Raw genomic sequence first — 49872 nt, 5'->3', positions numbered from 1 at the left:
GCCCTCGTCCGTCATCAGCGCGAGGGCGGCGCCGACCTGCTTCATGCTCAGACCGAAGGTCTTCGCGCTGGGCAGGATGCCGGTACCGATCGCAGCGTTGAACTGGTCCATCGACATGTTGCCCGCGCCGATGATGGCGTTCACCGTCGAGACGGCCTCATGGAAGCTGGTGGCGCCCTTGATGCCAGTCCGCCAGGCGCCCGCCAGCGCGTTGGTGGTCTCCTCCAGGTTGGCGTGACCAACGGCCGCCAGGTCGGAGCTCTCCTTGAGCGCCTTCATCGCCTGGACGTTGTCCATGCCGACGCTCTTGAGGTGATACAGCGACTCGGCGAGGTGCTGCGGGCCCTGCTGGGTCGTCGTTCCCAGCTTCAACACCTGGTCCGAGAGGACCTTCACGTCCTTCGCGGTGCCGCCGGCCTGAGTCGAGATGCGCGTCATCTCGCTCTGGAATTTCGCCGCAGACTTGGCCCCTTCGGCGAGACCCGCGGCGAGACCCAGGGCGACGGCTTCGCCCGCTATCTTCGCGGTGCGGCCGAGCTTGGCCAGCGTGGAGTCGGTGCCCCGCGCCGACCGGCCGATCTTGTCGAACGTCCGGGACGCGCTGTCGTGGGCGATCAGCCGGTAGATGATGCCCGTCGATGCCATGACGCCTCCCCTCAGCGGGTGGGTGGGTCACGGCCAGGAGCGCCCGGTGGCGCTGTCGTTCTCTGCTGCTTTTTCTTCAGCTTCGATCGAGTAGAAGATCTCCCACTCGATCAGCTCACGGGCGCTGATTCGTCGTAGGAGCTCGGCGACGGTGCATCCGAGGGCTCGGGCGAGGACGAAGTAGAAGCGCCGGTGTCCGTCGGCGCGTCGGAGTTTCCCTCCATCTCCTCCTCCTCTTCCTCGCTCAGGCCGGAGAGACGCTGAGCGACGTCGTACAGCCGCTCCAGGACCTTGCCGGACTTGGCGCCCAGCTCCCCCGCCTCGTTGTCCATGAAGAGGCGCTCGCCGTTGTCGTCGACCAGGGTCTTGACCAGCAGCTTGGCGTGCATTCCCTTCTGGATGAGGACGGGTTCCATGCCCTTGCCGTCCAGCGACCTGCGGAACTGGCGGATGCTGCCCTGGAACTCGTCGAGTTCGTCGCCGGTCAGGCCGCGTACGACGACGTCGCCGCCCCATTCGGGGACGGGGACCGTCTCGGTGGGGATGTCCTGCGCCTTGACGATGGCGTCGCGTGTCAGTGCCATGGTGCTCCTAGCTGATGCCCTTGGTGATGCCGTCCAGGACCTTGTTGACGGCCCGCCTGGAGGCGGGCCCGGCTACGCGGACGACGTTGTAGAAGTAGGGGTGGCCGGTCTGGGTCACCCAGACCTCGCGGTTGCCGAAGACCGGGTGCCTCCAGCGCTTCTTGCCCTCGACCATCGAGGGCAAGGACTTCATGTGGTTCGGCATCTTGCGGCCGTCGACGCGGATCGCGACGCCCGCCTGGCGGCCGACCGTCTTTACCTCCAGGCGGGTGGCCTTGGCCATCCGGCCGCGCAGGCCGTCCGGGCTGGAGCCGCGGCTGGACGGGATAGACCGGATCGAAGAGCGAACGCGCGGAACCAGGGGCGCCGCCGCAGCCCTGAGCTCTTTGCGGAAGCGCTTCTTGATCTCCGGGCTGTCCATCTTCCGCAGCTCGCGGCTGACGCGCCGCAGGTCGCCACTGTCCTGGAGGCGGATGCTCACGGGATGGTGACGTTCTCGGCCGGGATCTTGGTGATCGCGTACTGGAACACCATGTTCGCCGGGTTCTCGATGTCACGGCTCTTGGGTACGCCCGTGACCTTGACCGGGAAGACATCCATCTTCTGCCCGGTGATGTCGCCTTCGGGGAAGATCACGACGTAGCCCGCGGTGTCACGCGGCATGAGCGTCCGGGCGTCCGACGAGTTCGACGACGCGTACATCGTGATGCTGCTGTCGTCCGCTGTGATTCGGCCGGGGATCTTCGGCACGAACCGGCTGCCCAGGTCCGGGGTGTCCTGCTGGTCGCTGCTCGTGGCGAACCCGGACACAGCCATGACCTCGCCCGTGAGGTCCGTGCCGGCGTTCAGCTCCGACCGGCTCGGGCTGTTGTAGTTGGCAATCGTGGCGACCCAGTAGTAGTGGGTCGTACCCGGCGGGATGTACCGCGAGGTTGCAGCGATCGGCGTGGCCACCATGGTCAGTTCTCCTCATCCATCTGGGCCGTCTTGGCGCGCCGCGCCGGCCGCTTCTTGGGTTCCGCCGGCTCGGCGTCGTCCGACTGGTCTGCTGCCGCGTTGTCAGCCGACTGCGCAGCGCTGGGCTGCTCCGGCTCCGGCTCGGCCTGCTCCTGGGCGTCAGGCTCCTGCTGCTCCGCGGCCTTCTCGGCCTCCGCAGCCTCGGCGGCGGCTGCCGCCGCGCGGGCGGCGCGCTCGTCGAGCTCCTCCTGCGGCACTCGCTGCCAGCCCGCCGCGGTGTAGTGCGGCATGGCGTCGCGCGGGACCTCGATCTCTTGGGTCGGCGGCAGGGTGGGATGCCGCATGACGATCGTGTTGCTCACGGGACCCTCACCACCGCGACCGTGACGCTCGCGGTCACGGAGTAGTTGATGGTCGCGAGCCCGGTCGTCGGGTCGGCGTACAGGCTGCTGAGCAGCGGGATGATGCCGATGCCGGTGGTCGCGGCGACGACGAACGTGCTGTCGGCGATGGCGAGGCGCCCGTCGACCTGGCCCGGCGTCACCAGGGTGACCGTGCAGGCGGCAGCGTTCGCGTTCTTGACGTAGAGGAAGGTGCCGCTGCCGCACGCGGCGGTGTCTCCGTTGGTGGCAGCGACGGGAAGGGCACCGATATCGAGCCCGGCATTGGGCGCGACCTGGGTAACGAGCGCAGTCATGGCACTCCTGTTCTCATTGACGGCCCGGGGGGCTGAGGGGATGGCCCCGGTAGGGGGTGGGTGGGGCGGAGGTCAGGGGCGGGTGTAGCTGTCACACCCGACGGTGAAGATCACGACTGCCTGTGCGCCCTGGTCGCTCTGGTACTGGGTCAGCGAGTGGGTGTCGACCATCGCCCGCATGACGGTGCCGTTCAGGGTTCGGTTCTCGGCGATCGCCAGGGCGGCGGCGCCGAAGAGTTCGTAGGCCCGTTTCCTGGCGGCCGCGATGTCGGTCACGCCCTTGATGGCCGCGGCCGCGCAACGGATCGTAAACTGTTCCCGGTCCGGGCTTCCGCCGAGGCCTTCGGTGACCGCCTGCGCGTCGACGTCGTTCTCGCCGTCCGTGCCGGTGTAGCCGACGGAGACGATCTCGTTGACCCGGGCCTGGGACACGGACGCGCCGTCGCGTACGGTCACGCCGGCCAGGCCGGGCGTCGCCGCGAAGAGGGCCACGAGGGCGTCGATGGCGTCCGGGACCCGCGACTGCCAGAGCATCAGGCCACCCCCGGGAGTGGTGCGTCGAGAAGCTCTTGCGCGCGGCGGGGGATCGCGTAGCCGCGGCCCGGCATGTAGGGCTCGCCGTCGCCGCCGAGCTGGACGCCCATGGTGCCGCGCTGGGTCTCCCACAGGTGCTGGATGATGATCTTCCCGGCGAGGCGGTAGTCATCCGGGATGGCGGTGAGTCCGGCCTGCGAGATGACGTCGACGGTCCCGGTGAACGGCGGCCCTGAGACCACGGTGACGTATCCGGTGTCCGTGTCGGCACGCAGGTTCGCCGTGTTCCACGTGGTGGAGCCGTCGGCCGAGGCGACCGAGGTGAGCGACAGCAGCGGCACGTGGGACAGCAGCAGTTGCTGGACCGTGCCGGAGATGGTGAAGCGGTCGGTGTAGGTGCGGCGGACGACGGTGCGGCCGAGCTCGCGCTCAACAGCCCGGGTGGCGGCCGCGATGTAGCCGCGCAGCTCGTCGTCGTCGATGGTCTCCGTCGGGCCCATGTTGAGCTGGGCGCGGGCCTCGGCCAGGGACACGATGCTGTCGGGCGCGGCGGCCTGGACGTCGAACACGTCGGCGTACGCGGTCGTCGGCGCGGTCGTGACCATCCGCCACACGTGGCGGCCGGCCTGGGCGGTCACGTAGTCGACCCGCAGCTGCCCGGTGGTCGTGGGCGGCGGCACGGTGGGAGTGACTGTGGACCCGTCCGGCAGCGTGATGGTCAGGGTGGCCGTGGCCGGGTTGGCCGGGGTGCCCGTCGCGTCGGCGACGTCGACAGCCACCTGGTAGACGGCTCCGAGGTCGATCACAGGGCTCCTCCCCTCGCTGTTGGTACGGCAGGCTTGCCTCGCTGCGCCCGCGGTCCGGCCGACTCCCCGCGCTGCGCACGGGGCCCGGCTCCTGACGCTCTTCGAGCAGTCCCGCGGACGACCGCTCCGGCAACCTGCCCGGACGCCTGAAGTCCTACGGAGACGGCCATGCCGCCCCCGGATGTGGCCCCGAGCGCTCCGGCCGCTGTAAGGGCGGCCGACGCGGCGAGTGTCGCGTCGAGGCGGCGGCTGGCCGTGCCCGCCGCGGTCAAAGCCGCGGCTGCGGTGAGCCCTGCACTGCCAGTAGCACTGGTGGCCACCGCGCCGTCAGCGGCCAGGGTCGCCGACATGTTGAGGCTCGCCGCCCCGGACGCGCCGCGCACGCCGTCCGCCGCCAGGTTGGCCGTGGACAGCAGGGCTGCACTGCCTGCAGTGGCGCGCAGGCCCGATGCCGAGAGGGCCGCGGTCGCGGTGAGGGCAGAAGAGCCCGCAGTCGCGCGCACGCCGGACGCGGACAGGGTCGCTGTCGACGCTATGGCCGAGTCGCCCGCCGTGGCCCGCAGGCCCGACGTGGACAGTGTTGCGGTGCTGGACAGTGCCGCGTCGCCCGTGGTGCCGGTGGCGACGTCCGCGCCGGTGAAGTCGTCGAAGCGCAGCACGGTGGTGGATTCGGCGCGGACACCGACGCTGGTACCGGTGGTGACGGCGGTGTCGGTGACGCTGACGCGCTGGATCCCGTTGACGAACCCTTTGATCGTGCTTCCGACGGCCTGGACCTTGGCGACGTCACCTGCGACGGCCGCTCCTGTGAAGGAGCCGATGGAGGTGAAGCTGCCGCCGACGGCAGAGAAGAGGTTCCAGCTCGTGCCGTCGTTGCGCCACAGATAGCCCTGCGTGATATTGGTGTTGCCGCGGCACCAGACGCCGTGACTGACGGCTCCGGTGGCGGCGATCGTGATCTGCGCGCTGTTGTCGTTGGTGGCCATCGCTCCGGCGGCGCGCAGGATGATCACGCCGCCCGCTGACCCTGACGAGAGCTGGTTGGAGACGATCGACCAGGTGCCGGACACCTGAACCCAGTTGGCGCCCGGGCTTCCGTCAGCCCTGTTGAAGTCGTCGCTGAAACTGGTCACGACGGCCTCCCTGTCAGTGCGTCACGCCGCCTGCGCCGCGAGGGACGCGGCAAGCGTGCTCAGCGTGAACGTGTCCGCCGACGCCCAGGCCTTCGACGCCGTCAGTGCCACCGAGAACAGGAACGTCCCCGCGGATGAGGCCGTCCACAGCGAAATGTGGGTGAGGGTCTCCGAGGTGCCGCCGTTCGTCCATGCGGACGGCGGCGTGGATAGGGACAGCGACGACCCCGCCGAAGAGCTGGAGAAGACGCACGAGTTCCGGGTCGTCGAGCCGACGGACACGTTGGACGTGCCGGCCGCGCCCGGGTCACCGGTGTGTAGCTGCACGAACGTCCCGGCCACAGCCGAGTAGGCGGCGCCGCCGTTGCCGGTGGTGCGAAGCGTGTTCAGCCACCCGGAGACGAGGCTAGGGGCGAGTCCTGCGGTCACTGCTCGTCCTCCTCAGGCGTGGTGTCGTCGTCGGGATGAGCCGGGGTGACCTCGCCGGAGGCCTCTAGTTCGATGACGAACACGCGCTCTTCCACGGCTACTTGCTCTCGGCCTGCGGCTTTGCCGGGGGGCGCTTCGCTGCGGTCTTCTTCACAGGGGCCGCAGCCTTCTTGGCAGGCGCCGGGGCTTGGTCGCCGTCGGCGGCGGTGGCCGACTCCTGGTCGTCGTTCTCGGCGGACTCCGGATCCGGCTTCTCCGGAGCACCGGGCGCGACTGCCTCGGCCGTGGCCTTCGTCAGTCCGCCGGTGTGCTTCTCGACGTCAGCGTCGTCGGGCACGGCCGTCTCGACGTCGTCGTCGGTGTCGGCGGCCGGGACGGCGAGGCCGGACGCGCACAGGGCCGTCCCCTCGTCGTCGGGCAGCTCCATCGTCTCGCCGCGTTTCGGCCACGGAATGCCGTCGCGCGAGCCGGAGATGTCGCCCTTGATTCGGACCTTCACTGTCCTGTCCCTCCTGTGATCAGCGCGGCGTCCCGCATCGCGGCGAGCGCGCTCGTGAGCGCCGTACGGACCTGGCTGTCGATGGTGGATCCGCCGGACGGGTCCGCGATCGCGGGGCCCTGGCACAGCTGGTTGGTGGGCCCGTTGAGCGTGAACTGCGGGCCGGCGGTGCCGCCGGCGATGATGCCCGTCCGGCGCAGCACTCCCAGGATCGAGATGATCGTGGGTCGGGCCACGTCGTCGATCGTGACGCCGCCGGTGGGATCGGCGATGGCGGCTTGCAGAGTGATCGACGACGTAGCCGCGTTGTAGCTGTGGCCGAGGTTCAAGCCGGTCGCGCCACCCAGGACTCCGGCCGCCCGAAGCGCGGCGAGGATGGAGACGGTGGCGGCCCGTCCCTGCGTGTCGGCCGTGGCGCCGCCGGTCGGGTCGGTGACGGCCGCGCCGTGCACCAACTGGCTGGTCGCCGTGTTCAGTTGCTTCGGCTGGGGCATCTGCTCTCCTTCGGATGAGGGGCCGCGCCGTACGGGACGACGCGGCCCCTGTCCGCGGTCGTCAGCTCGCGCCGCCGACGAAAAGCTTGACGGCGCCGGTCAGGTCGACGAGGGCGCCGTCCGCGCGCATCAGCGCCCGGAAGGTGACCATGTCGCTGTTGAAGGCGAACTCGTCGCTGCGCTCGAAGCGGATGCCACCGCCCGCCAGGCGGACGAAGTACTGGCTCATGTCGCCGAAGATCAGGCTCTTCGCCGAGAGCGCGACGGCCGCCACGTTCGGGTCCATCAGCACGGGCTTGCCGAGGATCATGTCCGGGGCGCCCGCCTGGAGGCCCGGCTGCCACAGGTACTGGCCGGTGCTGTCCTTGAGCTTGCGCAGGGCGGCGATGGAGGAGTCCGCCATCATCCACACTGCGGCGGTGGAACGCCGGTACGGAGCGATCACCGAGAAGAACAGGTCGATCACGTTGTCGGCGGTGAACGCGCCGGTCACGCCGGTGCCACCGGTCACGCCCGTGGTCGCGTCGGTGACGACACCGCGGGGCTGGCCGGTGCCGCTGCCGGTGATGGCGTGCGCGCCGAACGCGTTGCCGAGCGCGCGGCCGGCCTGCATGGCGAGGTAGCCCTCGAGGTCGACGCCCGTGTCGTCCAGGAGCTCGCGTGAGACCTGGATGAGCGCGCCGTACTTGTAGGCGCCGAGCGAGATCTGGCCGAACGTCGGCTCCGAGGTGCCGATGGTGCCGCCCTCGGTGACGATCGCGCCCGAGCTGTGCGCGGTGGTCTTCGGGACCTGGATGGTCTCGCCCGAGTCCGTGTTCAGCACGGTCGCCCCGGACTGGAGGATCGCGCTGGTCTGGATCAGGTGCGCGATCAGCCGGTCGTAGAACGACGTCGGCACGGTGTTACCGCCAGCCGTCGCCGCGCCCTTGGTGAGGCTACGGAAGTCGATCGGCCCCGACGGCTTCACGTCGAAGAACCTGCCGCCCGACTCGCCGCGCATCCACGCGCGCAGCTCGCCCTGGTCCTGCGGGGCCTGCCCCGCCGGGGCACCGCCCTGGCGCTGGCCGCCGCCCTGGCCGCCCGCGCCGGAGCCGCCGCCCTGGCCTCCGGAGAGCCGGTCGAACGCGGCGTCGGCGTCCTTGGAGCGCTGCGCCGTGTCGATCGCGCTCTTGATGCGCGCGTCGAGCTTGTCGAGCTCTTCGTTCAGCGCGTCCCAGGTGCCCTGCTCTTCGGCGGAGAAGGCGCGGTTCTCCTCGGCCGCCTTGTCCGCGAGGCCCTTGGCCTGCTCCCAGACGTTGCCGCGGCGCTCGCGCAGCCGCTGGATCATGTCCGACATGGATGGACTCCCGTCCGATCGAATTCGATCTCGACCGGGAGCCCTCGCGGTCCCGCACCCCGTGGGGTGCCGGCGGCCGGCGCCTGTGCGCAACCGGCGGTCCGCTGATCCCTCTCCGTGTCACACGCAGCCCGTTGTGTGCTTCACCGCACCCAGCGCGGCAGCCGACCGGGGTGAGCCCAAGTCGGTGCCGTGGCGGTGCGGTTACGCGGTCCAGGACGGTCGTGCCGCCCCCTGTGACAGGGGTCTTGGTGATGCAGTGCGTACGCGGGCCCGACAGGGTCAGGCGTACGGGTCTTCCTTGCGCGCCAGCAGCTGAGCCGCGGCGGCCGGGCCGAAGAGGCCCTTCTTCTTCGGCGTCTTCGGCTGTGGGCCGTCGGTCCGGACGAAGAACTTGCGGAGCTCGTCTGACTGCGCCATCGAGCGGACCTCTTCGAAGTCCGCGTCGAACTTGGCGGCGAGCGATCGCAGCCCGGCCGAGGTGTCGTTGTAGGCCGGGTTGTTGACGGGAGCGACGTCGACGAGCTGGACGCCGGTGAGGCGCCGCAGCGGGTATCCCTGGTCGGTGGTCGTCCAGTCGTCGGTCACCGTGCGGAACGCGAACGAGCTCTTGCGGACGTCGCCGCGCTCGACGAGCTCCACCACGTGCGCCATCGCCTTCGGCGGCAGCACCTCGTAGGCCAGGCCGTACTGGTCGAGGCCCATCCGCAGGGTTCCGGCCGCCGTGGTACCGAGCAGCGCCATGTCGTCGTGGTTGTAGCGGGCGATGACGTCCGGCCAGCCGTCGCCACGGGACTGGTTGAAGGCGATCGGGTCCACGACCTCGATGAAGCCACCCAAGTTCTTGGACTGCCGGTTGAACTGCGCGGCGTATCCGCCGATGCGCTTCTCGCCGTTGTCGGCGCGCAGTTCCGCCTTGCCGGTGTCGCCGGAGGTGTAGCGGCGCTCGATGTCCACGGTGCCTCCAGTGGCGCTCGCTGTGGTGGTGCGCTGGTCAGGCATCTTTTTCCTTCCTGCCGACCAGCCGCAGCCGGTCCTGGTCCTGGTTACTGCGGATCGTCGGGGGCGTGATCGAGACCCCGGCCGCGATCGGCAACGGGGTGTAGTCCTGGCCCTCGCCGTTGGGCAGGGGCGGCATGTTCTCCCTGTTGCGGATCTCGTCGATGTTGGCGCCGCCGATGAGCCGCTGCTTCTCGTAGATCGACCAGCGGGTCAGCGGGTCGAGGCGGATCAGCTTGTCGGCGTCGAACTTCACGCTCTGCCCGCGCGGGGTGAGCATCGACAGGTGCGATTCGACCTTGCTCATCCACGGCAGGAGGGTCAGCTGGATCAGCTCGATCTCGCGCTGCTCCGGGCTGCTGTAGGACATCGAGCCGCCGGTCTCGCCGCCGATCAGCTCCGGCGGAACCCCGTAGATCGCGCCGAGCTGGGTCGCGCCGAGCTTCAGCGTGGCAATGAACTGCGCCTCGTACGCGGGGACGGTGATGGCGGTGTAGTCCCAGTCCGCGCCGTGCACGATCGGCTGCCGGGACCGGATCGCCTCGACCAGGCGCGCCTTGATCACCTGGGCTTGCGCCTGGTCGACCTTCTTGGCGTTGTTCTTGAAGGTGCCCGGGGGCACTCCGCCAGTGGCGTGCCAGGCCTCCATGTACTCCTGAGCGGCCAGGTTCGTGTTCGCCATCGATGCGAACGCCCCGATGGGGCTGAGCCCGAGGATCTTGCCTGGGAGCGTGAACCACGGGATATGCACGATGTCGTTGGGGTCGACCCGGCGTCCGAGGACGTACCAGATCGGGTTGACGAACGAGCCCTCGCCCGACGGCATCGAGTCGAGGACCTGCACCCAGTCCATCGGCAGCCATTCGACCTGCGTCGGGTACTCGTAGTAGTCCCGCGCGGTCACGTAGCCGACGGCGTTGCCCCGGTAGACCATCGACAAGACGGCCCGCCAGATCCAGTCGTTGAGGTTCCCCTGCGTCGACGGGCTCGTGAAGAGGGAGCTGAGCGGCAGGCTCTGCACCGTGTCGCCGGTCTCCCGGAACTGGCGCAGCGGCGCGGCCGCCAGGTTGCTCGCCAGCAGCCGGCCAGCCGCGTACACGGGCGCCAGCCGCAGCACCCGGTCGACGCTGACCGAGGATGCGCCGCTCGGGCCGCCCTGGCTCCAGGGAACGTCCGTGATGGCGCGCTTCTCGATGCTGGAGCGCGACTCGACACCGACGAGCCATGCGCCGGCGTCGCGGAAGCCGCGGACCGCGAGACCGAGCCGGCGCCCCCAGGTGGCGCGCGCCGTCGCGCGCCAGGTCCTCGCCGTGTGGCCGCGCGCGTCCATCCAGGTATCGCCGACGAGGATCGGTCCCCCGTCGTCCGAGGTCCGGGATGGCTTGCGCCGGGGCCACAGCTTCACGCGATCGCCTACCAATCCTCGTCGTCAGGTTCGTAGTTGGCGATCCAGAAGCCAATCCGGCGGCGCAGCCGCCACACGAACTCCGCGCGCGCCATGCGCCAGCGGGTGCGCCGCGGAAGCGGGATCGGCTTGTACGGCGGGGGCGGCTCCATGCCGGGAGGCAGCGGCAGCCCGGCGTCGAGCAGCTGCTGCGCCGTCACAGGCACGAAGGCCCCCAGCTTCTTCACCTGGAGGGTCGGCTCGTCCACACGCACTCCCTAGAAGATCGATTTGAGGACGTCGTATTCGGCGTCCTCGAGGAGGTGTGAGCGGCTGTCGTACGACCAGCGGGCGAGGCTCATGGCGACGAGCGGGGTGATGTCGACGTCGCTCTTGGTCGGCGTCCACGCGATCGTGTCGCCGCTGGCCTTCGTCTTCGCCCCGGCCACAGCGACGTCGAGGTGCCTGTTCGGTACGACCCGGAAGGCCTGCTCGCGGACTCCGTCGAGGACCTGCCCGGCGGCGGCCGCCATTTCCAGCGCGCCCGTCACGGCAAGGTCCCCGGCCTCTGGCTCCTCCGGGTCGTCCGGGAGCTGGAAGTCCTCCTTGTCGAGGGCCGTTTTGAGGAAGGCGAAGGTTCCCTTGCCCATGGCGATCGCGATCGGCTCCCACATCTCGCGCAGCTCGATCAGGCGCGGGAGCAGCCACTTCGTGCCGGGCCGGTAGTCGGCGATCTGCGCGTGTCCCATGCCGTCGGCCCGCAGCCCATACACGCAGATCGCTGCCGAGTCGCGCAGCGGGCTGATGTCCACGCCGAGTGCGAGGCCGGCTTCCCGGTCGCGCTGCGAGTGTTCGTCGAGCATCGCCGCCCACTTGGCCGGGTCGATGACCGTGCTGCCCTCGGCCCGCTTGGGCCAGATCCCGAGGATCTCCCTGGCGAAACCCTCGTCGGACATTCCGCGCCGGTCCCGGGCCGTGGCCTCTTCGGTGACTCGGTGGCCCCAGGCCGGGTTGGTGGCTGCCCACAGCTGCGGGTCGTCGAGGTCGACGTCCGCGAGGTTCTTCGGCTCCAGGTCCCCGTCGAGACCCCAGTCCCGGTACCCCAGCGAGGCGTCCCCTCCGGCCTCGGCTCGCTGGCGCAGCGCGTACATCACCTCACCCGTGTCACCGGTGAGCGGCGGCGTCGAGGTGTAGATGATCTGCGGATTCGGGACGGCCCGCATCGTCGGCATGAGAGCTTCGTTCTGCTCCCACGTGTATGCGAAGGCCTCGTCGATGATGTTCGTGGTCCCGGTGAATCCGCGACCGCTGCCCTTGCTGCGGGCGATGAACTTCAGCTCCGCGTTGGTGTCGAGTCTCTCGAAGCCCTCTTCACCGTTCGTGTTGTTGATCTTGATGCGGATGCCGTCGACTTCGAGCAAGTTCTCGTTCGCGCCGACCTGCTTGCCCAGTCGCTTGAGCAGCTGCTTCATCCGCCTGAACGCGCGGATCGCCGTCTTGTACTCGTGGGCGGACCACATCAGCAACTTCTCACCCAGCAGCAGGAACCCGGCGAGCGTCCTGATCTCCAGGATGGCGCCCTTGCCGTTCTGCCTGGGCACCCACTCGGCGAACTCGAAGCAGGACCATTTCCCGTCCGGGCGCACCGACATCATCAGGTCGAGACTGTCCGCCTGCCACGGGTCGGCGATGAGGCCGGCACGGCGCGCGAGCTCGCACGCCTCGGGGCCCAGCGAGTACGCGGACGGCGGGGCGAGCTCAACCCTCGGCCTGCTTGCGAGCAATTCGGGCGGTGAGGTCGGAGACACCCGCACCTCCTGCCGGATCCATAGCAGCCGGAGAAGTGCCGTACTGGCCCTGCCGGATTTCCGCCAAGAGCGCCTTGAGGGCCGCCGATTGCTGCCTGGACTCCCCCAACAGCCCAGAAATATCGGCGAATTGCGCGAAATCAGGCTTGACACTGTTGGACCCTGCGCGCAACATTGAATCGAGCAGTTCCAGCCGGTCAGCGATGCGACAGGCCTCCTCCAACAGCACCAGATGCGCCGGAGTCAGAGACCAGATCGCCAGGGATTCCCGCCACATCCGCAGGCCCCGCTGACCGAGACCCTCCGGAACGCTCTCACCGCTAATCGGTCACCCCTCCATGATCATCGACCCCTGTGAAAAAACGCGGGGGGAGAGGGAGGGTCAGGTGGGGGCGGGGTCAACCACTGCATGATCAAAAAATCCGATTCAAGATCCACATCTCACGTTTCCGCAGGTCAGAGGGCATCTGCCTTGATCGTGAAGGTGGGGCGCGGCCGGTGCGCGGCCCTGACCTGGTTGTTCCGTGCGGTGTTGCACCGCCGGTGGGCGAGACGGCAGTTCGTCCGGTCGAGGGGATCTCCCCCGAGCCAGAGCGGGTGGACGTGGTCGACGGTGCGTGCCATGGGGTGGGTGGTGCCGGGCAGGGACTGGTCGACCCACTTGTGGCAGATCCAGCAGTGCGTCTCTTCAGCGAACACTCGTGCTTGAAGACGTCGCCATGGCCTGCCGCTTCGTGCCTGCTTGGTCCTGCGCTCTACCTCTTGGTCAGTGAGCTGGTGCATGGGCAGCAGCAGGGGCAGGGGCAGCAGGAGGGGCAGGCAAAGGGCGGCCTGCCTGGTCGTACCACTCCAGGTAGAGCAGGGAGACAGTGCTCTCTCCACTGCCCTGCCATGTGCTCTGCCAGATAGGACAGACCCTGGCTGCACCAGGGGGTGCACTGGGGTGGTGCAGGTAGTACGTGCACCAGTAGGGGTCTGTGCCAGGGGCCTTGCCGGTGATGGTGGCTGGGGCCAGCAGATGCGCGTGCGCCTCGAAGGCCTCGACCAGCTCGGTGCTCACGGTGAGGGTGACGGTGTGGGGCTGGGGCATGGCCATCACCCCCGACATGCCGGAGCCCGGCGCTGTGGCCGGGCTCGGATGGGGCACGCTGGTTAGGTGCGGGCGGTGAGACCTGCGGGACAACGGTGCCAACGTCTCACAGAATGAGCGCGCGCTGATCGTCTGTCAAGTAGTCCCAGGTCAGGCGTCTTGACATGCGGGCTGATTGGCGCCCTGGTCGTGAACGATGGCGGATATGGCGGCCAGGTCCCACAGTGCGAGGGCCTGCCCGCGGGAAGGGTTGGCCCGGGAGTCGGCCGGGGTGAGCCCGCGCCTGCGTGCCCAGTCGCGGAACTGCTTGGGCTGCATGCCCATGGAGTAGGCGGCCATGGCCGTGGTGACGAGGGGCCTGCCATCGGTGCCACGTGGTGTACGCATGGGGCCAGTGTGCGGAGTGGGGCTGGCGTATGAACCACTTGTACTTCCAGTGGGACTACTGCGTGGTCCCAGACTGGTAGTTCGGATGGGCGTAGAGCGGCCCCGCCCAGGGCCGGCGAGCGGGGCCGTACGGCCAGTCTGGCACGGGCCAGCGCCATACTGGCGGGATGTACCGTCTGATCCGCCAGCGGGCTACTACTTCGTCCCAGACTAGTAGTTCGGCATGTGGCAGGGCCCCGGCCTCCCTGGCGAACACGGGGAGGACGGGGCCCTGGCCGCCTCGGCTACGCGACGACGGCGCCGATGGCCAGCCCGATCAGGCTGACGGCCACGACGGACAGTCCGAGCGTGGCGCCCTGCTGCTTGGCGACCTTGCTCAGGGCCGCCTGTCCAGCCAGGGCCGCGACCATGATGAGGGCCGCTTGCTGCTTCTTCGACATTCCTACTCACCTCCCTTCACATGTAGTTGAGGGCAGCATTCCACCCGGGTCTGACAATGCCGGGGTACGGCGGGGTAGTTCACCGCAAGCTGGGCGCGGCCGGGGCCTAGCGGGTCTACCCTGGCGGCCTCCGCTTCCGGATTTCGTTGGGAGCGCGGCGCCTTGGGGGGCTCCATGGAAAGACGTCTTAAGGCCGGCTGGATCCAGAAGGTGGCGTGGTCTGTCGTGGTGGTGGGGTCGCTGTCGATCCTGATCTGGGTGCCCTTCCTGTACGTCGGCATCCGGCGGGGCCGGCGTGCCGACTGGGTGACGTTCGGCGCGTTCCTCGCGTACTTCGTCGCGGTCGCACCGTGGGCGATCTCGACGAGCGACGGGCCCGGTGATCCGGTCCTTGGCACGGTCGCGATCGTGGCGATGGCGGTCGCAGTCGTGATGCTGCTGTTCACGGTGTTCGACAAGCCGGGCACGAAGTACGACGCGGTGCATGTGACGCAGCCGGAAGGCCGCCAGTTCTTGCAGTAGCCGGACGCGAGTTGGCCCGGGACGCGCTCTGCGTCCCGGGCCTTTCTCGGTGGGCGGGGTGACAGGGGCCGCTCTTCAGGCTTGCGGCAGCCTCGCCGGGTCAAGGCACGCAGTCCGGTCCGGCTCCCATCCCTTCACGTCACCCCTGGTGGGAATCCTGTGCTTTCAGACCGTACCGGCTGCGGATGTAGGCCAGGCCGCACCGCACGGCTTGCTCTGGCGTGTGCTGACGGAAGGGCGGCACCGACCGGTTCATCGACATGAGTTGCATGGGCAGACGCGACAGGTCGGTGCTACTTCCGTAGCCGGGGAGCGGGCCGCCCAAGTCGGGGCCGTACTGCGCAGGAACGGTCGGGACCGGCTTGCGTTGCCAGGGCCAGCGCATGTGTTCCTCCCGGTGCTTGTGGGCGGGCCGGGGTTCAACCCCTCCCGGGCGCACGGGTTCGCGCGGCCCACCCGAGACGCGGGCGGTGTACGGCCGCCCGGTACGCCTGCCCCTTTGGAGGGCTGGTCGCCAGCGTACGCCGGTCAGTGCGGCAGGATGTCGAGGACCTGGAGCAGCACCATGACGAAGATGCCGACGATGAGGACGAAGCCGATCTCGGAGATGCTCATGGGGTACGTCTACCCAGCGTGCTCTGGTTCCCACGTGGCGCGGAATGCCTCAGCGTCCGCAGGCGTGACCTCCTCGCCGTCGAGCAGCCAGCGGTGGCGGCCGTCGACGTAGTGATCAGTGAAGTTCGTCGCCGCACCGCCCATGTTGATCTGGTCGATTTCCTTGACGAGGCGCCCGTCGCAGTAGTACTCGCTTCGACTCATGTGCCCATCGTCCCGCACATCAGCGGTCGAAGCGGGACGGCCGGGTGCCGGCTTCGTGGGTGCGGCGCCAGGCGTTGTGGAGTCGGCGGCCGCGGCGGAGCTGCCAGCGTTCGCCGCGGCAGCGCGGGCAGACGACGGTGGCGCCGCGGCGTTCGGTCTTGCCGGTGCCGGCGCATCGGCGGCAGCGGCCGAACGGCTGGCCGAGGCATAACAGGGCGTAGCCGAGCGGCGCGGCGACGAGGATGAGGCAAGCAGTGCCCACGGGTGGCCCTTCTCTTCCTGGGGACGGGATTCGGGGTCTCGCAGGCCCCTGTCGCTAGGTACGAGGTCGCAGGTCAGGGGCTGTTGGGGCCGCTAGCGGAGGTGCTAGGCCTAGCGGGTGCCGGTGCTAGGCCCAGCAGCTCTTTTTGATCTACGCGGCGACCCGGTCGGCGTCACGGCGTGTGATCGCTGCGGTGACGTCGGCGCGCCGGATTCCGCGGCGGGTGGTGCTCTCTCCGTCGTCGGTCTGCGCCCAGACGTCGGTGGTGGTGATGCCCCACGGCTTCAGCGCCGGGGCGACGTTGGTGGTGGTCCATTCGCCGTACAGGTCGGGCCAGGACTCGGCGAGGCGTGCGGCGATCCGCTCGCACCACAGCTGGTCCTCGTCGGCGCGGAACACCTTGAGGACGTCGCCGAGGACGTCCATACCGCGGGACTCCGCGGGGCCTTCGCCGAGGGCGTGGCCGGTGATGTTGCCGTACGCCTCGCGCAGCTGTCGGGCCCGGGCGACGACCAGCTCGGCGCCCGGGGCGTCGACGAATGCGGAGGCCGTGATGAGCGGGTCCTCGCCCTCGCCGGACATCCAGCAGATGCCGCGGTCCGAGCGGGAGAACATCGTGGCGCGGATGCCGGCCTTGTACGCGCCGGTGCCGAGGACCATGTCGTTGGCCTGGTGGTTCATCACCTTCAGGCAGAACCGCAGGACTGCGTTCGCGGAGATGCCGGGTGGCAGCGACTTGGCGTCGGGCCGCTGCGTGGCGAACATGCCGACGATGCCCAGCGCCGGGCCGCGCTTCGTGATGTCGGTGCAGATGGACTCGAGCTCGGCGCCGTACTTCTCGTGCTCGAAGGGGACTTGGCACTCGTCGAAGCCGACGACGATCGGGTGGAGACCGAGGCTCTTGTCGTCGGCCAGGGCCGGGGTGACCTTCGACTCGGGGCAGCGGGAGCGCGGCAGGTTGCGGATCACCTTGGCGCGGCGCCGGAGTTCCTCCTTGAGCTCGCGCAGGGCGTGCAGGACGTACTCGATGTCGTCGTCGTCCTCGCCGGCGCGGTAGCGGTGGCAGACGGGCTCCAGCGGGCCGAGGTCGCCGGTGCCCTTGAAGTCGAAGGCGTACAGGGCCGCGCGCGGGTCGAGGGCGGCGATGAGGAGCAGTAGGCGCAGCAGGAAGGTCTTGCCCATGCGGGGGATGGAGCCGATGACGACGGAGGCGAACATCAGGGTGACGACGATGTCCCGCATCCGCTGGTCGTTGCCGAACACGACGGGCTTGAACAGGTCGACCTGGCCGTCTTTCAGGAGCGGCCACGGCGGCTTCGTCGTCTCGTTCATGGGCCGGTCGCCGACCCACAGCACGAGGCGCCCTTCGTGCTCGTCGGGGTCGCCGGACGGCCAGACGCAGCCGAGTTTGCGGCGCAGGCCGGAGGCGAGGGACTGCCGGGCCTCCATGACGTCCTCGGGGACGACGCCGTACGGCAGGTCGAGGTCGGCGCGGTAGCCGGGTCCGTCGCGGCAGATCTCCGAGGTGAAGCGCATGCCGTTCATGTCGCCGCCCTTCTTCACGGCGGCGGAGATCTTCGCGTTGCCGATCGCGTCCAGGGCGCGCAGCACGATGGATCCGGTGAGTTTCTGGAGCTCGGTGCGCATCACGGCCGGGCCGATGACCGGGGCGTCGGGCTGCTGGCCGAGGTAGCCGAGGGTGAGCACCCCGCCGGCGGCGAAGCCGTACAGGAAAGCGGGGGCCATGACGTACAGCCAGATCGCGAAGCCGATGCCGAATGCGCAGGCGACGACGGTCACGAGGCCGCGGAGGCGGACCCGGTTGCCTCGCAGCCGGGCGAGGTTCATGTACTCGGTGACGTCCTCCTGGCGGACGGCGTAGTCGCGCAGCGGCGCGGCCTCGCGGTCCCACAGCCAGCGGTTCGTGTCGGTGACGAACCGGCAGGTGCCGCGCGGCGCCATGGCCGTGAGCTGTACGGCGTACCAGGGGGCGCGCAGCCCGTGGTACATCGTTGCGTACCAGGCGTGCCCGGACGCGCGGGACACGGTTGCCTCGAAGTCGCGCCGGTTGCGCAGCCACGGGGCGATGATCGGGCGCCGCTTCTCGGTGGCGACGCCGGGCGCGGGCAGGGCGGGGTTGTCGACGGGGATCGGCGCCGGCTGTTCGTCGGCGGCGGCCGCGGGAGCGTCCTGGGCGGGGCGCTCGATGGTCTCGGTCATGCCTTCCTCTTCTTGCTGCTGTCCTCACGCTGCTGCGCCTTCTCGCGGATCGCGTCGACGCGCCGTTCGAGGCGGGCGGTGGGCTTGCCGCGGGCTCCGCGGCGCACGATCCGCACGCCGAGGGCGAGGGTCTGCACGAGCTCGCGCAGGTTGTGCGGGTCCTTGCTGGTGGCAGCCATGTTCAGCGGGCGTCCCGGACGGTGACGTCAAGGTCGCGCGGGTCGTTCTTCGCGGCTTCCAGGCGCCGGTCGAGGTCGGCCCGGTCGTAGACGGCGACGGTGTCGCTGCTCGCGCCGGTGATCAGGTTGACGGGCTGTCCGCTGCGGCTGGTGGCAGTGAGCTCCCACTTCGGCATGTTCGTGTCCTTTCGGGGTTCGAGCTGAGCGGTCAGATGCGCTTCTTCACGTCACGCCAGACCGACCAGACGATCAGCAGGCAGACGGTGGCGCATGCGATGGCGACTGCGATTGCGACGGCGGCGAGCGCCACGCAGACGGCGATGACAGACGCCACGCCGCCGATGGCGAACCACTTGCCGTAGTTGAAGTCCCGGCGCGGCGCCGGGGCCTGGTGCTGGCACGGCTGCTGCTGGGTGAGCTGCTGTGCCTGCAGGACGGCCGTGATGAGCTCCAGCCGACGGGAGTTGTCCCCGGCCTCGAGCGCCTCACGGACGGCCTGGGAGATTTCGTCACTCACCGGCCTGCCTCGGGGCGCGCCGGGATACGCCAGCCACGTCGCGCCAGGCGGGCGATGGCGAACACCACGGCGGCGAGCGCCAGGAGCGGAGGCTGCGCCAGCAGGTGCGCCACACCGGTCAGCAGGAACATCGAGGCGACAGCGACGAACTGCGCCAGTCCGGAGGCGAAGCCGGGCCAGACGCCGGCGACGGCGACGAAGAGGAGGGCGGTGAGCCAGAGGATGAATCGCACGGCTACCACTCCCCCGCCTGGCACGCCTGGCGTGCACGAGGGGTAGGCGACGCCACGGCGCCGCTCATACGATCAAGCATGTGTCCTGCCCTTGCGACTTGGGAGGTTGAAGGGTGGGAGGCCCCGGCCGGGGCGTGAAGGTTTCCGGCCGGGGCCGTTGTGCGTTGGCAGCGCGGGCTGCCTCCTCCACTGTAGGGGGGTACCTACAGCAGGGGAAGTGCCCGCCCAGTGAGGGGAATTGGGTGTGACGGACCGGGTGTCGAAGGAGGTTCAGAGAGTGTTGGACGCCATGGCAGCGCTCGAACGGATCACGGATCCGGTGGCCCGGGCGCGGGCCATGACGCTCGTTCTGGACCAGCAACGCCACCTGGCCGAGCTGCGCGGTGAGGTCGTGGTCGAGCTGCTCGCCCGCCCGGGCGCCTCACTGCGTACCGTCGGCGCCGACCTGGAGCTGCACTGGACCACCGTGCGCAGCATCCGCGACAGCCACCTCAGGAAGCAGATCAGAGAAGGCGACTAGCCTGCCTCCTTCTCGGGGTCACATGTGAGATGCCACAGGCGTGTCTCCCCGTTGACGCGTTCACTCTGCCAACCGCCGAAGACAAAGCGGTGGCAGGCGTGGCAGCGGGGCGGGAGGTCGCCGGTGATCCACGCGGCGAGGGCGCGGAGGTAGTACTTCATGGACTGGCTTTCTTCGGCTTGGGCTTCTTCTCGCTGTACCACTTCCGGGTATGGGTGAGGTGCCAGACCCGGTCATCGTGGGGACAGCGGTAGGCGCGGCGTTCTGCCCCCTGGCGCCGTTGGCTCAGTGCCCTCTTGATCCGGATGTCGGTCAGGGCTTTCTTCGCCCACGCCTCGGTAGGGAAGCGGCCTTTCTTCCCGCAGTCGCATTTGGACCCGGGCTTGATCCGCCTGCCGCCCGGTGGGAGCTTCCGGTGCTGGGCGAAGTGCTCGATGGCTGCGGGGCTGGTGGCCAGCCAGGGCGGTGCGTAGTCCGTTGAGGCGTAGAGGACGTACGCCAGGGTTCCGCGCTCCGGGACGGCCGTGAGCATGACGGCGGCGCCGTCAGGGTGGAATGCCTCGATGCGGGCTCGATGCTCGTCGGCGGTGAAACGGACGCGCCACCCGGCGCGGTGCAGGATCGGCACGTACGGCTTCAGCATCTGCTTCGGGTCCTTCGCGCACCGGCCGGCTACGGCCCCGACGAGGGCGCCGTCGCGTTGGGCTTCGGCGATGGCCGCGGCGCGGGCGGCTGCTTCCTCCGGGTTCAGGACGGCGTCCCGGGCTATGGCGCGCCATGGTCCCGGCGGTTTCGGCCGTATGGGCGCGCTCACCGGGGCTTGTCCTTTTTCGCCGCTGGTGGCGGCCCGTACAGCTGTGTGAGCCGGGCGGTAATGGCTTCCTCGGTGCGGCCGCCCATGAGGAGGATGCGCTGGGGCGGCAGGCCGAGTTCGGCCAGGTTGAGCACGATGGGTTCGTCGGCCATGAGGCGGGTCATGTTCTCGCCGGACAGGCCGAGGACTACGACGGATGTGCCCTGAGGCTCGCGCAGGACTGCCTTGATCACTCGCCGATCACCTCCGCGTCGTCGGCGAGCTGGAGGCCGGTGCGCTCGCAGAAGTCGGCGAGGGTCATGTCGCCGCCGTAGCGCTCGCCAGTGTCGAAGATGGCGATGCGTCCATCGGGCGGCTGGGGCCACTCTTCGCTCTCGGGGCTGTCGTAGGCGTCGACGGTGCCGATGCCGGACCGGTAGCGCAGGTAGAGGTACTGGCCGTCGACGGTCCACGCGTCCCACTGCGAAGGGCACGCCGTGCAGGTTCGGATGGCCCGGGCCAGGGTGATCGCCTGCGGCTCGGCGAGCCGGTCGGGCTCCGTGGCTCCCTCGACCGAGCGCAGAGTGAGGCTGACGCTGCCGGGCCGTTCGCGGAACGGGATGTCGGTCACCTCGTATCGGGTGCGGTGGCCGTCGTACTCGACTACGACCTGGTCGCCGCTTCCGATACGGGGCAGCGGGCACGCCTGGTCTCCCCCGGCGCAGCGCATGCCGTCGCGCCCGGCGATGTGGACGTGCTCGCCGGCCAGCACCGCCTCGTCGACGATCGCCGCGGTGATGGCGCTCTTCCCGGTGCGCTTCGCGTGGCTCAGCCCGGCCAGTGCGCTGACCCACTCACGCTGCCAGTCGGCCAGATGGAGGGGCGCAACGACCTGCTCAAGCGACGCGAGCAGCGGGGACCGGGGTCCGGGGACGCGGTCGCGGTCGAGTTGGGCGAGGGCGCGGTCGACGTCGGGGTAGGGGCGGTAGTTCACGAGTCGGCCCTCCAGATGACGGCGGGCTGCGTGCCGTTGCCCTCGGCGACTGTCACGATGCCGGGGTTGATCCACATGACGGTCTTCATCGGCAGGTCGAGCATCTTGAGTTCGAAGCCGGCGCGCTTGGCGGCGTCGGCCAGGACCGGGTCCGGGCCGTAGTCGATTTGGATGGCGCGCATGTAGGAGCCGAAGTCGGGCTCGTCGGGGCGCCAGCTGTATTGCGCGATGTGCTGCTCGATGTCGTCGGCCAGGGCCTCGCGGAAGGCCTCGATCTCCGCGTGACTGCGCTGGCGCTGCACGAGTGCCGACACCGTGTTGGCCAGGGCGCTGGATTCCTCGGCGCCGCGGCCTACGTCATGGCTGGCGGGGTGGGCGAGCTTCTCGGCCCACCATGCTGCGGCGGCGATGGCTTCAGGGCGCGGGTTCATTGGACGGGCCTTCCTGGTGGTGCTGTTCCTCGAGGAGGGTGTCTGCCACGGAGCGGATCGCGGCGCGGGCGGCGGCGCGGTTCTGCCGTTCGGTGTCGGGTGCGCCGAGCCCGGCGCGGAGCACGGCGAGGGCGTGGCGCAGCGGCGCGTCGAGCACGAGCACCAGGCAGTCACCGTCCGGAGCAGGGTCCGGCTCGTCGGCGGCCGGTTGCGGCGCGGCCTGCTGCTGCGACTGGCGGATGGCGTCGAGGTCGCGGCGCACGGTGTCCTTCCCGACCCCGACCTGAGCTGCGATGGCGCGGGTGCTCAGTGTCGGGTCCTGCTCGATGAGCTGGCGTACGAGGGCCTGGCGCGTGGCTACGGTCATGGCGGGCGGCTGGCTCACTGGCTGACCTCCGGCGGCTCAGCGGCGGGCGCCCCTGGCTCACCGGCGGCGAGCCGGTGAGCCAGGATCCAGGCCTCGGTGAGGGGGAAGCGGGTGTCCGTACGGGTCCGCTCGTCGAGGTCCTGCCGCTCGAAGACGAAGCCGTGCTCGCGGTCCCAACGCCGGCCCTCCCGGTCGCCGATCGACCACCGGTCTCCGCCCGCGTAGCTACGTTCCAGGAGCAGTGGCACGGTGTTACCGGGTCGCGGGATCTCGAATGCTTCGGCGTAGCGCAGCAGGTCGGCGAGGCCGGGAGTGGACTCGCCGGCGGACGGCTGGCGGCCGTCGCTGGTGTCCTTCTCCCGCTCGGGCAAGCGCGGTTCGATGTACGTGCGACCACGGTTGTAGTGCGGCACCGGATCAGTCACGGGGATCAAGGCCCGTTCGTGCGGGTCGACCTCCCGCCCGTCCTCGGTGCTGTGGTAGCGCGTCCCGGGGCCCGGACCGTCCGGTCCATCGCCCTCGACGAGGATGCCGGCCGCGTAGAGCTGGGACTCGGTCATCTCGTTGACGATGTGGTCGGTCGCGGCCTGGACCTTGAAGGCCTCCGGCAGGTCTACGTGGTCGTACGCGGCCCGGAGCTCTTCCAGGCAGGCCACCATTCGTTCCTGCCAGGCAGTCGGCATGGACTGCATCAGGGTGCGGTGCAGCACCTGGTAGTTGGTGTAGGTCAGCCCGAACCAGCCGTGGACGGGCCCGTTCGTGGGGTGCAGGTCAGGCACGGGTTTCGTCCTCCGGGTCGTCGAGGTCCTGGACCGTGATGTCTTGCCACGCGTTGCACTTCAGCTCCTCGTGGGCGAGGGCTGTCGGCTTCCAGTCGCGTTCGTCCGTCTTGCGCGTCCATCCCACGACGTGCGGTTCCTGGGTAATCGGATGCGGAATAACGGCTTCGCTGAGGAAGAGCACGTCTCCGTTGAGGTAGCAGCGCCCGGTTCGGGGTGCCTTCACCTCGGCCAGTTCGTCTCGCAGCCGGTCGATCTCGTCGAGCAGCTCGGGAACGGCCTCCCGGGCGGTCGCGATGAACTCTGCAAGGTGGGAGCCGTAGTCGGGGACCTGTGCGACGAGCCCGGCGAGCGGGTGGTCCGTCGCGTACAGCACCCGCCAGGTGCCGTCCTCCATGTCCGGGTCCACCGTCCAGGGCGGCCCGTACACGGTGGGGACGGATTCGCGGATCTCCTGTTCCCGGGCGGGGCTCAACGGCGCCTCGCGCGGCATCAGTCTTCACCGCCCTTGGGCTTCCGCTGCCAGACGCCGGCCACCTTGACCCATGCGTCGAAGTCGTCCAGCGGCATGCCGCCCTCGGCGTGGCTGTGGTCGTTGATGGCTGCCGCGGCGGCGCCCGCGAGGGTGGCGTGCACCTGCGCGGCGGCCAGGTCTGCCGTGCGGTAGGCGAGCCGCTCCGCGGTCGTGAGGCCGCCCTTCCAGCCGGTGTCGGCGTCCATCCAGGTGTTTGCCTGTCGTTCGAGGCGCTCGGCCTCGACATAGTGCTCAGGGCCGGTGGCCATCGGTGTCCTCCTTCGGGGTGAGTGCGGCCGCCCAGTCGGCGAGCAGGGCGAAGTCGTCGGCGGTCAGGCCGCGCGCGGGGTCGATCCAGTGCAGGAGCGCGGGCCCGTCGTGGTGCTTGGCGACGTACTCGCGGTCGATGTCGCCGATCTGGTCGTCGACCCAGGCGAACGGCCGGCCCGCCGCATACTCGACGACCCGCCACGTCTTCACGTACGTGCCGTCGGAGCGCTGCACGAACTGGCTGCCGAACTCGATGACCGGCAGGTTCTCCTCGCGCGGCAGCCCGATGCGCCAGCCGATCCACTCGTTGGCGTCGTGCTCCCACGTCGTCGCCCACACGAGCTCGAACGGGAGCTCCTGGAGCGCGGCGCCGTGGGAGGGGTTCAGCCAGACCCTGAGCGGCTTCACCAGGCGTTCGGGCACGCCGACGTGCTGGGCGATCCATGTGTCCGGCTTCATGCGGTGCGTGCTGTAGCCCTCAGGCCTGCGGTGAGGCTTCGCCGCGAACGGGTTGAGAGGCCCGTCCACGTCGAGGAGCAGCAGCGGCTTGTGCGCGGTCATGACTCCTCGCCGTCTGCCGCAGCCTCGCCGGGGGTGCAGCGGGGCGCGCCCGGGCACGGGCCGAAGCCGTCGTGCTGGGAGCACTGGAGCTGCGACGGGTAGGGGCCGCCGTCCTTGGCGGGGTCGATGTGGTCCGCGCTGGCGAGGTGGCCCTTGACGTAGTCCGAGGAGACGGGGCTGCCGGGGATGTCGGCGCCGTCGACCCGGTCCCGGGCGTCGTTGGCGGCCTCCATGACGGCCAAGCCGCCGATGGCCTGCTGGTAGCGCAGGTACGTGTCCTCGGCGAGGATCCGGCGCAGGTGCTGGTCGATCTCGGCCGGAGTCGCCTCGAAACGAGACGGCAGAGCGATGTTCGGGGCCGGCTCGCGAGCAGCGGCCGCGCGCGCCACCCATGAGGAGATGACGGCGACGGTGGCCCATTCCCAGCGGGACAGCCACTCGATGACCTGCCGCTCGTACTCGCCGAGTTCGACCCGAGCGGCGGCGAGCGTGTCCCGCAGGACCGCGGACTGCTCGCCGGATTCCACGAAGCCGGTCGGCCGGGTCTCGACGAGACTGGTGGGTATGCCGTTGTCGGTGCTCACTCGCCCTCACCGTCCTCGAATTCCGGCAGGCCGCGGGTGTCCAGGCCCAGCGGGGATGTCTCGGAGTGCATTCGGTCGACGGCCTCGGTCAGTGCGGACGCGGCGCGGACGGCCCTGTCGAGGGCCTCCCGGAGGTAGCGCACGGCCGCGTCCGGGTCGCCATTGCCGTCGATCTTCACTCGGCCGTGCTCGTAGGTGTGCATCACCGGGCGGACGGACTGTTCCAGTGCCTGCGGCAGCATGCCCACGAGGTGGGACAGGGCGCCGAGGGCGCCGTACGAGGCGCTCGGGTACTCCCAGTCCTTCCCGGTGGATCGCGAGGTGTGATTGAACTCCCGGACCAGCTCGGCGGCCTTGGAGATGTGGCGGGCAGGTGAGGTCATGAGGGTCTCCAGGTGGTGGGCCCGGCAGCGGGAAGCGAGTCGGTGCGCCGTAGCGCGTTCGCGTGTCCGACCGCCGGGGCGGTGGGTGGTTGAGGGCCTGCCGTTTCAGGCTTGCGCTCGGGGGTCCGGGCCCTATTGCTGCGGCCACGCGCGGTGGCTGTGCCGGGCCCTCAACCGGTCTGGGGTGCCGTCAGATGTGGCAGTCAACGACGACGACCCAGGCGTCTTCGGGCAGCTCGTCGAGGTAGGTGTTCACGCGGGCGTTGTAGGAGGCGCGATCGTCCTCGGTGTCGCTGCTCATCCCGAACCAGCCCATGTCGCCGGGCGCGATCCAGTTGCCTTCGAGGTCGAGCAGGGCGTAGCCGGGCACGGCGCTCTCGGCGGCGCAACGCGTGTACGTTGCGCGGTCAGCCGCGAACTGGTCGATCACGTCGTCGTACCAGCGGAAGTCCTCGGACTCGCGGGCTGCTTGTACGCGGGCCTGTCCGCCGTAGTCACGGCGCGCCCGGTCGATGGTGTAGCCCTCCGTGTCGCGCTTGTGTCGCTCCACGAAGTGACTCCACGGCTGCGCCTCGGGAAGGCCCTCGACCAGCGCCGTCCAGCGGTCGTACACGTCGCCCGCCTCGGTGGCCTTGACCTTCCGCAGGGCGTCGAAGTCGAGCAGGCCGCGCGGGCCCCCGTCGACCCGGCGGACCTCGGCCTTGTTATCAAAGGTGCCGGGACGACCCTTGAAGAGGCGCGGGTCGCCGTCGTGCTCGGGCTTCACGGCGAAGTAGCCGAGCCAGCGACCGCCGATCACCCACCAGTCCCACTTGGACTTGGGGTTGTACGTGCTCTCGCGGTAGAAGAGCACGCAGTCCGAACCGTCCTTGGTCTCCTCGTGGACTGCTTCGCCCTGATACGCGGACAGGATGGCGGCGGCGTCGAGTTCGTCGAGCCCGGCGGGCTTGCTCTTCGGGTTCTCGGTGTAGTACTTCAGGGCGCGCTCGTAGGCGTCTTGCCAGTTCTCGATGTAGTCGCGGTACGGCTCGACGTCCATGTTCTCGTCGTACGGCGCGAGTGCCGCTTCGAGGGCGTCGGTTACGCGCTCGGGTGCCATGGGCGGCAGGCACACGGTGACGGGAAAGTGACTCATGACCAACTCCGGTCGTTTGCTTCCTAGTTGGAGTGGCGCCGACGGGACTCGAACCCGCGCACTGCGACTTATAAGATCGCTGCTCTGCCAACTGAGCTACGGCGCTTCGGTGTTGAGTTGTGCGGGCCGCGCCCCGCTGTGACGGGGACGGGGCGCGGCCCTGGGTGGCGGCCGGGCCGGGGGGGAAGGGCCCAGCCGCCGGTCTGGTGCTCAGCCGCAGGCGGCGGAGCGGGTGATGGACTCGCGGCGGGCGTGGTGTGGGCCGGACCGCTCGCCCCACGGGTCGACCAGAGCGAAGCGGACTTCGGCGAGGCCGAACTGGTCGAGCCGGTGGCAGATGCCGCAGCCGCACGGGACGGCCAGCCACAGGCCGTGATGGCTCTCGATGGAGCCGGAGTAGATCACCAGGTCGCCGGGCTCGATCAGGTCGAGTGAGCGGAAAAGTGTGTCCACGGCCGGTCCTCCTGACGGGTGGGTGGGGTGGGCGGCAAGCCCTTCCCCCTGTCAAACATAGTACAAGAAAGTGCGAGTCACCACAACGTGTGAGTCGCACTTTCTTTGACAGCACCATCCCCGCTGGTACCTGTGGCAACTCAGCTGCCCACCGCGGCCCTTCTCACGACGCTCTGTTCTCGGTGAGCAGGTAGAGGCGGCGGCCCTCGTACCGGGCCGGGGCGCCGGAATCGCCGTCGTCACACGCGTCGTTGATGCACCAGGCGCGCGGCCGGTCTTCGTCGGCGCGCCCGTATACGGTGCGCTCGCCGCATGCCAGGCACAGGGCGTGCCGGAAATGCACGGACGGCCCGCGCAGGCCGAGGACCGTCTGTACGGTGCCGTGCCAGCGCCCTACCGTGCGCATGGCCTCGGAGACGCGGTCGGCGTTCTCCGCTCCGGCCGGGATCGCCTTGAGGGCCCGATACCAGGACTGCGTGTGCGCCGAGCTGCGGAGCCGCATGTCCAGGCCGATCGCCTCCGTCTTGATGCGCTGGCTCCAGGAGACGGCCTCGAGCGACGTCGGCGGCCGCGATCCGGGCGGCGCGTGCCCGCCGTCCGGCGCCGGCCTTGTGCGCAGGGGCAGTTGGTCGAGGCGGTCGAGCAGGCCCGGGCCGCCGTCGCCCGGGTGCTGCTCGTCGCCGGTGTACCGGTCGACGAGATCGGCGACCAGCTCGTCAAGCGTCTGCACTCGGCTGCTCCTTGACTATGAACGAGCGCTCGCAGTCGTTGTTCGGGCAGTTGAGGACGTCGCCCCAGTCATGGCGCGGGCGAGGCACCTCAACCAGTTCGACGCCTTCAGGGATCTCGCACTGCTCGCGGCAGTCGATCGTGCGATCAGGCACCGTCGTCGCCGCCCTCCCCGTCTGTCCACCGGACGTTCCGGATGCCGTGGGCGAGCACGGCCATGCCGAACCGGTCAGGCGGAAGCTGGACCCGGGCGCGCGGGTACGTGCGGTAGCGCTCCAGGTCGAAGGTGCACACGGCGTCTGTGCCGCGGCCGTCGGGGTCCGGCTCGTAGCGGACCGGCCAGCGGGCGACCAGGCGCCGGGCGTACCAGCGGCGGGCGTGGCATGCCTTCCACATCTGCCACGTCGACGCTGGCACCTCGTACGGGACGCGGGTGCGCTGCGTGAGGCGCTGTGGCGGCAGGTCGTCGGTGAGGATCCGTGTGCGGAACTGGAGTGCGAAGTGCCCGAAGATCTCGTGCTGCACACGCACATCCACGTCGAGCAGCAGGCCTTCCTCGAGGGCGAAGTGCTGCGCGAAGGACTTGAAAGTCAGCTCGACGCTTGACTCATCGATCACGCGCCACCGCCTTCCTTCACCGCGATGACCGTCTTCAGCAGCTCAATGGCCTGACGCTCGGTGAACCCCGCGCTGATCCAGGCCTCGTACAGCTCGTGATGCTGTGCGGCAAGGGCGGCGAGTTCGGTGATCGGGTCGGGGATCTCGTCAGGCATCGGCCGCCTCCGGCAGGTCGGCGCTGCGCTTGGGGTTCTTCGGGCGTTCGGCCTCGAAGGAGATGACGACCTGGTTGTCGAGGGACCAGACGTGGACGTCACCGGTCCGTACGCCCTTGGAGGCGAGCGTGGCGCGCTCCTGGTCTGCGAGGGCCATGGCCTTGTCGACGTCGGTGTGGTGGGCAGGACTCGCCAAGCTCCACTGGTGCCGGTCGGTGGTGACGATCTGCTTCTGGGCTTCCATCAGTGGTTCTCCGTACGGTCTTTGGCGGCCTCGGCAGTGAGCTGGGCTCGGATCCTGCGCTGGGCTTCGGGCGGGAGGGTGTTGAGGATCTGTTCGGCGTCGGGGTCTCGCGGGTAGTCGAAGCCGTCCGCGGCCGCCGACTGGCCGGGAGGCGTCACGACGTCCGCGCCCACGTATTCGGTGAGCCGGCCGAGAACGATGCGGGCCCGGTCGGCGGTGAGCCCTGGGGATGCGGCAGCGAGTTCGGCGGCGACGGCGGCCAGGTCCTGGAAGAGCGCCCTCGGCACGAGCAGGTCGCCGGGCCACTCGACCCGGGCGCCGTGGTAGCCCTTCAGCAGGTAGTCCATCGACGTGGCGGCCGTGGCGAGCCCGTACTCCGGGTCGTCTACGACGTACACGCGGCCGGAGGGGAACTCGGCACCGTCGAGGTATCGGCCGTCGGACAGGTGCAGCCGGAAGCCGCGGGTGAAGGCGGGTTGCATGGGTCTCCGTTCTCGTTCTAGAGCCCGCATACGGGGCAAGGTGCGTCTGCGAGTTCGCGGCAGACGACGCAGGTCGGGTCCTCGTCGTCGTCCACCCATTCCTGGCCTGCTACATCGGTGCCGCACAGGGCGACGTCGTCGTTGCAGCACACGACGTGGGTGAGGGCATCGCCCGAGTCAGGCGCGGTGACGGTGGGTTCAGGGGCGAGCGTGGTCATGAGGCTCCGTCCCGGGCCGCCAGCCACTCATCGGGCGGAGCGACCGCGAGCAGGGCCGCGCGTGACTCGCCGGCCGCGCGGTCAGGGTTGTCCGGATCGACGTACTTCTGGCCGCCCACCGTCAGGTACGCCTCATAGCGGATGACCAGCCCGTACGCGCTGTCCTCGATGACCATCTCGGAATGCAGCGGCACATCGCGGGGCTCGATGCCGTTGAGGCGTAGCCACCTCTGTACGGCGCGCAGGCCGTCCGGGTGGCCGGCCGCCTTGTCCCACAGTTCGTGGCAGTCGATGACGAGACGCTGGGTCACGGCCGGGTCACCTCCAGGCGTCGGCGGCCGCCGTGGTCCTGCTGAGTGGGGACGACGTGGTAGCCCTCGGCTCGCAGCTCGGCGGTGATGGCGGTGAGTTGGTCGGCTTCGCTGGGACCGTCCCAGAAGACGTTCACCTGCCGGGGTCCGGCCTGGGCAACCCGGAAGCCGGGGTCCCAGTCGCCGCCCTCGAACTCCGAGTGCTCGTGGCCCTTGTCGACGAGGACTTTGCCGACGCTCGCGGCTCTGATGTGACGGCCCACGTCAGGCCTCCTTTCAATGCGAGATGTGGATGGTGGCCTTGGGGTGGCTGACGCAGGCGTCGCGGAGACGGCGCAGGTAGTCGAGAGCGCCCTCGTAGTTGCCCCAGCCGTTCGGCGGGTTCATGGCCTCGTAGCGGGCGCGGTCGGCCTCCATTGCGGCCACGGCCCGCCGGAGATCCCCGAGTGCAGCGCTGGCCGACTTCTCCTTGAGGTCGGAGAGAGAGCAGCCGAGGGCGTCAGCCCACATCGGGGCGACGTTGGAGGTGTAGTTCCCGACGTCGGCCAGTTCGACGTACGCGGGCTCGGAGCCGCCGGTATCGACGTTCATGTAGACCGAGATCCAGTAGCTCACCGGTCAGGCCTCCATCTGGGTAAGGGTGGCGACCGTGGGGCAGGGCCAGCGGACGGCGTACTCATCGGGCTTGCCGCACGAAGCGCATACCTGGGCGATGTAGCCGTAAGAGCCCGGGACTTCGTCTTCGTCGCAGCCGAATCCGAGGCCTTGGGTTGCCGTGTGCAGCGCGCGCGCCCTTTCGATTGCGGCCTCCGCTGCGCGGGCCCGCGCGGCCCATCGACGGGCCTGCCGTACGGCGGACTCGCGGGCGCGGCCCTCCCGCTGCGCCTCTACCAGGTGGTCGAGACCCTGCCGATCGTGGCCGGAGATCCATCCCATGGCCTTGCTCATGTGCTGGATCGTGCGGCGCGCGCCGGCCAGCTCCCCGCGGGTCCACGAGAGCTGGTCTCGCACCTCTTCCGGGGTGGCGTCGGGCTGGAGGCCCATGCGCATCGTCAGGCCCCCATCTCGTGCGGGCAGTCGGAGCAGCCGCCCGGCTTCTGGCAGTTGGCGGGAAGTCCTTTGAGAGCCGCCCGCCAGCGGTTGAAGTTGCTGGGGTGGATGGGGTGCGGGGCTCGGTACCCCAACACGGTGCCGTTGACGAAGCCCTTCTCTTCCCGGAAGGCGGCGAGGGCTTCGCAAAGGGCCTGGGCTACTTCGTTGCGCTGGCCTCGGAGGTGTTCGCGGGCCTCTTCGGACTTCTCCAGCTGGCGGCACGCGGTCAACAGCCAGGTGTTCACGTCCGCGGGCCCCGTCCTTACGTCGATCCCGAGGACGCTCCGCACGACGTCGGCCAGCTCTTCGAGGTTGCCTTGCGTACGCGCGCCCGTGCGCCTGTGAAGCCCGACACCCGCGCAGCCGCCCTCACCGGGGTGCTCGTACATGCAGTCGCCGCAGACATTGCACGCGTGGTCGGGGCTGGTGCAGCTGCTGGCAGAAGGCCGCCCGCATCGCATCCGCCCACCGCCGATCGGGTACGTGGCCACACTGTCAGGCCACTGGAACCCGCGGTCGTCGATGTGGACGCCTCGGTGCTGCGCCGCACGGATGCACTGGCGTGTCCGCCAGTAGCCGGTGTCGTGGTGCTCCGCGGAGCACTCAGCTGCTGCCAACTCCCCGCCTTCGCCCGCGGCGTCGCCGAGGACGTCCGCGAGCTCCGCGCCGGCGGCCCGCACGAGGAAGTTGGATGAACCGTGGGCGTCCTGCCAACGGTGCGCGAGCGCGAGGGCCCGGCCGGCCGTGTCGCGCCACCGGTCCCGCTCGGCGAGGACCTGCTCGACAATCGGCAGGACCGCGTCGACGATCCGCTCGTCACCGACCTCGACCGGCGCCGCCTGCCCGTCCTGGACGCCCTGGATCGCGCGGGCGATCTGTCGGCGCAGGTACTCGTGTTCCACCTCAGGGCCGAGCATGGCTGCGGGCACGTCGTAGATCTCGGCGATGCCAGCTCCGAAGACTGCGCGCTGCTTAGTTTCGTCGGCCCACACGATGCGGGTGGAGCCGCCGTGGCCGTGGATCTTCGTGACCGGGCCGGTGCCTTTGTGGTGCCACACGTCGGTCTTCGGCTCCCACATGGGCGCCTGGTCGAGCCAGTGGGTGACGACCCAGCCGTCCGAGAACTGGACGCCCTCGGCCACAACTCCCGTCCCGGATATGCCACTCACGTCGTGGTCACGGTGGACGAGGAAGGTGGCCAGGGTCGGGTGCGCGCTGTCGCTCACGAGGACGGCTCCTTGGACGGCTGGGCGGCCTGCTCGCGGTCGATGAGCTGCTGGATGTAGGTGCGGGCCTTGACCAGGTCCTCGATGCCGTTCTTCTTCCGCCACCGGAGCAGGTACTTCAGGGCGTTGCCCTCGTAGAAGTCGAGTTCGAAGGCGTCGATGATGTCGAAGGGCTGGAGGCCGTTGCCGCGGTAGTGCTGCGGAGTCCAGTCGGCGGGGCCGAGCGGGCGGGCGCCCCTGGGCGTGCTGTCTTTGCTCATGCCTGGGCCGCCGTCTCGAATCGGGCCACGAGTGCCTCGTACGCCTCGCGCTTCGCCGTCTCCTCCGATGCGTCCCGGTACTCGCGGGACTGCTCCTCCCGCCTGGCGTACCGCTTCGCGCCCTCCCGTGCGGCTTCGAGTACTGCGGCCGGGGTAGCCCACGTGTCGTCGGTGATGATGTCGCTGCTGCTCTGGACGCAGTGGTCGACGTAACCGGAGACGGACACGACGTTCATGTGCGCGCGCCGGTCGTAGAAGGCCGCCTTGTAGAAGACGCTCACGCGGCGACGACCCAGCTCGTCGAGGACGTACGACCACATGTCGTGGTCCGCCGGCCGTTTCGTCCACCCCTCGGGGAGATACGCGTACTGGAACAGCGGGTCGCCTTGGACGGGCCCGTCGAAGACGATGCCGAGGGCCTCGAAGGTGGCTTGCTCGTCGCTGTTCAGGTCCGTAGGAAGGCACTCGGAGTTCACGAGTTGCGCCTGTCCGGCGCTCTCCTGTTCAGCGATGGCCTGGCTGCTGCCCCCGGGGCCCATGCTTGCGGCGACGAAGAGCAGGGCATTTGCCGGGTCCTTGGCGTCCTTCTCGGTGTTCCTGATCATCGGGTGGTTCCTTCGGGCAGGGGCGACCAGGCTTCGCGCTGGCGTGGGATGGGGATCGTGAGCGTCGTCTCGGTCTCGGGGTCCAGGAGCTTTGCGACCGAGGGGCGGGGGATCCGTACGGTGTCGTCATCCGGCAGCAGGACCGGAGCGTTCTCGACGGCCGCCGCCGCGGCGACCTCGACGCCATCGCCGCGCGTGCCCCAGTCGTTGACCTTCCAGCACGTGAACATCGCGTACAGGTGCATCGGGCGCAGGACGAACATCCGCCAGAGGCCGGCGAGCGGGGCCAGGAGCACGAGCCAGATGTGGAAGGACAGCGGCTCGTCGTCGCGGGCGACCATGAAGAACCTGAGGGCGATGAGCCAGTTCATGGCGAGGGCGACCAGGACCACGGACCAGACCAGGGAGCTTGCGTGGGCCCGCTGGACGGGGTCAGCGACCAGAGCGACCGGGATGACGACAGACAGCAGCAGCTGGAGGAGCTCGGCGACGGGCATCCAGAATCCGGCGCCGTTGAGCGGCATGTACTTCATCCACCAGAAGGTGCGGACGAAGGTTCCGCGCATCCACCTCATGGACTGGTTGCGGTAGTGCTTCCAGGTCTCCGGCACGAGCGTGAACACGATGGACGACGGTTGGTGCACGGTGTCGCCGGCGAGCATGGCGTACATCGTCAGCATGCTGTCGTCGTTCATCTGCATGGGGCGGCCGAGGAACGTCTCGTTCTCGTAGATCCCTGCATGGGAGCGGACGACGTCGGCCCGGTAGAAGGCGAGGGTGCCGCTGTTGACCATGACGCGCTTCATCACGGACTGGGCGGAGCGGAAGCCTCTGGTAAAGGGGGTATAGAGCATGCACAGCCCCCTGGTGAGCAGGTTGGTCCGCGAGTTAAGGACGATCACGCATCCGGCGACGGACTGGACCTTCGGATCCCGGAACGGCTTGAGGCCTTCAGCGACGGCCTCGCGGTCGAGGATCGAGTCCGAGTCGAGGGTCACGAAGATGTCGCCGGGGTCGTCCGCGAGGACGTGCATCTGTGCGTGCCGTTTGCCGCGGTTGACGGTGCGGTCCCAGGTTCCGTGCATGCCGCGGCGGCTCGCTTCCTCGAGGAACCAGGCCTTCGTGGCGTCGTAGGTGATCAGGGTGTTCGTCGACTTGTTGATGCTGCCGTCGTCGACGACGCGGATCCGGTCCACGGGGCGGGACTGATCGAAGACGGACTGGAGGCAGTCGCGGAGCGCGGGTTCGTCCTCGTTGTAGGCCGGGACTTGGACGGTGACGACGAGCTCGTCGAGGATCCGCTGCTGGCGGGCGGTCGTCGTGGCCGGCTTCTCCATCCAGGAGAGCGGGATCCACCACAGGAGCAGGAAGGACACGAGCCAGGCGAGGGCCATCGAGTTGCCGTGGCCGGTGAAGGCCACGGCGGTGGCTATTGCGTGCTCGATGGCCCACACGGCGGCGCCGAGCAGGGGCACCGCCGCGAGGGCGACGTTGCGTCTGTTGCCTGCCCACCAGGCGCGGGGGGCGGCCATCAGATGTCCTGCGGGGTCTTGCCGCGGCGGAAGCCGATGCGGATGAGGAGCGCGCCTCCGACGATCAGGGCGGCAGCAATGCCGACAAGCCAGACCTGGTCGAGGACGATGCCGCCGATGGTGAGGGTGGCGCCGGTGGCGGCGAGGGATCCGTAGTGCATGGGAGGTGACGGTCCTTACTGGTCGGTGGGGTGTGCGGTGGTGCCGAGCTCGTCGATGGCGCGGCAGGTCTTGAGGTGGCGGCGGCGTTCTTGGCGCGCCTCGTACTGGTCGTGGATGCGGGTGACGGCGTGGTAGCAGGCCACGGCGAGGGCGACGAAGGCGATCAGGCCGATCAGTGCGGCCAGACCGCCGATCGCGGCCACGGAGAAGATCTGACTGGGTGTCATCTCGGCTGTTGCCTGCGGGGCTTGTTGATCGCGGCGTGGACGGCGGCTCCGGTGAACCCGGTGCCGGACAGGAGGAATACGAAGGCCCACAGGTCCAGGCCTCGGTACACGGCGTCGCAGCCGCCGGTCAGGCAGGCCAGGGCGATCAGCGCGCAGAACCAGGAGTCGCCGGCGTTGAAGGCCAGGGCGAGTACCGCGACCAGGGCTGTCGCGAAGGCGATGGTGCTGAGCGTGGTCACGATGCCGCCTTCAGTCGGTTGGGGAGCAGGCCGAGGACGTCACGGATGCGGCGTACGGCCGGTGTGCTCAGGTCTGCACGGCGGGCGATGTCCACGTCGGACAGGCCTTGCGACCACAGCCGGTACACGTGGCGCTCTTTCGGCGTCCGTCCGCGCACGCATGGCTTCGGCGCCTTCGCCTTCGCTGGTGCGGGTTTCGGAGTAACGGGTGCCGGATCCTTGAGTGCGGGTTTCTGGGGTGCGGGCCTGACGGCCTTGGCGGCCTTGGGGGGCGCCTTCCTGCGAGACCTGGAGTCGGTAGACGCCGCGTGCCGTCGCGTGTCGCCGCTGCGGCAGACCGGATCGACCGGCTCGCCCAGAGAGAAATGGCGCATCAGGGCCTGGTAGGTCCCGCACGCGGGCGGGGTGCCTTCGGAGGCGATGAGGTCGTTGCGGTTGGCCTCAGGGTCGATGCGCCACCGCTCCCCGGGGCCGAGGCCGGCGACGATGCCGTGCCTGCGGTCCCGGGACTCTCCGCGCTCGGCTTCGAGGACGGCTGCCAGGCACTCGACGCGGACGGGGCAGCGGCTGCATATCGCGCGCGCCATGTACTCGAATCGAGGGTCGAAGAAGAGCTCACCGTCGTGGTGGCAGGCCGCTTGTTCCTGCCAGTCGAGGCTGCGCCGGTGCGTATCGGGGACCTGCCCGCTGTAGCTGGTCACCGCCGGTCACCTGGGCAGTGACGTGTTCGGGGTGGAAGGCATGGTCTCCTCCGTGGACGAAGTGGTGTAGCGGGCGCCGTGCTTGAGGCACGGGAAGGGTTCACCGCAGTACGGGCAGCCGTTCACGGCAGCAGGTTCTTGGCCCGGGCGGCGGCCAGCCAGGCGCCGAACTCCTTGGTGATGCCGTCGTAGACGGTTGCGTCGGCGAGACCCTTCGGGTCGGCTCCGGCGTGGAAGTAGGAGGCGTTGTCGACGAGGCGGCCGCCCATTTTGTCGAGCTGGTTGAGGAAGGCGACCTTGCTGCGGCCGAAGCCGAGGAAGTTCCAGAAGATGGGCAGCTTGGAGGCGGTGGCGAGCTGCAGCCGGGCCGCGTCCTGGTCCTGGGGGTCCCCGTCGGTCTGGAAGATGACGAGAGCGGGGTCGGTGGCAAAGCTGTCGCGGTAGTGCTCGATGACCGTGGTCATCGCCGTCGTGTACAGGGTGCCGCCCATCGTGGGCTCGCCGCCGTGCATCCGGTGCTGCTCGGCGACGACGCCTTCGTAGCGGTCGAGGCTGATCTCGACGACCGGGTACGGGCGGCTGTCGAACATCACCAGAGGCACGGTGCTGTCGTCGTCGAGGTTCGCGGACAGGCCGAGGACCTGGTCCGCGAGGTGCTGCACGCTGCCGTTCGCGAAGTAGTCCTTCATGGAGTACGAGCGGTCGACCACCAGGTAGACGGCGGCGCGCTGACCGGTCAGGCCGCACTTCTCCAGCGACACGGCTGCGGTCTTGGCCAGCGATACGAGGCCGGCAGGGACGCCGGTGAGCGGGGGTACGGCCACGGTCGTGTGGGACGGGGCGGGTGCGGGCTTCTTGAATCGGTCGAACATGATTGTTCTCCTTGGGGTGTTGGTGCGGAGCTGTTGGTGCCTGTGCTGGAGCAGCGGGTTCAGTTGCAGGTGGGGTCGTTCCGCACGACCGCGAGGGACGCGTACGACGAGTCGCCGTGGTAGGCGATGTAGATCCGGTTGCCGTGGTCGCACTTGGTGGCGGCGTTGGTGAAGCCGTCGGGCATGCGGATCAAGTCGGCTGCGCTGCCGTTGTCGTGGCCGGAGCGGGGCGCGTCCTTGAAGGGCTCGGCGGCTTTCTTGTTGCAGCCGGCGAGCAGGCCGAGGGTGAGCAGTGCGGCGGCGGCCGCCACGGTGGCGCGGGTGCGGGTCAGGGGTCGGTGCATGGGGCGGTTCTCCTTGGGGTTGGTGCCGCCCGCCGCCGGGCCGGTGACATCCGGGCGGCGGGCGGAGTTTGTGTCAGGCGCTGGCGCGCCACGCTGATGCGGTCTGGTTGGCGAACTCCTGCGCGTAGTCGGGCAGGGCGCTCGCGTCGTCGGCGGGGCTGGGGCCGGTGAGCTTCTGCCGCATGGCGCGGGCGTTGGCGAGGTCGGCGCTCAGCTGGAGGTTCTCGGCCTGCGTTTCGTCGTGGTTGGCGAGCTGCTGCTCCAGGTCGCCGATCCGCTCGAGCGCCTGGCGCAGGGCTTTGGCGTTGTCGTCCCGCTCTCGCCTCGCGGCTTGCACTTGAATGAGCAGGTGCCCGATGTCGCAGGCGAGGCTTGCGTTCTCTGCGTCGAGACGGGCGGCATCTGCGCGGAGCGACGACTTGGGCAGGACATGCCGGTGAAGGCCTCGGGCAGCGGGTGCGACGTAGTAGGCGCACGCCGCGGTGCCGGCGATGCCGAAGGAGAGGTAGACGAACCCGATCACAGCGTCCTCCTTGACGGCCATGGCCGGGGCAGCTGGCCGAGCATGCGAGGTGGCCCGGGCGGGAAGGGCTGGCTCGGGTCGAAGCGGGCGCCGCCGGTGGCCTCCGCGAGCTCCCGGTAGGCGCCTTCGTTGGCCCGCTGAAGGTCGTCGAGCCGATCGGTGAGCTGTGCCACCAGTTCACGCAGAAGACGGTTCTCCGCCTGCGCCTCGCTGACTGCGTAGTCCTGGGGATTCACCGCTCGCTCCCGCCGCGAGGGGCGCCCGTGTAGCGCACCCAGACGGTGGCGCCGGATGCCGAGGGTGTGCACACGGGTTCGAAGCTGCCGCTCGGCGCGTAAGCGCCCCTTCGGCCTTCCCCGTTGCGGATGCGCTGTGCCGCACGGCGCCCCGAGTCGAAGGATCCGTAGGACTGCACGAACACCCATTGGCCCGGGCATTTCCGTGCGGTGCGGGCGATGCTGCTGTGGTCCGTCCAGGTGCGCGGCAGGGGCTGGAGGGGCATCCCGGGAGCTCGGCCGGCTGTCTGCGGGGGCATCGGCATGACGTGCTCGGTGAGTACTCCGGTGGCCGGGGCATAGTTCTGGGGGCGGGTCCAGTCGGCCTCGGGGAACGCCTTCCGGATCAGACGGGCGATCTGGCGTGTGTGACCGGCTGCCGGGATTTCCCGCCGGTCAGAGCCGAGCACCATGACGCACCAGGCAGTGCCGTCGCCCCAGGCCGCGGGCGTGAGACGGACCTCGGCGGGTACCTGCAGCACGAATTCACGCAGCCGCTCCGAGAGACGCTTGCGGGTCAGAACGTGCGCCTTGTGGCTCACGAGTGCCGTCGTCACGCTGCACCCCCTGCCGGGTGGAAGCAGATGCGGACGCCGGCCATCAGACGGTCGTACGAGGCGACGGTGCGTGGATCCCAGGCGTGTTCGGGGCCGTGGCTGTCGCGGAACCAGGCATCGCAGGTGGCGAGCAGGTTCTGTTCGCGGTCGGCGTCGCGGGCCAGGGTGCCGCCGTCGGCGGGCGTGACCAGGTCACCGTGGTCGGCGGCGAGCTGCTGGAGGGCACGCTCGAGGGCCGGGGATTCCATGGCGTGCCGGTCGGGGTCGTCGAGGGGCAGCGTGTCGTGCAGGCGCTGGAACGTGACGGTCTGCACGCGCGGGTTGTGGCGCAGCTGGAAGACGTCCCAGCGGGCGCGGAGCGCTGTGAGCGGGTGGTGCGGGGTCGTGCGACGGCTGATGTGCACGGTTGCGGTCATCGCCATCGCCTCCCTTCAGGTTCAGTCGGTTTCGGAGTGGTGGAGGGCCGCGCGTGCAGCGGCGGCCCCGCGTTGTGCTGTCTCGGGTGCGGGCTGGCGGCGGCGCCGCCAGGGCTCTGGGGCCTGCGCGAGCAGGTCGGGGGGTTCTGCGTCGGGGTCGGCGATCAGCTGGGCGACGGCGACCAGGACGCGGCCCCAGCTCATGTCCGCGCACCGGGCCTGGGCGAGAACGTCGCGGAGCTGGTCCGTCGACCAGTCAGGGCGGGTCGCTGCGGCGAGCTGGATCAGCTGGTGCGTCGCGGGGCACGGCACGTCGCTCACGTCGGCCTCCCGAGCGGCTCGGGGGGCCTAGGCGGCGGATGGCAGGTCAGCTCGGCGCAGGCCTTGCACGGGGCGCCGCTGTAGCGCATGACACCGCCGTCGCAGTCGGCGAGGCCGCACCGGGACGGGCGACGCTCGGGTGGCTTCAGGGCCGCCTTGAGCAGCCACCGGCCCGCGTTGCGGATGTCCTCGGTGGACGCGAACCGGAACTCCAGCCGCTGCCGCAGCCGTTCACCGTCTTCGCCCGCGTTGAGCTGACGGCCGATCTCCCGGGCCGCCTCCCGGACGACGTACGGCGACAGCCCGGCCAGCAGCACCTTCACCGGCTCGAGGACTTCCCAGATCCGCGGAGCGAGAGTCAGCTCAGGCCCCGTGTACGCGCGGCGCTGCACGGCTGGAAGCGGAACCCGGTCCGGGTTATCCACAGGGCCTCGCGCTACTACCTGCTCTCGCCTACGGCGGATGTCCAAGGCGGCACGGGGCGGATCATCGGGTGAGTCAGTCTCGTGGTCTTCCTTAGACGCGAGGGATCCCTCACCAAGATCCGCACCCGATCCCTCATCAGCGTCCGCAGTCAGTGTCTGGTGGGTTGGCTCGTCGTGGACGGTGTAGAGGTGGCGGCCGCGGTATCCCGCCCTCCGGTCCACACTGATCCATCCCAGGTCTTCGAGGCCTGTGAGGATGCGCCGCACCGACCGCGGGTCGAGGGGCTCGCCGGCCTTCTGCCCGGACCGGTGCCGTAGCACCTGGCCCAGTTCGGCGAGGGTGAGGTGGTGCCCAGTCGCGGTGGCGTATGCGAGCGCGGCGTACGTACGCAGTTGGCGTGGGCTGAGCGCTTCAGCGGCCCGGGTGGGGACCCACGCCCCGTGCTCTGCCCGCGCGGCCACCCGGACGCGGCGTACGGCGGTGTGCCCGCGGCCGCCGCGGTGGGTCCGCCGGTAGCTGGTGACCTCGGCGACGTCGTCGTCGGGTGCCGGGCGCATCAGCTGCGTCAGGGCCCGCTCAACGGTCGACCGGGACAGGCCGAGCAGCCCCGAAAGGTAGGTGACCCCAGCCTCACAGCCGCTTTCCCGACGGGACAGTCCCGCGATCTTCACGTACACGGGCAGCACGGCGTCGGCGTAGTAGCCGACCACGACACGCAGCGGAACACGGACGCGCTGAGACATGGGGTCACCTCCCTTCAGGGGCAGTGGGGTTGGGTCATCGGCGCCCGATGAGCGCCGTATGGTTCAGGCGTCGTCGTCGTGGTCGCGGGCGGTGTTGAGGACGGCGCCGAGGCCTTCGGCGAGTGCCTGCATCTCGTGCCGGACCTCTGTGACCGTCAGATCCGGTCCGTGCACCAGGCGCTGGGCGTACTCCCGCCAGTGGGCGAGGCCCGCGCGGAGCCGGGCGGTCTCGATGAAGGCGAGCATCCCGCCGGTCAGGCGAAGCGTGGACTCGGAAAGCTCCAGCTGCCCTTCGTCGTCGAGGGTTCCCCGGGCGGTCCGCTGGAGGTGGAGGAAGCGCTGCGCCTCGCGGACGGCCGGCTCCTGCTCCTTGTTCGGCAGCTCCAGGCCGACGATGCGGACCTTGACGCTCGGCTCCTTCTCGGTGCCGGGCGCGGGCTCGATCCGCTCGATGTGAGCGAACTCGACGATGGCCATGCGGCGGCTGCCGGGCTGGTCGTACAGCGGCCGGACGTGCGACTCCAGCGCCTCCTGTGCTGACGCGCTGACTCGTGCGTCGAACTTCAACTGCGTCACGATGACGCCTCCTTGGTGGGGTTGTTCAGACGCCAGACGCGGATGACGGCGCCGGGATTGCGGAGGGCGTCCGCCCCTGTGAGCACGAACCGTTTGCCGGACGACAGGCTGGCGACGACGCTGTCGTCGACGAGCACGCCCGCGTCCTTCAGGGCGTCCTGCGTCGAACGGATCAGCTTGTCGAGGTCGGGCTTGCTTGTTGGAAAGTCCGGTGCGGAGGCCTTCAGCCGGCCCGCGTTCCGGCCGGTGCCGTAGTGGCTCTTCGGTCGCTGGAGCGTGAAGGTCACGTCGACGCACACGGGCTCGTTGAGCGGTTTCCACTCTTGGTCGTAGGCGAGGGCGTCGAGGGCTGCGTGCTTGACCGCCTCGCGCCACGGCTTGACCTTGGCGGACGACTCATAGAGGGCACCGGCCGCGTTGCGGGTCTTGGATCCCTGAGGGCCCGGCGTGCCGTGCACGGTGATGTGGAAGGCGGGCTGGGTCACGACGTCTCACCGCCGCGCGCCTGCCTGTCGAGGTCGTCGCCGGCGCACTGCAAGATCTCACCGACGTCCGGCACGTCGAGCCCGGGCAGCATGACGAGTGAGGCGATCTTGGCGCCCGCGTTGAGGAGTACAGCGGCGATGTCCGCAGCGGCGACGCCGGTCTGTTCGGCGAGCTGCTGGGCGAGAATCGCGCCGAGCCTTCCCTTCCTCTGCACGCCGGGGTCGCTGGCATAGCGGCGTCGCTGCTCCCGAAGGTGGTCGAGTGCCCTCTGCTGGGACCACTCGTCGGCTCGGATGCCCTTGAATCCGCGTGCCTCCAGCATCCGCAGAGCGAAGTCTTCGTAGTCCTGGCTCACGACTGCTCACCGGCCTTCGCCTGCAGGTCGAGCTCGTCGGCGGCGTACTGGAGAACGCCGGACACCGTCGTCCCTCGCAGACCGTGTAGCTCGGCGAGCACGCCGACCGCTCCCCCAGCCGCCATCAGGACGCTGGCGATGTCTTTCGGGGCGACGTCGACCACTCCGGCGATGTCGACGGCCAGCAAGCGCGCCACCTGACCGATGAATTCGACGTGCGGGTCTCCGTCCTGGCTGCGTCTGATCTCGCGGAGTGCAGCGAACATGCCCTCCCTGGTGTAGGTCTCGGACGTAAAGGCACGTCGGCCCTCTGCGGCCAGTGCGCGGGCGACGGCCGCTCGGAACTCGGCGGCCTGCTGCTCATCACCCTCGCGGGCAGTGGTGTTGTCGGGCATCGTCATCCTTCCGAGGGCGTGCGCTGGATGCGCGCGCCGTACGGGCGGTACATCTCGGGGGTGTCCGCCGGTATGCCTGCGGGGGTGAGTGGGCCCGTACGGCGCAGGCAGGGTCTGCGGGACGGAACGGTATGAAGGTCCCTCTCCTGCCTTGGCTTCCTCTGCTGCCGTTGGTGCGGCGTAGGAGGACGGCTTTGACGCCGTACGGGTAGTCGGGACCCCGCCCGGCGCAGGCAGAGTCACCGGAGCCGAACGGTGTGGCTCCTCGGCTGCCTTGGCTACCGCGGTGGCCGGCCTCCCGAGGGCGGCGACGGTCGGCTTTGACGCCGGGCGGGTGGTCATCACGGCTTTCTGGCTTTGCGCTGATAGGAGGCGAGACGGCAGTGGAGGTCGTTCACCGCTTCACCGTCCGCACGGTCAGCGTGGGAGTGGGAGCAGTGCGAACGTGCTCGGCGATCTCGCGCATCTGCTCGGCCCAGCTCGGGGACAGATCGCGCGGCGTCTGCCCGGCGAGGGCCTTGAGGACGTCGCCGTGCACGGTGTCCAGCACGTCGACGGGCTCCGGCAGAGAGCAGATCTCCAGCAGGCCGAGCGCAGTGTTGTCCGGGTGCCAGCCGGTGAAGACGACCGGTCCGGCGTACGGCTGCAAGGGCGCTCCGAGCGCGGCGAGCACACATGAGCCGGTGATGTTGCGCGGGAACCGGTCCGGATACCGCAGACCGACGTCGTTGACCCAGCCAGCCACGAGGAGGCGGGGCAGGTTGACGCGAGCCTTGCCTTCGACGCCGACGAGCGTGTCCCAGTCGGGTTCGCCGTGGTGGTGGGTGAGTTCGCCGTCCGCGGCGATGACGGCATGAGTCGTGGGGGTCATGACGTGGTCTCCGTCGTGTCAGTGGGGTCGCCGAGGTAGCAGCCGAGGACGACCCACTGGCCGTGGCCGTCAACAACAGCGGAGGCGGAGAAGGCCCCTGCCGGCTGAACCTCTTTCAGCAGGCCCTTATTGATCCGCCAGGCCGCGTTGTGTGCGCCGCTGTACGTGCCGTACGGGCCGATCCGCACCTTCACGCCGGGCTGCTCACGCATCTGCTGGACACATTCGCGGTAGTAGGCCTGCCAGGCCCGAGGGCTTTTGGTCCCCGGGAGCTCCGGGGAAAAGCGGGGCGTGCGCAGATCGGGCAACCATCCCTGCTGACCGGCGATGGCTGCCGCCTGAACCTGGTTCGTCGCGCCGATCCGGTGGTAGATGTCGGTGCAGGTACGGCGGACTGTGCTCAGCGCAATGTGCAGCTCGGCGCTGATGCTCTGGTACGTCTGGCCGTTGGCGAGCCGCCTGAGTACGTCCAGCTCGCGCTCTTTGAGCGGGCAGGGGGCTGTCTGGACGTCCTCGGGGCGGTGTTCGGCGATGATCGTCTCGATCGCGGCGAGCGTGTCGAGGTCGCTGTCGCCTGAGGCGGCGCCCCACAAGTCCTCGATAAAGGCGGCGAGTTGGTCGGCGTCGAGCTCGACGGCCCAGGGGAAGGCACGGGAGTCAGACATGGCGGACACCAGCCTGCGCACTCTGCAGGACGCGGATGCGTCGCTCGAGCACGCGCACCTGGTCCGTGAGGCGTGCGACTTCACCGAAGTACCTGGGAAGGGCCTCGCGGGCGAAGGCGATGAACTCGACGACAGGCACTCGTTCCCTGTCGGACCACGTCTCCAGGAAGCAGATCGGGCCGACCTGGTCGGGCAGGCCGTGCTCGCTGGGCTCGACCTCCCAAGGGCCCTTCGGCAGACTGAGGATGACCTTCTGGGTGCGGGCCAGGTACTCGGTGGACAGCGGCTCAGGCACGGCGGTCTCCGCTTCCCGAGTACGCGCGGGCCTCGCGGAGTACGTCGGCGTAAAGGTCGACGTGCCCGCAGGGGTTGTCCCAGCGGGAGACCGTGTACGACTCGCCGTCCTCGGGGAGGCGCTCGCTGCGCAGAGTGTCCACGCCGCGCGGGCCGCCGCAGACAGGGCAGACCGCGGGGATGGTGATCGTGCGGATGGTGACGCCGACGTAGTCGCGTCCGGAACCCCGGTCGCAGACCCGGACGGTCATCGTCTCGGGGCGGTCCTGCGGGTCGGGCGCCGCCTTGGCATCGTCGACGTCGAGCGCGGCGAGAACCTGACGGAGCGTTTCGCGCAGCGCGCCGAACTCGCCGGCGACGGTGATCGAGTCGGCGGTGTCCATGTCGAGGGCGTTGGCCTCGCGGAGGGTCCGGCGCGCCTGTTCGCGGGCGATGTCGAGCGGGGGAACGAACGCCGACAGGGCCGGCGGTCGGTCGGTGTGTGCGATGCTGGTTCGCATCGGGTCCACCTACTTCCTCTCAAGGTGATGGGCGGGTGGGCCGAGGGCTCGCCAGGGGCGTCTGGCGGGCCCTCAGTGCGTTTCAGGAGCCGAGCGGTCTGGCCGTACGGCACCGGCGGCAGGCCATCCGCAGGACTGGGTTGCGGTGGCCGCAGGCGTCGCACACCCAGCCGCAGACGGCGTTGAACAGGAAGCGCATCAGGCCGCTTTGCCGCGGACGCGTCGGCGCCGTGTGACGGTGCAGCCGCGCAGCGGCAGGAGCGCCCGCACTCGGTCTGCGTCCTCGGCGCTGGGGCACGGTGCGCTGTCGACGACGCTGCGGATGTAGGCGGCGCGCTCGGTGTCGGTCATGACGCGGCCGTCCCGCGGCTCAGGGCCTCGAATTCGTCGTCGTCCTCGGGGACCAGGTCGGCGATCTCGCAGCCGAGCACCTCCGCGACCTTCTTCAGGGTCTGCGGGGAGAAGTTCGCCTTGCCGAGGCTCACAGCGGACACCAGTTGCTTGGTGACGCCGACCTGGAGTGCGAGTGCGTTCTGACTCAGACCCGCCTCCACCCGGCGTCGCCTAAGCCGCTTGGGATCTACGGGAGTTCTCATGTACCAGACTGTATGTGACTGGCTCTGACAGTACAAGCTTTTACGAGCGAGCGACTCTCACTTTTTTTGACTTGCCCTTCAAGTCTTGTACTGGAGCTCACCGAGCTCCGTTCCGTGTGTGCAGGTTGTGTGTGGAGCCCTAGTCATAGGGACGAATGGGTCCGGTACAGTCCAAGAAAGTCCAACACGTAGGGGAGGGGAGAGACGGTCATGGGAGCACCGGCGACACCCCCACCGCCGGCAGAGGCAACGCTGATCCGCCTCGTGCGGGAAGCAGCCGGCCTCAGCCCGGAGGCGGCGGCCGCACGCATGGAGATCAAGTTCTCAGGCAGCAGATGGCGCCAGATCGAGCGCGGCTGGCGCAAGGACTCGAACACCCCCGTCATCGCGCCGGACTCAACCCTCGCCCAGATGTGCCACACCCTCGGCATCAGCGCCGACCGCCTGACCGAAACCGGCCGGGAGCAAGCGGTCGAGATCCTGCGCGAGATGGAGCGCTCCGCCACCGCGCCCCAGCCCCTGAAGCCGGACCGTAACGTCCTCGCCGAACTCCCCCAGTACCAGGTCGAATTGATCCTGAAGGCGCTGGACGAGCGGCCGCGCTCCAAGAGGGAAAAGGCGCTCCTGCTCAGGACGCTGGCAGAGGAGCTGGAGTCGGACGCAGACGACGACACACCCAAGGAGCCGACGGGCCGTCAAAATGGTGATCGTAGCGCCTAGTTAGGCCTTCCCCAGAGCTAGGTCACGGGCTGGTCACGATCCGCATTTATGCGTCATAGGTAGTCCAACATTGACGCACTCTCTACTCCTGCATCACACATCTATTTCAACCGCGTGCTGCTCGTAGGGGATGAGGATCATGGTGATCATTCTCGCGTGCGCACTCGGCGCCAGTGCTCTGATCGTGTATCTGCTCTTCCGGCGGCTGAGGCAACTCAGCTGGCAGCTCACTCAGCTACGCGTCGAGCGCGACTGTGAACGCATACTCCGCGCCATGGGAAGGTCCCGCGCGGAGGTCAACCTGACCGAAAGGGAGGACGCACAGAAGACTTTTCCAGCGGAATTTCCGGTACGCCGCAAACGCCACCTGTCCCTGTACCGCGGCGGGAACTTCGCCGCATTCGTCAAGGGCCGCCGTCATCAGCGGCACATGGCAGCAGCAGGGACGGCCGCTTTCGCGGCAGCGGCGGCGGTTGCCGCGCTGATAGCCACGCCGGACGGGAGTCTCCCCGGCCTGCCTGACGATGCACTTCCCCACACCCTCAGCTCGGCACCAAGCCTGCCGGAGGCTGACCCTTCAATGGCGCATCCTGGGCTTGCGAAATCGCACTCGAGCCGCTTCGGGCCGCGGACGCCGGCGGGCGATGCCGAGACCGTCACGACATCGCCGTTACCTACGGGCCGTCCGTCCGCGAGCGTGTCTCCCCCGGCCTCGCCGGTCCCACCGGGTACGTCATCGGCTACGCCGACAGGCGACCCCACGCTTCAACCGCCACCGTCAGCCAGCGACACCACCAGCACACCCACGGTCGTCCTCTGCCCGGACGCACAGGCACTCCCCCAACTGCCCCTGTGCCTCGGCCACTGACCACTCCGCGGCGTGGCCCCTTGCGGGCCGCGCCGCGCCGGCGCTTCTGCGGGCGGCGCCCTTCAGTGACGCCACTCGATGCGCTCAGCGATCGGCTGGTACCGCCCGCGCGCCTGGGTGGGCAAGATGTAGGGACGGCCGAGCAGATCCGGCCGCATGAAGGTCCGCGCCACTTCCCGGCGGGCGCTGATGGGCGCTTCGTGCCAGGACTGCCACACATCAGTGCCCGGCCGGATGATGCTGAGCACCGAGGACGGCACGGTGAGCTCCCGTTCCCGGTCCTCGAGCGCCTGGATCTCTTTCTCCTTCTCCTCCAGCGAGTTGGCGATGACTAGTGCCTGGGACACGTTCTTGGCCGTCGCCTGCCGGAATTCCTGCCGCTCTGTTCGCGCTTGGGCCAACCGTGCACGCACGAGGCCCAGTTCCTCGCCGTCCCCGGCCGGGCGAGCGAACAGGTCGTAGATGTCGTCACGGGCCAGGTACTCCAGCAGCACGCCCGGCCGGGGCTTCATCCTGCCGTTGCGATCCTCGATCTCGCTGCCGATGAGCAGGTCGTCGACCGCTGCTTTCTGGATCTTCATTCCGCATCGCTTGCACCGGTAGACGGGCTGCCGGTCTCCCTGCTGCCTCACGCTCGGGTGGATGTCGCAGCGGCTGCACATCAGCGCGGCCGTCAGAACGTGGCGCGCTCCCCCGCCGCGGTAGGTGACCCGGCCGGGGTCGGTGACGCGTCGGTAGACGTTCCAGAACCGCTCGGGCGTCACGAGACCGTCCCACACCCCGTCGTACACCTTGCCGTTGTGGTGCCGCAGGCCTGCGTACGAGTGCATGACCGCCATGCGGCGCAGGTGGCCGTGGGTGAACGGGCGACCGCTGCGGTTGGTGAAGCCGCGCTTGCGGAACTTGCGCTCGATGTCGTTGACAGCGTGGCCGGCCTCCAGCATCCGGAACAGCTCGCGGGGGACGATGCTGCGCGTCGTGTCCTCAACCCAGGTGACCAGCTTGCCTGTCCGCTCGTTGTAGACGGGCTTCAGCCCGTACGGTGCCTCGCCGTGCGGACGGCCCTTCCGGGCCTCCTTCGGGGTGGTGCGGGAGACGCGGCGGTGCGTCTTGTACGACTCGTACTCGCTGTCGACGGCGTCATCGATGAGGGCTTTGCGGTCACGGCCGTTGGCGGGGTCGTACAGACGCTCGTGGGTGGTGACCCAGATCCGTACGCCCTTCTCCTCGCACAGCTCGATGAACGACACCCACTCGCCGACACGGCGGGATCCCCGGGAGGACTCCCACAGCATCAGGATGTCGGCTCCGAAGCGGCTCTCACGTCCGGTGGGTCCGCTCTTCAGGTCCTCGACGAGCTGGTCGAAGTCGTCGCGGCGCTTCCTTGCGTAGCGGCTCGCACTCAGGCCGTCGTCGACGTAGGGCTCGCCGAGCTCCCAGCCCTGGTCGTCGGCCGCATCCCCGTTGTCGGCGCCCTGGTCCTCAATGCTCGTGCCGCCCTTGGCGTCCGACAGCCGCCGGTACTCGCGGGCACGCTGTACATCGTCCTGCGTCATGTCCGCGAGTATGCCGAAGTTTGGGGCCCCCTGACGGTGCATCTGCCAGGTCACCGAGTCGGGACCGAACAGCCCTGGGTCACTCGCCTGGAAGGCCTCCACACCAGCAGGCTAACGCCGTACCCGCGGCATCCCCAGACCGATCCACGAGATGATTTCGCGCTGGATCTCGTTGTTCCCGCCACCGAAGGTGAAAATCACCGCCGACCGGTAGCCGCGCTCGAGTTCGCCGTGCAGGACCGCGCCCGCGGAGCCTTCCTTGAGGACGCCGGGGGCGGCGACGACCTCCATCAGCCAGGCGTACGCGTCCCGGCGCGCCTCGGAGCCGTAGACCTTGACGGCGGAGGCGTCCTGCGGAGTCAGCGTGCCTTCCTGGACGGCGTTCACCATCTGCCAGTTGAGGAGTTTCATGGCGTCGAGCTTGGTGTGGGTCCGCGCGAGCAGGCGGCGCACCCACGGCAGGTCGACGACGCGTCGGCCATCGGCGAGCTTGGTCTCCATCGCCCAGCGCTGGACGTCGTGCAGGGCGCGGATCGCCATGGTGCCGTGCGCGGCGAGCGTGACGCGCTCGTGGTTGAGCTGATTGGTGATCAGCCGCCAGCCCTTGTTCTCCTCGCCGACCCGGCGCGAGACGGGGACGCGGATGTCCTCGTAGTAGCTCGCCGTGGTGTCGTGCGAGGCGAGGGTGTTGATGATCGTGCACGAGTAGCCGGGGTCGGAGGTCGGCACCAGGAGCATGGTGATGCCCTTGTGCGGCGGGGCGTCCGGGTCGGTGCGGACGGCGAGCCACACCCAGTCGGCGGTGTCGCCGTTGGTCGTCCAGATCTTCTGCCCGTTCACCGTGTAATGGCCGGTGGCCTCGTCGCCCTCACGCACGGCCTTGGTCTTGAGCGCGGCCAGGTCGGTGCCCGCGTCGGGCTCGCTGTAGCCGATCGCGAAGTCGATCTCACCGGAGACGATCAGGGGCAGGAAGTAGCCCTTCTGCTCCTCGGTGCCGAACTGCATGATCGTCGGGCCGACCGTGTTCAGCGCCATCAGCGGCAGGGGTACGGCCGCCTGGGCGGCCTCGTCGAAGAAGATGAACTGCTCCATGGGACTCAGCCCGCGCCCGCCGTACTCCTTGGGCCAGCCGACGCCCAGCCAGCCGTCCGTGCCGAGTCGGCGGATGGTGTCGCGGTAGAACCGCTTCTGCGCGGCCGGGTCCGCGTACCGGGCGTAGGCGTTGTCGGGCACCAACTGGGCGAAGTAGCCGCGCAGTTCGGTGCGCAGCCGCTGCTGCTCCGGCGTGTATTCGAGATGCACGGCGCCTCCTGGCTCCCCAAGGCCGAGCTGACGGCGCACACCGTAGAACGTGTTTCAGAAATTGGGAATGCCGTTGACATCACCGGTGGAGCGGTGACTGCCGGTCCGGGAACCCGTCAGCGCAGAGTGGCGAGAAAATCCGTGCACACCTGGGCGCATTCACGGCATGCCTTCGCCCCGTCCTCCGCACCGGGGTACCGGTCGAAGACATGCGCGGACTCCAGGCACACGGCACGGCACCACTCCACCTGGACGCGGATACCGCTCTCGTCCTGCTGGAGCTGCTCGGACAGCACACGGCAGGTCGCGTCGCACACTTCCGCGCACATGATGCCCTTGCGTCGTACGAGGTCCTGTTCCTTCGGCCCGTCCGGATCCATGAGGCTCGCGCGCAGCGCACACGCCCGTGCACACTCGGTGCAGGCCTGAGCGCAGGCGAAGCGGTCCTCCAGGAACCGGAAGAGCTCCTGTTGGGAAGTCGTCGTCGTCACACAGCGCGGGTAGCCGTGGACCGTCGCGTCAAACCCGGAACGTGACTCCTCCCCGCCCTGAAGGGCGGGGCTTCTCGCTATGCCGGGTTGGCGTCGCGACGGGCCAGCCCGGCCCGTAGAACGTTGAGAGCGCCCACCGTGTCAGCGTGCGCGTGGTGGTT

At 69.4% G+C, this 49872-nt stretch carries 85 protein-coding genes and 1 tRNA gene (1 of these 86 only partly in view); 3 read left to right on the top strand and 83 right to left on the bottom strand.

All coding sequences use genetic code 11. From position 1 onward, the window contains the following. The 22 genes from AB0D27_RS11515 to AB0D27_RS11410 form a co-directional block, all read right to left on the bottom strand. A protein-coding gene (locus AB0D27_RS11515) for a phage tail tape measure protein (RefSeq protein ID WP_362505600.1) crosses the window boundary here: on the bottom strand, positions 1-645 show its 5' portion. It extends 4155 nt beyond the left edge of the window; only the first 645 of its 4800 coding nucleotides appear in the window; its start codon is at positions 643-645; its stop codon lies off the left edge, out of view. Between the two features lie 110 nt (positions 646-755). Then, positions 756-1229: a hypothetical protein gene (locus tag AB0D27_RS11510; RefSeq protein WP_362505597.1), complete on the bottom strand. Its 474-nt coding sequence runs from the start codon at positions 1227-1229 to the stop codon at positions 756-758. Between the two features lie 7 nt (positions 1230-1236). Beyond that, a complete protein-coding gene (locus tag AB0D27_RS11505; RefSeq protein WP_362505596.1) occupies positions 1237-1710 on the bottom strand; it encodes a hypothetical protein in 474 nt (157 codons plus the stop codon). After that, positions 1707-2186 (bottom strand): hypothetical protein, encoded by a 480-nt coding sequence (locus AB0D27_RS11500; protein ID WP_362505594.1) that lies wholly within the window; start codon positions 2184-2186, stop codon positions 1707-1709. Before AB0D27_RS11500 ends, AB0D27_RS11505 begins: the two co-directional genes overlap by 4 nt. 2 nt (positions 2187-2188) lie before the next feature. Further along, positions 2189-2548, bottom strand: coding sequence for a hypothetical protein (locus AB0D27_RS11495; protein ID WP_362505592.1), 360 nt, complete (start codon positions 2546-2548; stop codon positions 2189-2191). Further along, positions 2545-2883: a hypothetical protein gene (locus tag AB0D27_RS11490; protein WP_362505589.1), complete on the bottom strand. Its 339-nt coding sequence runs from the start codon at positions 2881-2883 to the stop codon at positions 2545-2547. The genes AB0D27_RS11495 and AB0D27_RS11490 overlap by 4 nt, the downstream gene beginning before the upstream one ends. Before the next feature lie 72 nt (positions 2884-2955). Then, positions 2956-3417, bottom strand: coding sequence for a hypothetical protein (locus AB0D27_RS11485; RefSeq protein WP_362505585.1), 462 nt, complete (start codon positions 3415-3417; stop codon positions 2956-2958). Further along, a complete protein-coding gene (locus tag AB0D27_RS11480) occupies positions 3417-4223 on the bottom strand; it encodes a head-tail connector protein (protein ID WP_362505582.1) in 807 nt (268 codons plus the stop codon). The genes AB0D27_RS11485 and AB0D27_RS11480 overlap by 1 nt, the downstream gene beginning before the upstream one ends. Next, positions 4220-5356 carry a hypothetical protein gene (locus AB0D27_RS11475; protein WP_362505580.1) on the bottom strand — a complete coding sequence of 379 codons (1137 nt, stop codon included), beginning with the start codon at positions 5354-5356 and terminating at the stop codon, positions 4220-4222. Before AB0D27_RS11475 ends, AB0D27_RS11480 begins: the two co-directional genes overlap by 4 nt. A 21-nt stretch (positions 5357-5377) precedes the next feature. Continuing rightward, positions 5378-5785: a hypothetical protein gene (locus AB0D27_RS11470; protein WP_362505577.1), complete on the bottom strand. Its 408-nt coding sequence runs from the start codon at positions 5783-5785 to the stop codon at positions 5378-5380. A gap of 97 nt (positions 5786-5882) precedes the next feature. Further along, entirely contained in the window at positions 5883-6284 is a 402-nt protein-coding gene (locus AB0D27_RS11465; RefSeq protein ID WP_362505574.1) for a hypothetical protein, read from the bottom strand. Then, on the bottom strand, positions 6281-6778 hold the full coding sequence (locus tag AB0D27_RS11460; protein WP_362505571.1) for a hypothetical protein: 498 nt from the start codon (positions 6776-6778) through the stop codon (positions 6281-6283). The genes AB0D27_RS11465 and AB0D27_RS11460 overlap by 4 nt, the downstream gene beginning before the upstream one ends. Positions 6779-6839: 61 nt before the next feature. Continuing rightward, on the bottom strand, positions 6840-8114 hold the full coding sequence (locus AB0D27_RS11455) for a phage major capsid protein (protein WP_362505567.1): 1275 nt from the start codon (positions 8112-8114) through the stop codon (positions 6840-6842). 282 nt (positions 8115-8396) lie between these two features. Further along, positions 8397-9116 carry an HK97 family phage prohead protease gene (locus AB0D27_RS11450; RefSeq protein ID WP_362505564.1) on the bottom strand — a complete coding sequence of 240 codons (720 nt, stop codon included), beginning with the start codon at positions 9114-9116 and terminating at the stop codon, positions 8397-8399. Continuing rightward, complete coding sequence (locus AB0D27_RS11445) at positions 9109-10518, bottom strand: phage portal protein (protein ID WP_362505561.1); 1410 nt, start codon at positions 10516-10518, stop codon at positions 9109-9111. Before AB0D27_RS11445 ends, AB0D27_RS11450 begins: the two co-directional genes overlap by 8 nt. 8 nt (positions 10519-10526) lie before the next feature. Next, positions 10527-10766: a hypothetical protein gene (locus AB0D27_RS11440; protein WP_362505558.1), complete on the bottom strand. Its 240-nt coding sequence runs from the start codon at positions 10764-10766 to the stop codon at positions 10527-10529. A 9-nt stretch (positions 10767-10775) separates the two neighbouring features. Then, positions 10776-12305: a hypothetical protein gene (locus AB0D27_RS11435; RefSeq protein WP_362505555.1), complete on the bottom strand. Its 1530-nt coding sequence runs from the start codon at positions 12303-12305 to the stop codon at positions 10776-10778. Then, positions 12256-12582, bottom strand: a complete 327-nt coding sequence (locus AB0D27_RS11430; protein ID WP_362505552.1) for a hypothetical protein — start codon at positions 12580-12582, stop codon at positions 12256-12258. Before AB0D27_RS11430 ends, AB0D27_RS11435 begins: the two co-directional genes overlap by 50 nt. Before the next feature lie 179 nt (positions 12583-12761). Continuing rightward, positions 12762-13004, bottom strand: a complete 243-nt coding sequence (locus AB0D27_RS11425; RefSeq protein ID WP_362505549.1) for an HNH endonuclease — start codon at positions 13002-13004, stop codon at positions 12762-12764. 67 nt (positions 13005-13071) lie between these two features. Further along, a complete protein-coding gene (locus AB0D27_RS11420) occupies positions 13072-13395 on the bottom strand; it encodes a hypothetical protein (protein WP_362505546.1) in 324 nt (107 codons plus the stop codon). 150 nt (positions 13396-13545) lie between these two features. Then, on the bottom strand, positions 13546-13782 hold the full coding sequence (locus AB0D27_RS11415) for a hypothetical protein (protein ID WP_362505543.1): 237 nt from the start codon (positions 13780-13782) through the stop codon (positions 13546-13548). Between the two features lie 284 nt (positions 13783-14066). Beyond that, positions 14067-14222 (bottom strand): hypothetical protein, encoded by a 156-nt coding sequence (locus AB0D27_RS11410; RefSeq protein ID WP_362505540.1) that lies wholly within the window; start codon positions 14220-14222, stop codon positions 14067-14069. Positions 14223-14396: 174 nt separating this feature from the next. Between AB0D27_RS11410 and AB0D27_RS11405 the strand changes: the two genes are divergently transcribed. After that, the gene (locus AB0D27_RS11405; RefSeq protein WP_362505537.1) at positions 14397-14744 is read left to right on the top strand and encodes a hypothetical protein; all 348 of its coding nucleotides are present in this window, start codon (positions 14397-14399) and stop codon (positions 14742-14744) included. Between the two features lie 624 nt (positions 14745-15368). On the opposite strand, the gene AB0D27_RS11400 is transcribed toward AB0D27_RS11405, so the two are convergent. The 7 genes from AB0D27_RS11400 to AB0D27_RS11370 form a co-directional block, all read right to left on the bottom strand. Next, positions 15369-15563, bottom strand: coding sequence for a hypothetical protein (locus tag AB0D27_RS11400; RefSeq protein ID WP_362505534.1), 195 nt, complete (start codon positions 15561-15563; stop codon positions 15369-15371). Between the two features lie 19 nt (positions 15564-15582). Next, positions 15583-15825 (bottom strand): hypothetical protein, encoded by a 243-nt coding sequence (locus tag AB0D27_RS11395; protein WP_362505531.1) that lies wholly within the window; start codon positions 15823-15825, stop codon positions 15583-15585. Between the two features lie 150 nt (positions 15826-15975). Further along, positions 15976-18045: a cell division protein FtsK gene (locus AB0D27_RS11390; protein ID WP_362505528.1), complete on the bottom strand. Its 2070-nt coding sequence runs from the start codon at positions 18043-18045 to the stop codon at positions 15976-15978. Beyond that, positions 18042-18224 carry a hypothetical protein gene (locus AB0D27_RS11385; RefSeq protein WP_362505525.1) on the bottom strand — a complete coding sequence of 61 codons (183 nt, stop codon included), beginning with the start codon at positions 18222-18224 and terminating at the stop codon, positions 18042-18044. Before AB0D27_RS11385 ends, AB0D27_RS11390 begins: the two co-directional genes overlap by 4 nt. A gap of 2 nt (positions 18225-18226) precedes the next feature. Continuing rightward, positions 18227-18400, bottom strand: a complete 174-nt coding sequence (locus AB0D27_RS11380) for a hypothetical protein (RefSeq protein ID WP_362505522.1) — start codon at positions 18398-18400, stop codon at positions 18227-18229. Positions 18401-18432: 32 nt separating this feature from the next. Beyond that, on the bottom strand, positions 18433-18741 hold the full coding sequence (locus tag AB0D27_RS11375) for a hypothetical protein (protein ID WP_362505519.1): 309 nt from the start codon (positions 18739-18741) through the stop codon (positions 18433-18435). Continuing rightward, positions 18738-18974: a hypothetical protein gene (locus tag AB0D27_RS11370; RefSeq protein ID WP_362505517.1), complete on the bottom strand. Its 237-nt coding sequence runs from the start codon at positions 18972-18974 to the stop codon at positions 18738-18740. The genes AB0D27_RS11375 and AB0D27_RS11370 overlap by 4 nt, the downstream gene beginning before the upstream one ends. A gap of 289 nt (positions 18975-19263) precedes the next feature. Here AB0D27_RS11370 and AB0D27_RS11365 point away from each other — a divergent pair, with 289 nt between their 5' ends. Then, positions 19264-19494: a hypothetical protein gene (locus AB0D27_RS11365; protein WP_362505514.1), complete on the top strand. Its 231-nt coding sequence runs from the start codon at positions 19264-19266 to the stop codon at positions 19492-19494. On the opposite strand, the gene AB0D27_RS11360 is transcribed toward AB0D27_RS11365, so the two are convergent. From AB0D27_RS11360 to AB0D27_RS11110, 51 genes are all read right to left on the bottom strand, one after another. Further along, on the bottom strand, positions 19491-19655 hold the full coding sequence (locus AB0D27_RS11360; RefSeq protein ID WP_362505511.1) for a hypothetical protein: 165 nt from the start codon (positions 19653-19655) through the stop codon (positions 19491-19493). The two genes, AB0D27_RS11365 and AB0D27_RS11360, sit on opposite strands and share 4 nt — an antisense overlap. Continuing rightward, a complete protein-coding gene (locus AB0D27_RS11355; protein ID WP_362505508.1) occupies positions 19652-20308 on the bottom strand; it encodes a hypothetical protein in 657 nt (218 codons plus the stop codon). Before AB0D27_RS11355 ends, AB0D27_RS11360 begins: the two co-directional genes overlap by 4 nt. Beyond that, entirely contained in the window at positions 20305-20541 is a 237-nt protein-coding gene (locus AB0D27_RS11350; RefSeq protein ID WP_362505505.1) for a hypothetical protein, read from the bottom strand. The genes AB0D27_RS11355 and AB0D27_RS11350 overlap by 4 nt, the downstream gene beginning before the upstream one ends. Next, positions 20538-21281, bottom strand: coding sequence for a hypothetical protein (locus AB0D27_RS11345; protein WP_362505502.1), 744 nt, complete (start codon positions 21279-21281; stop codon positions 20538-20540). Before AB0D27_RS11345 ends, AB0D27_RS11350 begins: the two co-directional genes overlap by 4 nt. Beyond that, complete coding sequence (locus tag AB0D27_RS11340; protein WP_362505499.1) at positions 21278-21712, bottom strand: hypothetical protein; 435 nt, start codon at positions 21710-21712, stop codon at positions 21278-21280. Before AB0D27_RS11340 ends, AB0D27_RS11345 begins: the two co-directional genes overlap by 4 nt. After that, positions 21696-22079, bottom strand: a complete 384-nt coding sequence (locus tag AB0D27_RS11335; protein WP_362505496.1) for a DeoR family transcriptional regulator — start codon at positions 22077-22079, stop codon at positions 21696-21698. Before AB0D27_RS11335 ends, AB0D27_RS11340 begins: the two co-directional genes overlap by 17 nt. A gap of 14 nt (positions 22080-22093) precedes the next feature. After that, a complete protein-coding gene (locus AB0D27_RS11330) occupies positions 22094-22858 on the bottom strand; it encodes a hypothetical protein (protein ID WP_362505493.1) in 765 nt (254 codons plus the stop codon). Continuing rightward, positions 22851-23351 (bottom strand): hypothetical protein, encoded by a 501-nt coding sequence (locus AB0D27_RS11325; RefSeq protein WP_362505490.1) that lies wholly within the window; start codon positions 23349-23351, stop codon positions 22851-22853. Before AB0D27_RS11325 ends, AB0D27_RS11330 begins: the two co-directional genes overlap by 8 nt. Next, on the bottom strand, positions 23351-23641 hold the full coding sequence (locus AB0D27_RS11320; RefSeq protein ID WP_362505487.1) for a hypothetical protein: 291 nt from the start codon (positions 23639-23641) through the stop codon (positions 23351-23353). The genes AB0D27_RS11325 and AB0D27_RS11320 overlap by 1 nt, the downstream gene beginning before the upstream one ends. Beyond that, a complete protein-coding gene (locus tag AB0D27_RS11315; RefSeq protein WP_362505484.1) occupies positions 23625-24203 on the bottom strand; it encodes an HAD domain-containing protein in 579 nt (192 codons plus the stop codon). The genes AB0D27_RS11320 and AB0D27_RS11315 overlap by 17 nt, the downstream gene beginning before the upstream one ends. Further along, entirely contained in the window at positions 24200-24787 is a 588-nt protein-coding gene (locus AB0D27_RS11310; protein WP_362505481.1) for a hypothetical protein, read from the bottom strand. The genes AB0D27_RS11315 and AB0D27_RS11310 overlap by 4 nt, the downstream gene beginning before the upstream one ends. Beyond that, on the bottom strand, positions 24784-25170 hold the full coding sequence (locus tag AB0D27_RS11305) for a hypothetical protein (protein ID WP_362505478.1): 387 nt from the start codon (positions 25168-25170) through the stop codon (positions 24784-24786). The genes AB0D27_RS11310 and AB0D27_RS11305 overlap by 4 nt, the downstream gene beginning before the upstream one ends. 190 nt (positions 25171-25360) lie before the next feature. Then, complete coding sequence (locus tag AB0D27_RS11300; RefSeq protein ID WP_362505475.1) at positions 25361-26305, bottom strand: hypothetical protein; 945 nt, start codon at positions 26303-26305, stop codon at positions 25361-25363. 33 nt (positions 26306-26338) lie between these two features. Beyond that, positions 26339-26410 (bottom strand) — tRNA-Ile (locus AB0D27_RS11295). A 105-nt stretch (positions 26411-26515) separates the two neighbouring features. Then, positions 26516-26758 carry a hypothetical protein gene (locus AB0D27_RS11290; protein WP_362505472.1) on the bottom strand — a complete coding sequence of 81 codons (243 nt, stop codon included), beginning with the start codon at positions 26756-26758 and terminating at the stop codon, positions 26516-26518. Positions 26759-26921: 163 nt separating this feature from the next. After that, a complete protein-coding gene (locus AB0D27_RS11285) occupies positions 26922-27488 on the bottom strand; it encodes a hypothetical protein (protein WP_362505469.1) in 567 nt (188 codons plus the stop codon). A gap of 146 nt (positions 27489-27634) precedes the next feature. Then, positions 27635-28105 (bottom strand): hypothetical protein, encoded by a 471-nt coding sequence (locus AB0D27_RS11280; protein ID WP_362505466.1) that lies wholly within the window; start codon positions 28103-28105, stop codon positions 27635-27637. After that, the gene (locus tag AB0D27_RS11275) at positions 28102-28260 is read right to left on the bottom strand and encodes a hypothetical protein (RefSeq protein ID WP_362505463.1); all 159 of its coding nucleotides are present in this window, start codon (positions 28258-28260) and stop codon (positions 28102-28104) included. Before AB0D27_RS11275 ends, AB0D27_RS11280 begins: the two co-directional genes overlap by 4 nt. Further along, positions 28253-28504 carry a hypothetical protein gene (locus tag AB0D27_RS11270; protein WP_362505460.1) on the bottom strand — a complete coding sequence of 84 codons (252 nt, stop codon included), beginning with the start codon at positions 28502-28504 and terminating at the stop codon, positions 28253-28255. The genes AB0D27_RS11275 and AB0D27_RS11270 overlap by 8 nt, the downstream gene beginning before the upstream one ends. Then, positions 28504-28986 (bottom strand): hypothetical protein, encoded by a 483-nt coding sequence (locus tag AB0D27_RS11265; RefSeq protein ID WP_362505457.1) that lies wholly within the window; start codon positions 28984-28986, stop codon positions 28504-28506. Before AB0D27_RS11265 ends, AB0D27_RS11270 begins: the two co-directional genes overlap by 1 nt. Positions 28987-29003: 17 nt before the next feature. After that, on the bottom strand, positions 29004-29204 hold the full coding sequence (locus tag AB0D27_RS11260; protein WP_362505454.1) for a hypothetical protein: 201 nt from the start codon (positions 29202-29204) through the stop codon (positions 29004-29006). Then, the gene (locus AB0D27_RS11255) at positions 29201-29515 is read right to left on the bottom strand and encodes a hypothetical protein (protein WP_362505451.1); all 315 of its coding nucleotides are present in this window, start codon (positions 29513-29515) and stop codon (positions 29201-29203) included. The genes AB0D27_RS11260 and AB0D27_RS11255 overlap by 4 nt, the downstream gene beginning before the upstream one ends. Then, positions 29512-29778 carry a hypothetical protein gene (locus tag AB0D27_RS11250; protein WP_362505448.1) on the bottom strand — a complete coding sequence of 89 codons (267 nt, stop codon included), beginning with the start codon at positions 29776-29778 and terminating at the stop codon, positions 29512-29514. The genes AB0D27_RS11255 and AB0D27_RS11250 overlap by 4 nt, the downstream gene beginning before the upstream one ends. 13 nt (positions 29779-29791) lie before the next feature. Continuing rightward, complete coding sequence (locus tag AB0D27_RS11245) at positions 29792-30130, bottom strand: hypothetical protein (RefSeq protein WP_362505446.1); 339 nt, start codon at positions 30128-30130, stop codon at positions 29792-29794. A 3-nt stretch (positions 30131-30133) separates the two neighbouring features. Next, positions 30134-30565, bottom strand: a complete 432-nt coding sequence (locus AB0D27_RS11240; RefSeq protein ID WP_362505443.1) for a hypothetical protein — start codon at positions 30563-30565, stop codon at positions 30134-30136. 2 nt (positions 30566-30567) lie between these two features. Further along, the gene (locus AB0D27_RS11235; RefSeq protein WP_362505440.1) at positions 30568-31833 is read right to left on the bottom strand and encodes a hypothetical protein; all 1266 of its coding nucleotides are present in this window, start codon (positions 31831-31833) and stop codon (positions 30568-30570) included. After that, positions 31830-32093 carry a DUF3310 domain-containing protein gene (locus AB0D27_RS11230; RefSeq protein ID WP_362505438.1) on the bottom strand — a complete coding sequence of 88 codons (264 nt, stop codon included), beginning with the start codon at positions 32091-32093 and terminating at the stop codon, positions 31830-31832. The genes AB0D27_RS11235 and AB0D27_RS11230 overlap by 4 nt, the downstream gene beginning before the upstream one ends. Continuing rightward, complete coding sequence (locus AB0D27_RS11225; RefSeq protein ID WP_362505436.1) at positions 32090-32698, bottom strand: hypothetical protein; 609 nt, start codon at positions 32696-32698, stop codon at positions 32090-32092. The genes AB0D27_RS11230 and AB0D27_RS11225 overlap by 4 nt, the downstream gene beginning before the upstream one ends. Next, positions 32695-34230 carry a glycosyltransferase family 2 protein gene (locus AB0D27_RS11220; RefSeq protein ID WP_362505433.1) on the bottom strand — a complete coding sequence of 512 codons (1536 nt, stop codon included), beginning with the start codon at positions 34228-34230 and terminating at the stop codon, positions 32695-32697. The genes AB0D27_RS11225 and AB0D27_RS11220 overlap by 4 nt, the downstream gene beginning before the upstream one ends. Further along, positions 34230-34391 (bottom strand): hypothetical protein, encoded by a 162-nt coding sequence (locus AB0D27_RS11215; RefSeq protein WP_362505430.1) that lies wholly within the window; start codon positions 34389-34391, stop codon positions 34230-34232. Before AB0D27_RS11215 ends, AB0D27_RS11220 begins: the two co-directional genes overlap by 1 nt. Before the next feature lie 15 nt (positions 34392-34406). After that, the gene (locus AB0D27_RS11210) at positions 34407-34619 is read right to left on the bottom strand and encodes a hypothetical protein (protein WP_362505427.1); all 213 of its coding nucleotides are present in this window, start codon (positions 34617-34619) and stop codon (positions 34407-34409) included. Further along, complete coding sequence (locus AB0D27_RS11205; protein ID WP_362505424.1) at positions 34616-34858, bottom strand: hypothetical protein; 243 nt, start codon at positions 34856-34858, stop codon at positions 34616-34618. The genes AB0D27_RS11210 and AB0D27_RS11205 overlap by 4 nt, the downstream gene beginning before the upstream one ends. Then, a complete protein-coding gene (locus tag AB0D27_RS11200) occupies positions 34855-35559 on the bottom strand; it encodes a WhiB family transcriptional regulator (RefSeq protein ID WP_362505421.1) in 705 nt (234 codons plus the stop codon). The genes AB0D27_RS11205 and AB0D27_RS11200 overlap by 4 nt, the downstream gene beginning before the upstream one ends. Positions 35560-35681: 122 nt before the next feature. Further along, a complete protein-coding gene (locus AB0D27_RS11195; protein WP_362505418.1) occupies positions 35682-36431 on the bottom strand; it encodes a VWA domain-containing protein in 750 nt (249 codons plus the stop codon). A gap of 59 nt (positions 36432-36490) precedes the next feature. Next, positions 36491-36775 carry a hypothetical protein gene (locus AB0D27_RS11190; RefSeq protein ID WP_362505415.1) on the bottom strand — a complete coding sequence of 95 codons (285 nt, stop codon included), beginning with the start codon at positions 36773-36775 and terminating at the stop codon, positions 36491-36493. 73 nt (positions 36776-36848) lie between these two features. Then, positions 36849-37298 (bottom strand): hypothetical protein, encoded by a 450-nt coding sequence (locus AB0D27_RS11185; RefSeq protein ID WP_362505412.1) that lies wholly within the window; start codon positions 37296-37298, stop codon positions 36849-36851. Beyond that, the gene (locus tag AB0D27_RS11180) at positions 37295-37534 is read right to left on the bottom strand and encodes a hypothetical protein (RefSeq protein ID WP_362505409.1); all 240 of its coding nucleotides are present in this window, start codon (positions 37532-37534) and stop codon (positions 37295-37297) included. The genes AB0D27_RS11185 and AB0D27_RS11180 overlap by 4 nt, the downstream gene beginning before the upstream one ends. Continuing rightward, positions 37531-38130: a hypothetical protein gene (locus tag AB0D27_RS11175; RefSeq protein ID WP_362505407.1), complete on the bottom strand. Its 600-nt coding sequence runs from the start codon at positions 38128-38130 to the stop codon at positions 37531-37533. The genes AB0D27_RS11180 and AB0D27_RS11175 overlap by 4 nt, the downstream gene beginning before the upstream one ends. Then, a complete protein-coding gene (locus tag AB0D27_RS11170) occupies positions 38127-38546 on the bottom strand; it encodes a hypothetical protein (protein ID WP_362505405.1) in 420 nt (139 codons plus the stop codon). The genes AB0D27_RS11175 and AB0D27_RS11170 overlap by 4 nt, the downstream gene beginning before the upstream one ends. Before the next feature lie 21 nt (positions 38547-38567). Further along, positions 38568-38867 (bottom strand): hypothetical protein, encoded by a 300-nt coding sequence (locus tag AB0D27_RS11165; protein WP_362505402.1) that lies wholly within the window; start codon positions 38865-38867, stop codon positions 38568-38570. Beyond that, positions 38864-40036, bottom strand: coding sequence for a hypothetical protein (locus AB0D27_RS11160; RefSeq protein WP_362505399.1), 1173 nt, complete (start codon positions 40034-40036; stop codon positions 38864-38866). The genes AB0D27_RS11165 and AB0D27_RS11160 overlap by 4 nt, the downstream gene beginning before the upstream one ends. A 63-nt stretch (positions 40037-40099) precedes the next feature. Then, entirely contained in the window at positions 40100-40612 is a 513-nt protein-coding gene (locus AB0D27_RS11155; protein ID WP_362505397.1) for a hypothetical protein, read from the bottom strand. Next, complete coding sequence (locus AB0D27_RS11150) at positions 40609-41097, bottom strand: RusA family crossover junction endodeoxyribonuclease (RefSeq protein ID WP_362505394.1); 489 nt, start codon at positions 41095-41097, stop codon at positions 40609-40611. The genes AB0D27_RS11155 and AB0D27_RS11150 overlap by 4 nt, the downstream gene beginning before the upstream one ends. Then, positions 41094-41453: a hypothetical protein gene (locus AB0D27_RS11145; RefSeq protein ID WP_362505391.1), complete on the bottom strand. Its 360-nt coding sequence runs from the start codon at positions 41451-41453 to the stop codon at positions 41094-41096. The genes AB0D27_RS11150 and AB0D27_RS11145 overlap by 4 nt, the downstream gene beginning before the upstream one ends. Next, positions 41450-41848, bottom strand: a complete 399-nt coding sequence (locus AB0D27_RS11140; protein WP_362505388.1) for a hypothetical protein — start codon at positions 41846-41848, stop codon at positions 41450-41452. The genes AB0D27_RS11145 and AB0D27_RS11140 overlap by 4 nt, the downstream gene beginning before the upstream one ends. 394 nt (positions 41849-42242) lie before the next feature. Then, entirely contained in the window at positions 42243-42719 is a 477-nt protein-coding gene (locus AB0D27_RS11135) for a hypothetical protein (protein WP_362505386.1), read from the bottom strand. Continuing rightward, entirely contained in the window at positions 42716-43384 is a 669-nt protein-coding gene (locus AB0D27_RS11130) for a LuxR C-terminal-related transcriptional regulator (protein WP_362505383.1), read from the bottom strand. The genes AB0D27_RS11135 and AB0D27_RS11130 overlap by 4 nt, the downstream gene beginning before the upstream one ends. Continuing rightward, complete coding sequence (locus tag AB0D27_RS11125) at positions 43377-43679, bottom strand: hypothetical protein (protein WP_362505380.1); 303 nt, start codon at positions 43677-43679, stop codon at positions 43377-43379. The genes AB0D27_RS11130 and AB0D27_RS11125 overlap by 8 nt, the downstream gene beginning before the upstream one ends. Beyond that, positions 43672-44178, bottom strand: coding sequence for a hypothetical protein (locus AB0D27_RS11120; protein WP_362505377.1), 507 nt, complete (start codon positions 44176-44178; stop codon positions 43672-43674). Before AB0D27_RS11120 ends, AB0D27_RS11125 begins: the two co-directional genes overlap by 8 nt. Positions 44179-44376: 198 nt before the next feature. After that, positions 44377-44529, bottom strand: coding sequence for a hypothetical protein (locus tag AB0D27_RS11115; RefSeq protein WP_362505375.1), 153 nt, complete (start codon positions 44527-44529; stop codon positions 44377-44379). Beyond that, a complete protein-coding gene (locus AB0D27_RS11110; protein WP_362505372.1) occupies positions 44526-44774 on the bottom strand; it encodes a helix-turn-helix transcriptional regulator in 249 nt (82 codons plus the stop codon). Before AB0D27_RS11110 ends, AB0D27_RS11115 begins: the two co-directional genes overlap by 4 nt. 210 nt (positions 44775-44984) lie before the next feature. Between AB0D27_RS11110 and AB0D27_RS11105 the strand changes: the two genes are divergently transcribed. After that, positions 44985-45494 carry a helix-turn-helix transcriptional regulator gene (locus AB0D27_RS11105; protein WP_362505369.1) on the top strand — a complete coding sequence of 170 codons (510 nt, stop codon included), beginning with the start codon at positions 44985-44987 and terminating at the stop codon, positions 45492-45494. Between the two features lie 930 nt (positions 45495-46424). On the opposite strand, the gene AB0D27_RS11100 is transcribed toward AB0D27_RS11105, so the two are convergent. The 3 genes from AB0D27_RS11100 to AB0D27_RS11090 form a co-directional block, all read right to left on the bottom strand. Beyond that, on the bottom strand, positions 46425-47918 hold the full coding sequence (locus AB0D27_RS11100) for a recombinase family protein (protein WP_362505366.1): 1494 nt from the start codon (positions 47916-47918) through the stop codon (positions 46425-46427). A 111-nt stretch (positions 47919-48029) separates the two neighbouring features. Next, positions 48030-49220, bottom strand: coding sequence for an acyl-CoA dehydrogenase family protein (locus AB0D27_RS11095; protein ID WP_362505363.1), 1191 nt, complete (start codon positions 49218-49220; stop codon positions 48030-48032). A 116-nt stretch (positions 49221-49336) separates the two neighbouring features. Beyond that, positions 49337-49711: a ferredoxin gene (locus AB0D27_RS11090; protein ID WP_362505360.1), complete on the bottom strand. Its 375-nt coding sequence runs from the start codon at positions 49709-49711 to the stop codon at positions 49337-49339. Positions 49712-49872 lie beyond the last annotated feature (161 nt).

The organism is Streptomyces sp. NPDC048415 (genome assembly GCF_040651675.1).
Classification (GTDB): Bacteria; Actinomycetota; Actinomycetes; order Streptomycetales; family Streptomycetaceae; genus Streptomyces.
The sequence above is the reverse complement of the archived record's forward strand: the minus strand, read 5'-3'. Positions and strand labels throughout refer to the sequence as shown.

What these genes read in the sequence shown, in the direction of transcription:
- AB0D27_RS11510 (WP_362505597.1), bottom strand. Translation starts at nt 1,229, where the DNA reads ATGGCACTGACACGCGACGCCATCGTCAAGGCGCAGGACATCCCCACC.
- AB0D27_RS11500 (WP_362505594.1), bottom strand. Translation starts at nt 2,186, where the DNA reads ATGGTGGCCACGCCGATCGCTGCAACCTCGCGGTACATCCCGCCGGGT.
- AB0D27_RS11490 (WP_362505589.1), bottom strand. Translation starts at nt 2,883, where the DNA reads ATGACTGCGCTCGTTACCCAGGTCGCGCCCAATGCCGGGCTCGATATC.
- AB0D27_RS11485 (WP_362505585.1), bottom strand. Translation starts at nt 3,417, where the DNA reads ATGCTCTGGCAGTCGCGGGTCCCGGACGCCATCGACGCCCTCGTGGCC.
- AB0D27_RS11460 (WP_362505571.1), bottom strand. Translation starts at nt 6,778, where the DNA reads ATGCCCCAGCCGAAGCAACTGAACACGGCGACCAGCCAGTTGGTGCAC.
- AB0D27_RS11455 (WP_362505567.1), bottom strand. Translation starts at nt 8,114, where the DNA reads ATGTCGGACATGATCCAGCGGCTGCGCGAGCGCCGCGGCAACGTCTGG.
- AB0D27_RS11450 (WP_362505564.1), bottom strand. Translation starts at nt 9,116, where the DNA reads ATGCCTGACCAGCGCACCACCACAGCGAGCGCCACTGGAGGCACCGTG.
- AB0D27_RS11430 (WP_362505552.1), bottom strand. Translation starts at nt 12,582, where the DNA reads ATGTGGCGGGAATCCCTGGCGATCTGGTCTCTGACTCCGGCGCATCTG.
- AB0D27_RS11420 (WP_362505546.1), bottom strand. Translation starts at nt 13,395, where the DNA reads ATGCCCCAGCCCCACACCGTCACCCTCACCGTGAGCACCGAGCTGGTC.
- AB0D27_RS11415 (WP_362505543.1), bottom strand. Translation starts at nt 13,782, where the DNA reads ATGCGTACACCACGTGGCACCGATGGCAGGCCCCTCGTCACCACGGCC.
- AB0D27_RS11410 (WP_362505540.1), bottom strand. Translation starts at nt 14,222, where the DNA reads ATGTCGAAGAAGCAGCAAGCGGCCCTCATCATGGTCGCGGCCCTGGCT.
- AB0D27_RS11405 (WP_362505537.1), top strand. Translation starts at nt 14,397, where the DNA reads ATGGAAAGACGTCTTAAGGCCGGCTGGATCCAGAAGGTGGCGTGGTCT.
- AB0D27_RS11400 (WP_362505534.1), bottom strand. Translation starts at nt 15,563, where the DNA reads ATGAGTCGAAGCGAGTACTACTGCGACGGGCGCCTCGTCAAGGAAATC.
- AB0D27_RS11390 (WP_362505528.1), bottom strand. Translation starts at nt 18,045, where the DNA reads ATGACCGAGACCATCGAGCGCCCCGCCCAGGACGCTCCCGCGGCCGCC.
- AB0D27_RS11385 (WP_362505525.1), bottom strand. Translation starts at nt 18,224, where the DNA reads ATGGCTGCCACCAGCAAGGACCCGCACAACCTGCGCGAGCTCGTGCAG.
- AB0D27_RS11380 (WP_362505522.1), bottom strand. Translation starts at nt 18,400, where the DNA reads ATGCCGAAGTGGGAGCTCACTGCCACCAGCCGCAGCGGACAGCCCGTC.
- AB0D27_RS11365 (WP_362505514.1), top strand. Translation starts at nt 19,264, where the DNA reads ATGGCAGCGCTCGAACGGATCACGGATCCGGTGGCCCGGGCGCGGGCC.
- AB0D27_RS11360 (WP_362505511.1), bottom strand. Translation starts at nt 19,655, where the DNA reads ATGAAGTACTACCTCCGCGCCCTCGCCGCGTGGATCACCGGCGACCTC.
- AB0D27_RS11340 (WP_362505499.1), bottom strand. Translation starts at nt 21,712, where the DNA reads ATGAACCCGCGCCCTGAAGCCATCGCCGCCGCAGCATGGTGGGCCGAG.
- AB0D27_RS11335 (WP_362505496.1), bottom strand. Translation starts at nt 22,079, where the DNA reads ATGACCGTAGCCACGCGCCAGGCCCTCGTACGCCAGCTCATCGAGCAG.
- AB0D27_RS11325 (WP_362505490.1), bottom strand. Translation starts at nt 23,351, where the DNA reads ATGCCGCGCGAGGCGCCGTTGAGCCCCGCCCGGGAACAGGAGATCCGC.
- AB0D27_RS11320 (WP_362505487.1), bottom strand. Translation starts at nt 23,641, where the DNA reads ATGGCCACCGGCCCTGAGCACTATGTCGAGGCCGAGCGCCTCGAACGA.
- AB0D27_RS11315 (WP_362505484.1), bottom strand. Translation starts at nt 24,203, where the DNA reads ATGACCGCGCACAAGCCGCTGCTGCTCCTCGACGTGGACGGGCCTCTC.
- AB0D27_RS11305 (WP_362505478.1), bottom strand. Translation starts at nt 25,170, where the DNA reads ATGACCTCACCTGCCCGCCACATCTCCAAGGCCGCCGAGCTGGTCCGG.
- AB0D27_RS11300 (WP_362505475.1), bottom strand. Translation starts at nt 26,305, where the DNA reads ATGAGTCACTTTCCCGTCACCGTGTGCCTGCCGCCCATGGCACCCGAG.
- AB0D27_RS11275 (WP_362505463.1), bottom strand. Translation starts at nt 28,260, where the DNA reads ATGCCTGACGAGATCCCCGACCCGATCACCGAACTCGCCGCCCTTGCC.
- AB0D27_RS11270 (WP_362505460.1), bottom strand. Translation starts at nt 28,504, where the DNA reads ATGGAAGCCCAGAAGCAGATCGTCACCACCGACCGGCACCAGTGGAGC.
- AB0D27_RS11265 (WP_362505457.1), bottom strand. Translation starts at nt 28,986, where the DNA reads ATGCAACCCGCCTTCACCCGCGGCTTCCGGCTGCACCTGTCCGACGGC.
- AB0D27_RS11260 (WP_362505454.1), bottom strand. Translation starts at nt 29,204, where the DNA reads ATGACCACGCTCGCCCCTGAACCCACCGTCACCGCGCCTGACTCGGGC.
- AB0D27_RS11240 (WP_362505443.1), bottom strand. Translation starts at nt 30,565, where the DNA reads ATGCGCATGGGCCTCCAGCCCGACGCCACCCCGGAAGAGGTGCGAGAC.
- AB0D27_RS11230 (WP_362505438.1), bottom strand. Translation starts at nt 32,093, where the DNA reads ATGAGCAAAGACAGCACGCCCAGGGGCGCCCGCCCGCTCGGCCCCGCC.
- AB0D27_RS11225 (WP_362505436.1), bottom strand. Translation starts at nt 32,698, where the DNA reads ATGATCAGGAACACCGAGAAGGACGCCAAGGACCCGGCAAATGCCCTG.
- AB0D27_RS11220 (WP_362505433.1), bottom strand. Translation starts at nt 34,230, where the DNA reads ATGGCCGCCCCCCGCGCCTGGTGGGCAGGCAACAGACGCAACGTCGCC.
- AB0D27_RS11215 (WP_362505430.1), bottom strand. Translation starts at nt 34,391, where the DNA reads ATGCACTACGGATCCCTCGCCGCCACCGGCGCCACCCTCACCATCGGC.
- AB0D27_RS11210 (WP_362505427.1), bottom strand. Translation starts at nt 34,619, where the DNA reads ATGACACCCAGTCAGATCTTCTCCGTGGCCGCGATCGGCGGTCTGGCC.
- AB0D27_RS11195 (WP_362505418.1), bottom strand. Translation starts at nt 36,431, where the DNA reads ATGTTCGACCGATTCAAGAAGCCCGCACCCGCCCCGTCCCACACGACC.
- AB0D27_RS11190 (WP_362505415.1), bottom strand. Translation starts at nt 36,775, where the DNA reads ATGCACCGACCCCTGACCCGCACCCGCGCCACCGTGGCGGCCGCCGCC.
- AB0D27_RS11170 (WP_362505405.1), bottom strand. Translation starts at nt 38,546, where the DNA reads ATGACCGCAACCGTGCACATCAGCCGTCGCACGACCCCGCACCACCCG.
- AB0D27_RS11160 (WP_362505399.1), bottom strand. Translation starts at nt 40,036, where the DNA reads ATGTCTCAGCGCGTCCGTGTTCCGCTGCGTGTCGTGGTCGGCTACTAC.
- AB0D27_RS11140 (WP_362505388.1), bottom strand. Translation starts at nt 41,848, where the DNA reads ATGCCCGACAACACCACTGCCCGCGAGGGTGATGAGCAGCAGGCCGCC.
- AB0D27_RS11135 (WP_362505386.1), bottom strand. Translation starts at nt 42,719, where the DNA reads ATGACCCCCACGACTCATGCCGTCATCGCCGCGGACGGCGAACTCACC.
- AB0D27_RS11130 (WP_362505383.1), bottom strand. Translation starts at nt 43,384, where the DNA reads ATGTCTGACTCCCGTGCCTTCCCCTGGGCCGTCGAGCTCGACGCCGAC.
- AB0D27_RS11120 (WP_362505377.1), bottom strand. Translation starts at nt 44,178, where the DNA reads ATGCGAACCAGCATCGCACACACCGACCGACCGCCGGCCCTGTCGGCG.
- AB0D27_RS11115 (WP_362505375.1), bottom strand. Translation starts at nt 44,529, where the DNA reads ATGACCGACACCGAGCGCGCCGCCTACATCCGCAGCGTCGTCGACAGC.
- AB0D27_RS11110 (WP_362505372.1), bottom strand. Translation starts at nt 44,774, where the DNA reads ATGAGAACTCCCGTAGATCCCAAGCGGCTTAGGCGACGCCGGGTGGAG.
- AB0D27_RS11105 (WP_362505369.1), top strand. Translation starts at nt 44,985, where the DNA reads ATGGGAGCACCGGCGACACCCCCACCGCCGGCAGAGGCAACGCTGATC.
- AB0D27_RS11100 (WP_362505366.1), bottom strand. Translation starts at nt 47,918, where the DNA reads ATGACGCAGGACGATGTACAGCGTGCCCGCGAGTACCGGCGGCTGTCG.